The sequence below is a fragment of the Novosphingobium guangzhouense genome (assembly GCF_002896965.1).
Lineage (GTDB): Bacteria > Pseudomonadota > Alphaproteobacteria > Sphingomonadales > Sphingomonadaceae > Novosphingobium > Novosphingobium guangzhouense.
This window is the reverse complement of the sequence record NZ_LYMM01000095.1, coordinates 1-57671: the sequence shown is the minus strand read 5'-3', so window position 1 is coordinate 57671 and position 57671 is coordinate 1. Positions and strand designations below refer to the sequence as shown.

The window sequence follows — 57671 nt, the reverse complement described above, 5'->3', positions numbered from 1 at the left end:
AACACTTGCGTTGCGAACATCGTCATCTCCCGTTGCCGGCCATCGCAGGCGGCCTCTTTCATGCAAGGGTAAGCCTCATCGATTTATGTAGCAATCGCTTGGTTATATAATTGAAGGACATCCAACGCTCGGGCGATTTCCGATTGCTCCGGCGGGAAATACGCCGTGCTCATCGGTGCTGCGCTTTTGCACCGGGCAGTCCGGTGGCAAGCTGGAGGGCATAACCAGAACCGCCCCGGAGAGACCTGACCTTGCGCTATCTGTCGGAAATCGGTGCCGCATGGCGCCCGCTGCTGGCCGCGACGCTGGGCATGGGAACGGGCATGTCGATCATCGGCACCGTCACCAGCGCGATCGCACCTTCGCTCATCGCGGATGCCGGGTGGTCCAAGGCCCAGTTCGCGATGACCGGCATGCTCGGCATGCTGACCGCGCTTTCGATGCCCTTCATCGGCCGCCTTGCCGACCTGTTCGGGGTAAAACTGACCGCGCTGATCGGCATAGTGGCAATGCCGCTGACGATGCTGGGGTTCAGCCTCATAGGCGGTTCGTTCGAGGCATACCTTGGGATCTTCATTTTCCAGAGCATCATCTGCGTGACGACGACGGCCACGGTCTACACCCGGCTTGTCGTGCAGCACGTGGAGCATGCGCGGGGCCTTGCCCTTGCCATCGTCGCCTGTGGCCCGGCGCTGTTCGCGGCGATCGGGGGGCCGGTCATCAACGAATTCGTCGAAGCCCACGGCTGGGCGGCAACGTACCGAATGCTGGCGCTGTTCACGACACTTGCGGGCATCGCCGTGTTCCTGCTGATCCCGGCCGGGCGCGCGCACGCTGCCCTCGTCACCGCGCCACGCCGCCGCGCGCGGGAAGACTATCCCGAAATCTTCCGCGAAAAGGCATTCTGGCTGCTGTTCGGGGCGATGTACCTGTGCAACCTGCCGCTCACGCTGATCCTTGTGCAGCTCAAGATGCTGGTGCTGGACCAGGGGATCAGCGGCGAAGGTGCGTCGATCATGTTCACGGCGCTGGCCGTGGGGATGCTGCTGGGCCGCTTCGTCACCGGCGTGGCGCTCGACCGTTTCGCGCCGCAGGTGGTTTCCTTCGTGATGCTGGCCCTGCCGGGGCTCGGCCTGTTCGTACTGGCCAGCAGCTGGGACGCGCCGATGGTGGTGACCGCCGCGATCTTCAGCCTCGGTTTCGCGGTGGGCGCAGAGGGCGATATCCTTGCCTTCCTCGTCGCGCGGCACTTCCGGACGGGGATCTATTCCAGCGTGCTGGGGCTGCTGACCGGGGTATGCTCGCTTGCGGCGGCCTCAGGCGCGGCGCTGCTGAGCTGGACGCTGGCCCGCACCGGCAGTTTCGACAGCTTCCTGTTGACGGTGGGCACATCGGTGGTGGCAGGCGCGCTGCTATTGCTCATGCTGCGCAAGGAACCGCAGACCGAGGAAGCCCTGCCGGAACCTCAGCCAGAACCTCTGTCCAAGCCCCTGCCAGCCTAGCAGCGAACGTGAACCTTGGTTTCCGCATTCGGCCCGCGCAGGGTTTCGAACATCGCAGGTAGCTGTTCCAGCGCGACGGTAGCGGTGACGATCGCCTTGGGATCGGCGTGGATATGCCCGCGCCCCAGCAGGTCCGCGATGAAAAGAAACTCGTGCATCGAATAACCGACCGCGAAGTGCAGCGATACGCACTTGTAGCTCGCCACCGCCGGGATCACCGGATCGGGCGCGGTGCAGAAACCCAGGCTGACGATCCGGCCGAAGGGTGCTGCGTGCTGCACCGCACGGCCCAGCATCCCCGGCGCCCCTACGCCTTCCAGCACCACCTGCGGCGCCCCGCCCAGCGCTTCGACGACCTCGCCCACCTCGTTGTCACCGAAGGCGACGAAGGCGTCCGCGCCCATCTCAAGGCACAAGTCCCGCCGCCGCGACGAGCGTGACATGGCAACCACCCGCCCTGCGCCCAGCCGCCGCGCCCACCAGATGGCGTAAAGCGCTACCGTCCCCCCGCCCAGCACCAGCACTCGCTCGCCAGGGCGGACATGCGCCATCTGCGTACCGTAGAGGCTGATCGCCATAGGCTCGATCAGCGCGCCGTCGGCCATCGAAAGGGTCTTAGGCAAAGGCGTGGCAACGCTTGCAGGGATCCGGGCGTACTGCGCGAAGCCGACCGAGGCGCGCGCCGGACTTTCCCGGCACAGCACGTTGTTGCCATGGGCGCGGCAGGTCTCACACTGCCCGCAGGCGACCGAGGGGAGCACTGCCAGCGGATCGCCCACCTTCCAGCCGGTGACCTCGCGGCCGACATCGACCACGGTTCCGGCATATTCGTGCCCGAACTGGACACCTGCGCCGAAATCCCACGCGCCGCCTTTCGTCATCGCAAGGTCGGTGCCGCAGATGCCGCAGCGGTCCACACGGATCAGAAGGTCGCCGGGGCCGGGCTCGGGATCGGCGATCGTTTCGATCACGATGGGCTTGCCGCTGCCGGGATAGATCGCCGCCCTCATGCTCGCCCCTCCAGCAGATCGTAACGCTCGATATAGGCGCGGAACGGATCGCGCGCCTCGTCTGCGGTCATGCCGTAATCGGTGATCGAATAGCGATGGACGCCGTGGCTGAGTTCGGGCTTCTCCTCGATCCGGCGCAACAGGGCAGCGCGGATATCATCTGGAAGGTCCATCCCGATGAAGCGATAGATCGCCTCCACCGTCTCCATCGGCCGGGCGTGGAAATCGGCGTGGACCACATCGAGCACCTGCGCCGGATGACGCGCCCGCACCGCCTCGCACTTCTCCACCGCCTTGGCCCACTTGGCGACTTCGCGGCGCAGCAGGTTCTCGGCCCGCTGTGCTTTCCGATCGGGCTCCATAAGCCCGTTCAAGTTCATCAGCAGCGAGACGAGGCTTGGCACCGCCTTGCCCGGATCGCGGTGCGTCTGGATCACGCGTGCATCAGGGAACACCGCCAGCAGCAGATCAAGATGCTCGATATGGCCGGGATTCTTGAGCAGCCAGCGCTTGTCGGGATCGTTCGCGCCGATCAGCCGGACGCATCGGGCGAAGTGGGCATAGGCCGCAGCCTCGCTCTGGCACTGCCACCAGGCGTCATACGTCGCCGCCGACCAGCCGCACGACCACAAGTTGGAAACGAACGACTGACGCAGCAACATGCAGCATTCGTGGACTTCCTCGGCGGCGCGGAAATGCGCGGCCTTGGCATCGGGCAGCGCAGCATACTGCGCCTCCAGCGCGGCAAGGGTCTTGCGGTACTGCGGATATTCGGCCCAGCGTTCCATCGGCGGACGCGGCATCGGACTGTCGAGCAGCCACGTCTGGAGCCCCTGAAAGCGCGGATCGACCGCCAGCAGCCGGTGCAGCGCCGTGGTTCCGGTACGCGGCACTCCGGTGATGACGACCGGCGACAGCACCCGCGCCGAATCGAAGCCGGGGGTCGCCTTCATCGCCGCAATCGCCTGCACCCGCCCGCGCAGCACGCCCACCACCATGCCCCATGCGGCACGGCGCCCCTGTTCGGAAAAGCGCGGGTCATAGTCCATCGACTGCAACAGCACGGTGAGGCCGGGCAGGTAATCGGCCGGGCCGAAATCGTCGCTGCCGGTCTCCGCGATGACGGTATCGTGCAACTGGCCCAGCGCATGGCGAAAGGCTGCGGGCGGATCATAACTGAGGTCCATCGTTCAGCCTTTCACCAACGCCGCCGCCGCTGGCACGCGACAACGCGGCGGCGCACTTCCTCGCGGCGCTCGGCCGGGGTCACGACAGGCGTGTCCTGCGGCAGATGCGCGCGCAAGTCGGCCAGCTTGACGCGGGTGATCGTCGGCACCGGCTCGCTGTCGCAATCGTACCAGCGCCCGTAGATGCCACCTTCGTTGTACCCCGCCGGATCGAGCCAGTTGGGCACGCCGGGGTCGGTCAGCGCGATGACGGCGCGAAACTTCCCGTCACCGGACAGCCGGGCCATCGCACCGTTGGTACTGCTGAGACGGTACACATATTCCAGCGCATTGAAGTAGGGATCGTTGAGCTGCACGTTCCAGTACGGCGCGCGGGCGGGAATCTCCGTCTCGATGATCAGCGCTTCGTCATCCTCCAGCTGGAAGCAGGCGGGCCAGTAGGTCTGCTTCACCAGCGCACCGGGATAACGCACCGGCTCGAACACATTGAAGCCGACGCGCTCCTTCACCCCGTTCTGCATCGGATAATAAAGGTCGGTCTTGCGGCGGGGCAGCTTCGCCATCTCGGTGATGCGGCTCAGTATCTCATCGGGCGCCGGACGCGGCTTGGGCGGCACCGGATCGAGGCATTCGATCGAGAGCACCGGGTCCACCTCGCGCTCCCAGTCGTACATGCGATAGCGGGTGAACATGCCGCGCGCGGCCCGGTCTATCGGCGCCCAGTGGCCCGTATATCCGGCGGGCCGCTCGGCGCTGAAGACGATGGAGAAATCCGCGCCCAGCGCGATGCCAAGGTCGTTGGTGTCGCACTCGTTATGCCCGTTGGGGCGCGGCATCTCGTCCACCGTGCCTGACAGCGCGGCTTGCGTGGTGAACGAGAGGATGCGGCACGTCCCCCGATTGCCCGACACGCGATACGTCAGATCGCCCCGGATCGGCGACTGGGTATAGATGTCGTCCGGGTTGGGCTGCAGCGTGTAAACGGGGTTCCACAGCGGCGCCCAGTCCGGGTGCTCCGCATCCGCGTGAAAGTACATGAAATAGGCGTAGGACAGGCTCGCCATCGTCTGGCGATAAGTGTCCGCGCGATAGGCCGGGTCATCCGGCCGCCAGGTATGCGCAAGGTTCGCGACCGCGCCTTCAAGCTCGGCCAGATAAGGCAGGATGGCAGGTTCGATAGGCATGGCAGGTTCTCCCTGCCAATTTGATAGTACGCACTATCTAACTTTGCGAGGCGCCGACCATCGCCCCGGCGAATTCAGTCTGCCGGCTTCTGATCGACCGGCGCAAAGCGGCGCGCCAGCACCGCGCAGACCATCAGCTGGATCTGGTGGAAGAACATCAGCGGCAGGATGATCGCGCCCACCTGCGCCGCCGGGAACAGCACGCCCGCCAGCGGCACGCCGGTGGCAAGGCTCTTCTTCGATCCGCAGAACAACAGCACGATCCGGTCTTCACGCGAAAAGCCCATGGCTTTGCCCACGAAGCTGGAAATCACCATCACCACCGCCAGCACACCCAGCGAGATCGCGGCGATCAGCACCAGTTCGCCCACCGTGACCTTGTGCCACAAGCCTTCCAGCACCGCCGCGCCGAACGCGGTGTAGACCACCAGCAGGATCGAGCCGCGATCGACGTAGCCCAGTACCTTCTTGTTGCGCGTCACGAAGCCGCCGATCCATGGCCGCAGGAAATGCCCGGCAAGGAACGGCAGCAGCAGCTGCACCGAAATGTCGATGATCGGATCGGTCGAAAATCCCTGGCTCTCTCCGGTGATGAACAGCGCCGTCAGCAGCGGGGTAATGAAGATGCCGGCAAGGTTGGAGAACGAAGCGCTCACCACCGCCGCCGCGACATTACCCCCGGCAATCGCAGTGAACGCGATCGAGGACTGCACCGTCGAAGGCAGCAGCGTCAGGAACAGCACGCCGGTCGCCAGCGACGGTTCGATACCGGGGATCGCGCGCACGCCAAGGCCAATGATCGGGAACAGCACGAAGGTGGTCGCGCCGACCGTCAGATGCAGCTTCCACGCTTTCGCGCCATCGAAGATCGCCTCGCGCGAAAGCTTGGCGCCGTGCAGGAAGAACAGCAGCGCGATGCCCGCATCCGCCACCCCGCCCGCAACGCGCGCCCACACGCCCTGCGCCGGCAGCACCGTCGCCAAAACCACCGTGCTCACCAGCATGAGCAGGAACGGATCGATGTTGAGGCGGGCAAGCAGGCGGTTCATACGGGGGACGTTACCTTTTCAGAGCCACTTGTGCTCACGATACCATTGCGCCGTGGCCTTCAGCCCTTCGCGCGTCTCGATGCGGGGACGCCAGAGCTTGCCCGGCGGTGCGGCCTCGGGAGAGACCACCCAGTCCGGATGGCTGATGTAGGCGGCGCGGTCGAGCGTCATTTTTGCACGGGCACCGCGCAAAAAACCGTCCATCCGCGCAGCCCGGTGGAGCATGGCCGCGGACAGCCCGATCACGCGCGGTCGCCTGCCCAGCGCCCAGCCGATCGCCAGCCCAAGCTCGAAATGCTCCCAGCCCTGCGGCTTGCCGTCGTCAGGCTCGAAGATCTTGCCGGTTACCGACAGCCCGCCCGGCTCCAGCGCGACCAGCAGCCGCGCCAGATCCTCGACATGGATCATCGAGGCGCGCCCTTCCTTCGGCATAGGGATGAAGCCCCAGCGCGCCACGCGGAACAGCTCGAACATCTCCTTGTCGCGCGGGCCATAGATCGCGGGCGGACGCACGATCGTCCAGTCGAGCGGACTGGCCATGACGATCTTCTCGGCCCGCGCCTTGGACGCGCCATAAGCGGAAAGCTCCGGCTCACGCGCGGACAGCGAGGAGACATGGACGAAGCGGCGCACGCCCTCGCCCACGGTCGCCTCGATCAGATTGAGCGTGCCGGTGACGTTGCCCGCCTCGAACCCGGCCGCGTCGGGCGCGTTGACCACGCCGGCGACGTGGATCACCGCCTCGGTCCCGCGCACCAGTTCGACCAGCGATGCCGGGTCGCCCAGTTCGCCGCCGACCCAGTCGACGTGCTCGCGCTCAGGCTGGCTCCGGCGGGTCAGCGCGCGGACTGCGAAGCCCGCGTCGATGGCAGCGTCCAGCACGGCCTGCCCGACGAAGCCGGTAGCGCCGGTGAGCGCGATGACCGGACGCTCCACAAGGGCGCGACGGCGGTTCACTTGAGCACCATCTGATCGCGGTGGATCACTGAGGAGCGCGGCGAATAACCAAGTACCCGCTCCTGCTCGCTGGAATGCAGGCCGACGATCGCCGCGCATTCGGCAGCGTCGTATTCCGACAAGCCATGGGCCAGCACTTTACCCTCTCCATCGACGATGGCGACCGGATCGCCCCGCGAAAACACGCCCTCTACCGCCGTGATGCCCTTTGCGAGCAGGCTGGACCCGCGCCCGAGTGCAGCAGCCGCACCATCATCGACCACGATCTCGCCCTTGAGGCGCAGTCGGCCGCCCAGCCACGCCTTGCGCGCGGCGGCCTTGCGCCGGGGTACGAACAGGGTGCCGATGCCGTCATTGACGATGCGCGCCACCGGGCGTTCATGCTGCCCGTTGCCGATGACAAGGCAGATACCTGCCAGTTCCGCGATCTCCGCCGCCTGCAGCTTGGAAACCATGCCGCCCGAGCCCATGCCGGAGTTCGAATCCGTACTGGCCATGGCGCGGACTTCCGCCGTCACGCCCTCTACCACCGGAATCATCTTTGCGCCGGGCAGCCTGGGATGCCGGTCGTAGAGCCCGTCGATATCCGAAAGCAGCACCACCGCGCTCGCCTGAGCGGCCTGCGCAACGCGCGCGGCCAGGCGATCGTTGTCGCCAAAGCGGATTTCCTGAGTCGCCACCGAATCGTTCTCGTTGATCACGGGCACCGCGCCGGCATCGAGAAGCCGCGTCAGCGTGGCGGTGACGTTCAGGTAACGGCGGCGATCTTCCAGATCCTCCAGCGTCAGCAACATCTGCGCAGCGGTGATCCCGTGCGTGCCCAGCAGTTCCGCCCAGAGCCCGGAAAGCGCGATCTGGCCCACCGCGGCGCTGGCCTGAGCGTCTGCAAGACTGCCGCGCCCGCCCTTCTCCAGCCCCAGCGTCGCCGCGCCCAGCGCGATCGCGCCCGAGGATACGACGATCACGTCCTGCCCCCGGCTGCGAGCCTGTGCGATCTCGGCCACCAGCTGCGTGATCCACGCGCGTCGCACACCGTCCGGCCCCACAAGCAACGCCGAGCCCACCTTGATGACGAGGCGCGGGGCGAGAGCGGGATCGGCGAGGTCTGAGAGTCGGGCTATGGACATTTGCAGCCAGCCTCTAGGGGAAAGCCGAAGTTGTGAAAAGCGCAAGGTTGCTCGGCCAGGCCGATGCAGCCGGCCTCAGATCGGGGACCAGGGCTTGTCGTCGGCCTCTTCACGTTCGCCTTCGGGGCGCTCCGTAACGGTGGCCGCGGGCAGATAGTCGATCACCGCATCGAGCAGCTTCGACATGCCCTTGCCGGTCGCGCCCGAAATCGGGAACACTTCATCCGCACCGGCCTTGAGCAGTTCCCTGGCATATTCCTCCGCCAGTGCATCGTCGACAAGATCGATCTTGTTGAGCGCCACCAGACGCGGCTTGTCTTCCAGACCACCGCCATAGGCCTCAAGCTCTTCCTCCACGATCCGCATCGCCTCGACGGGATCGGTATTGGAGATATCGATGAGGTGGACCAGCACGCGGCACCGCTCGATATGGCCAAGGAAGCGGTCACCAATGCCGGCGCCATCCGCAGCGCCCGCGATCAGACCGGGAATGTCGGCCAGCACGAACTCGCGGTGCTTGTGCATCACGACGCCCAGCTGCGGACGCAGCGTGGTGAAGGCGTAGTCGCCCACCTTGGCCTTGGTGTTCGACAGCGCGTTGATGAAGGTGGACTTGCCCGCGTTCGGCATGCCGACAAGGCCGACGTCGGCCAGCAGCTTGAGCCGCAGCCAGACCCACTGCTCGATCGCGGGCATGCCGGGCTGGTGCTGACGCGGCGCGCGGTTCGTGCTGGTCTTGTAGCTGGCGTTGCCACGCCCGCCCATGCCGCCTTCGATGAAGGTTACGCGCTGACCGGCTTCGGTCAAATCGAGCAGAACCGTCTCGCGGTCCTCGTCGTCGACGATCTGGGTGCCCACGGGAACCTTGATGACAAGGTCCTTGCCCGCCGCGCCATTGCGGTTCTTGCCCATGCCATGGCCGCCGCGCGGCGCCTTGAAGTGCTGGGTGTAGCGGAAGTCGATCAGGGTGTTGAGCCCCGCCACCGCTTCGAAAATGACGTCGCCGCCCTTGCCGCCGTTACCGCCGTCGGGGCCGCCATATTCGACGTACTTTTCACGTCGGAAACTGACCGCACCGGGGCCACCGCCGCCTGCACGAACATAAATCTTGGCCTGGTCGAGAAAATGCATCGGTCCTATCGCTTCCAGCGCTGATCAAGCGCCCCTTCGCGACCGGTCCCGGTCGCCGGAGGTCTCCCCTCCGCTGAACGCCGCTGGCCGCAGATAAACAAAAAACCCGGCCGTGTCTCGGGCCGGGTGATGCCCGGCTCTTCCGGACATGCCTGAATTTTCCGATACTGGTGGAGCCGAGGGGGATCGAACCCCTGACCTCGTCATTGCGAACGACGCGCTCTCCCAGCTGAGCTACGGCCCCGTTCCAGTATCAAACCCCGAACGCGATTCCGCCCTCGGGAGCGCTCCCTTAGCGAAAGCGCTATCGGCGCGGAAGAGCAAAAATGGCAGAGCGCGAAGATTCTCACGCCCTGCCCATCCGCTTTTACGCCGTATTTACTGGGCCTGCGGAACGTTCGCCTGAGGCTGGCCCACGGGCTGCGCCATGACCTGTTCCGTCGTCGGACGAACGGTAATCAAACCGTTCGAACCATAGCGCGACTGCCATGCAGCCAGATCGGCGCGATACTGGTCATAGGCATCGAAGAACGCCTTGAACGGCGCTTCCAGCTTGGCCAGCCCGCTGTAGGACCAGGCTTCGAACTGGCTCGGCTCAACCGTCTGCAATTCGGCGCTCACCTCCATGGCGGCCTTGCAGAAGCTGGAATCGACCGGCGGCAGCGAGAAGAAGTTGTACACCTGCGTCTGATACGTTTCACGCGCGACGATCGCAGCGCGGCCGGAATGCTGCGTCCGGAAGCTGGCGTCGATTTCCTTGCTCGCCCGGTCGAGCGAGCTGTCATAGACCTTCAGGAAGCGCTTGTAGCCTTCGAGGATCGGGTTGAATTCAACTTCCACGCAGTTGAGCGCGGCCACGTTGTAGGCAGAACGGAAATTCCACACAGCCTGTGACGTCGATATCCCGTAATTCACGGTATGGCGGGCGCCATCTTCGGTCTTGGTGGGGATCGTCATTTCAAGCGGCGCGCCCATCGGCGGCGTCGGCATCGGCGGGATCACCACGACCGGCGGCGGCGGCGGCGGTGGCGGCGGCGGCTTCGCGCAGCCTGCAAGCGCCGCGAGCGTGACGGCAACCGCCGAGCCCGCCAGCAATGAAAGGCGGCGGCGCCCTTGCTCGTTGTCCCTCATCTCAAGCCCTTTGAACACCGATCGTTCTCCATTCCACGGCGCCAGAGATTTACCCGCACCGCGCCTCAAAGAAAATGCCCGGCGCGATAAAACGCGCCGGGCATCATGATTATCCGAAACTGCACTGTGGATTAATCGTTCCGAAGGCAATTCAGCCCCATTCTGGTTCCGATTATCTCAGCCCAGCCGCGCGATGCTCAGTCCCTCTGGCCAAGGAAGCTCAGCAGGAACTGGAACATGTTGATGAAGTCCAGATAAAGGCTCAGCGCGCCAAGCACCACGGCCTTGCCCACGAAATCCGTGCCGCGCAGGTGGTAGTACTGGTTCTTGAGCATCTGGGTGTCATACGCGGTAAGCCCCGCGAAGATCAGCACGCCCAGCACCGAGATCGCCAGCTGCAGAACGCTCGATCCCACGAACAGGTTGACCAGCGATGCGATCAAGATGCCGACGACGCCCATGATCAGGAAAGTGCCGAAGCCCGACAGATCCTTCTTCGTGGTGTAGCCGTACAGGCTCAGACCTGCGAATGCCGCAGCCGTTGCGAAGAACGTGGTCGCGATCGAGGTTGCGGTGTAGATCACGAAGATCGTCGACAGCGACACGCCCATCACGGCCGCGAACGACCAATAGAGCACCTTGAGCGTACCTTCGCTGAAGCGCGCTGCGCCGCCGCTGATCGCGAAGACGAAGCCCAGCGGCGCCAGCATGACGAGCCACTTGATCGGCGACTGCATCATGGCGATCGCATAAGGCGCAAAGAGCATAGCGACGATGCCCGACAGCAGTACGCCCGAAGCCATGTAGTTGTAGATCGACAGCATGTGCCGACGCAGACCCGCATCGTATGCGGCCCGGCCGGCGGTGCGACCAAAGTCGCTGCCGTCACGGCTCGGAGACGCACCGAAGCCCTGACGGGGCTGGGGGTCGTTCCAATTCGCCATTTCAAACTCCCTTTAGCGAAAGACCTGCACAATGCGGTCCCGCTCAAGGGTGAATATCGCGCCGGGCCATAAAAGTTTCAAGAAGAACCGGCGCCGGTCATTTGTGACAAAGTGTGAAACAGGCCAGATGCGCTATCAGCCGCGCCGGGCCTCAGCCGCCATTTCGGCATTGCGATCGCGCGAGGCGGTCATGGCTTCGGCCACCACGCCCGCCAGCGCAGCCCCTTCATCCAGCACATTCATCCCTGCGCGCGTCGAACCGCCGGGGCTGGCCACCTTGTCGGCCAGTTCACCGGGCGAAAATTCCGATGCGCCCGCCAGCAAGGCCGCACCCTCGACCATCGCCAGCGCGAGACGCTGCGACTGCCCCGCGTCAAGCCCAAGCGCGACGGCACCCGCCGCCAGGGAATCGATGAAGCGATAGACGAAAGCGGGGCCACAGCCCGCAAGCGCGGTAACGGCATCGAACAAGTGCTCACCGGCGAGCCACTCCGGCGTGCCGAGCGGCGCCATCAGCGCAGTAACAGCGGCCCGGCCAGTCTCATCAAGACCGCGAGCATCGAGCGCGATCGGTGACTTGCCAATAGCCGCAGCCAGATTGGGCATGATCCGCACCACACCGCCCGCTTCGGGGAAACGCGCAGAGAGACTGTCGAACTCAACACCGGCAAGGATGGAAAACAGCACCGTGCTGCGCCCGACCAGCGGCTGCAGCAGAGGCGCGACGGCGTCCAGCCCCTGCGGCTTGACGCCCAGCATGACGATATCGAAGCGCCCTTCCGAGGGCAGTTCCGACAGCAGCGTGACGCCTTCCGGAACGGCTTCCTTATGCGGATCGACGACGGTGAAGCGCGAAGCCGGAATACCGCCCGCCAGCCACCCGGTCAGCATGGCCCCTGCCATGTTGCCGCAGCCCACAAGCAGGATGTTCTGAAACCGGTCCATGCGCAATTCCCTCAATGCCAGGTCGGGGCGCGACTTAGGCGACCGGAACGACACCGACAAGAGGCAGACCGGGGTAATCCGGCCCGGTGATCAGGTAACCGTCAGGCTTCCCCGGCCGCATCCACCAACGCGGCGGCAAGCGCCTCGGTCGGGCTCTTGTCGCCCCACAGGATGAACTGGAACACCGGGTAGAAGCGATCGCATTCCTCAACGGCGGCTTCGACCACCATCTGCGCCTGCCCCGGCCCCAGCAGCCCGTCGGGGCCAAGCATCAGCCCGTGGCGATAAAGTACTACACCGCCGTTCGACCACATGTCGAAGTGACCCAGCCAGACTTGCTCGTTTATGAGGGCCAGCGCCTCGAACACGGCGGAGCGCTTGGCGTCGGCTACGCGGATATCGGGCAGGCACAGCAGCTGGAGGACCCGATCCTCCCGACGCCAGATCGCCTGCAACTGATACGTAGCCCAGGCGCCCTTGATCTCGGCCGAGATTTCATCTTCGCCGGCATATTCGAAAGGCCAGTCACGCGCCTCGAACAGCGACGCAAGCATCTCCACAGGGGCCGCCTCGTCGTCCCGGTCGATATCGTCCTGAACCGTCCTCATAATCTGCGACATCAGCCCTCCGCGAATACGGGTGCATGGATGCTGCCTGCGGGTGGGCAAGCACAATCCACCTGCCCTCATCGCCTGCGCATAACTGCACAAGCCTGTTTACAGCGTGTGGATAAATATGAATGCGCGTTAACACAAGGACCGCTGCAAGCCCCGCAAACCGCAGAATTACTTGGCTGAGAGCGGGTCCACGACTTGCCCTGCGGGACTGGTCCACGGCAACGCGTCCGAGAACCCCTGCCTCTTGGCATCGGCCAGGAACGAATTGGCCGCCTTTTGCGTCGCGAAGGGGCCGATCAGCACGCGGTTGGTGCGGCCCATTTCACTGACATAGGGGCTATATCCCTTGAGCAGCGCAGCATTTTCCCGCGTGTAGCGCCGCCAGTCGAAGGCGATCGCGCCCTTGTCGCGCCCGACGCCGATCTGAACCCAGATCCTGCTGGGATGCGAAGGCTTCTTCGCCTTTGCCTTGGCCTCTGCCTCGGCCTTCGCCTTGGCTTCGGCTGCCTTGGCAGCGGCAGCCTTGGCCCTGGCATCCTTCGCCTTGGCGGCTTTCAGCTCGGCAGCCGTGGGCTCTGCCGGCTTGCCTTCATCAACCTTCGGCAGTTGCACGGCCGGAGCGGGAGGCGGCGGCGGAGCAGCGGGCGTTATCAGGCGGATATCGACAGCGCCCGACGCAGGCATGATGTCCGCTGTCGGCTTACCGATGTCAGCGAAGATCTCCGAAAGTGAAAGCTGGCTTGGCCCCGGCACCGGCGGAGGGCTGGCAGCCGCCGCCACCTGCGGCGCAGCCGGAGGGGTCTTGGCCGCCTCGGCAGCCGCCGGGTTCGCCGCTGAAGTCGCTGCAGGCAGACGGCCCAGATCGAAGCCGGGATTGGCAGCCGGTCCCGACGGCGAAGTCGCCGCCGGCGCTGTCCGCACGGGCGATGCGCTGGCCGCAGCCACTTGCGGTGCCTTGGAAGAACGAGCCGGCTGTCGTGCAGGCGTGGGCGACGATGGCACGACGGTTGCAGCAGCCTTTGGCGCTTCCGCGCTGCGTCCGATCGGGGGCAGTTCACCCGAACCATCCCGCTCGATCGTGGGCTTCGGGTCGGGGGGAGCAACGCGATCGGGGTCGACCGACGCCAGCGCCGCAGTCCGAGCGGCCGCGCTGCCCGATTGCGCGCCCGATCGCGCGGCCCCCTGCTGCCTGCCGGCACGGTCCACGCGTGGACGCGCGGTCTTGCCCGCGTTTGCAAGCTTGGTTCCGCCAAGCGGCTCACCCTTGGGAATCAGCCCTGCCCCAGCGGCCGTGGACCGGGGCGGCGCATAAGCCGCAATACGCGCGTCATCCCGGCCGATTTCGGACGCCTTTGGAAAGCGTCCCAGATTCGCGGCCGCCGACTGCTGCGCCTTGGTCAGCCGCGGCATGTAGCGCAAATAGGGCGCGATGTTCTGGGCCAGCTGGCCGGGCAAGATCTTCCCCGCCACATCGACCGCCTGATCCGTGTCCCCCGCGATGGCCAGCGTGAAGGCCCGCGTGCGCCAACCGGGCTTGTCCTGTTTGTTCAGCAACGGCAGCAGCGTTGCGTAAGCGGCATCAAGGTCGCCCCCGATCGCCTGGCTCACCGCCAGCCGATTGCGCAATTCGTCCGCCTTGTCCCCCGAAGCCGTCGCCATCGCGGCCGCATAGTAACGCTGAGCCAGCGCGTTATCACCGACGAGATCGTAAGCGAGCCCCCGGTCGGCAGATATCGCCGAGGGCGCCGCCCCTGCCTTTTCAGCCGCATCGAAACAGGGAATGGCGCTGACCGGATCGCCATTATGGACGAACGCACTGCCCAAGCCCGCCTGAACGCCGGGGTTGCCGGGACTGACTTCATCCGCGCGTCGGTAAAAACCGATCGCCGCAGCATAATCCTGCAAGGCACGGGCAGCGTCGCCCGCATCGATCAGCGCGGGCACATCACGCGCGTCGCGGCCAAGCCGCGCCAATGCCATGCTGAGCTTCTTGTTATCCGCACCGGGAATGGCCTGGACCACGGGACGCGAAACGACAGGTGCGCTTTGGCCGAAGGCGGGGCCGCTGGCCAACGCACCGATCAGCGCTGCACCGCCGAGCAATCGCGAAACCAAGTGATCCACCCGCAAGTCCTTTGTCATACCCGATCGCGCGGGTCACATGCACAAGGCTACCCGCGATTTACAATCATGCCGCCCGCTTCAGCCGCGCGTGCGCATGGACGGGGCGACATGAACCTTGAACGAACGCCGCCGCACCGACCCTTGAAATGCGATTGGCGGGAGCACAGCCCCCGCCAATCTGACACATCGTTTCCGACTTACTGGTTGTTCTGGCGACCAAGGAAGCGCGGAATGCTGATCGAGCCGCCGTCGCTGTCCTCATCGTCAGGCGCGGCCTCGGCACCGGGACGCGGACGCGACAGGCTGGTCATGCGCTCGAACAGGGTGCTGCCACCGCCGACCGGCTTGGTACGCGGCGCTGCGGGAGCGGCCGCCGGGGCCGGAGCAGCCTGCTGACCACCATCGAGGAGCAGTTCATCCTGCGCGCGGCGCGGAGCCGGGGCAGGCTCTGCCGGAGCTTCGAAGCTGAGGTCCAGCGGTTCCTTCTGGATGCCGCGCAGACCCGCAAATCCGGGCGTGGCCGCAGGGGCCGGAGCAGCAGCCTGAGCCTCATCCTCGGCGCCAAGTTCAAGTTCCGCAGCCGGTTCGTAAGCCTGCGACGGCGCCGGGAACGGCTCGGGAGCCGGGGCCGGAGCGGGCTGAGCCACCGGCGCGGGCGCCGGAGCGACAGGCGCCTGATAAGTCGGAGCGGCAGGCGGCGTGTGCAGTGCCGGACGCGCCAGACCGCGCGAAGCACCCAGGTTCAGCGGACGCGAGGCGATCTCTGCCATTTCCGTCGTCTGTTCGATGCCGGTGGCGACAACCGAGACGCGGATCTTGCCCTGCAGGTCGGGGTTGAACGCCGACCCCCAGATGATGTTCGCATCGGGATCGACCAGTTCGCGAATGTGGTTCGCGGCCTCGTCGACTTCGAGCAGCTTCATGTCGTCGCCGCCGATGATCGAGATGATGACGCCCTTCGCGCCCTGCATCGACACGCCGTCCAGCAGCGGGTTGGCAATGGCGCGTTCGGCGGCTTCCAGAGCACGGTTCGGGCCTTCGCCTTCGCCGGTGCCCATCATTGCCTTGCCCATTTCACCCATGACCGAGCGAACGTCCGCGAAGTCGAGGTTGATGAGGCCGGGCATGATCATCAGGTCGGTGATCGACCGCACGCCCTGCTGCAGCACTTCGTCGGCCAGCGTGAACGCTTCCTTGAAGGTCGTTTCCGCCTTCGCCACCAGGAACAGGTTCTGGTTGGGAATGACGATCAGAGTATCGACGTGCTTCTGCAGTTCCTCGATGCCCGAATCGGCAGCGCGCATACGGCGCGTACCTTCGAACATGAACGGCTTGGAGACGACGCCCACCGTGAGGACGCCCTTTTCACGCGCGGCCTGCGCGATGATCGGGGCCGCACCCGTGCCGGTGCCACCGCCCATGCCGGCCGCGATGAAGACCATGTGGACGCCGTCGAGCAGGCGCTCCAGTTCCTCACGGGTTTCCTCTGCGGCGGCACGACCCACTTCGGGGCGCGCACCGGCACCAAGACCCTGCGTGATTTCAGGGCCAAGCTGGATGCGCGTTTCCGCGATCGAGTTGTTCAGCGCCTGTGCGTCGGTGTTGGCCACCACGAAGTCCACGCCCTCGATCTGGGCGCCGATCATGTTGGCGATCGCGTTTCCGCCCGCACCGCCGACGCCGATAACGAGAATGCGAGGACGAAGCTCCTCGATAGCCGGCGGTCCGATGTTAATGCTCATTTCGCTCTCCTGCAGGCACGTCGCGCGAAGAAAATTCCTTGACCACTCTGATTGCACGCTTCGATTTGTCTAGGCAAAGGATGACAGGCCTTTGTCCACAGCCAAAGCCGCGAATTCCGCCATTTTCAGCACGTTTGTCGTTCAGTTTGCACAACTGGTCTTCAAGGCACTCTGAACGTTCAAAAGTATTCGCGCAGCGCCTGATAGACACGGCCCACCATACCCAGCTTGCCAAGGCGCACCGTACTGGTGTGGCTGCGCCCCAGCGCGCGGATGTCGACCGGGTCGGCGGCGGCGTAGAGGACCAGCCCCGCCAGCGTTGAGAAGCCCGGTTTCACATGCGCTTCGGCCAGTCCGGCCAGATGCGCCACGCGGCCGATGCGAACGGGCTTGCCAATGGCCGCCTGGGCGTAATCGGCAAGGCCGACCAGTTCGGCGCCGCCGCCGGTGAAAACCACCTGCTTGCCGCGCTGGCCGGTGAAGCGCATCGTCTTGAGCGCCTTGTTCACCTCTTCCATCAGGGTGCCAAGCTGGCCGGTGATCACGCCGATCAGTTCGGCGCGCGGGATGCGGTTCTTGTCATCGGCATGGCGCGCGATCGGCCCGGTGCCTTCTTCGCCCGGCGCGTTGACGGGGATCATCTCGCGGTGATCATGCGGGCTGGCGATGGCCGAGCCGTTGACGCACTTGAGCCGTTCCGCCTGGAACCGGCGGATACCGAAGGCCGAGGCGATGGCATCGGTGATGTCCGCCGAGCCCATCGGGATCGACATCATGTCCTTGAGCATGCCCTGCTCATAGATCGCGACGTTGGTAACCTCGCCCCCGAATTCGACAAGGGCGACGCCCAGATCGCGCTCCTCCGGCGAAAGACATGCCTGCCCCGCGGCGATGGGAGAGCCGACGACTGCCTCCACCTCAAGATGCGCGGACTGCACGGCTTCGGTCAGGTTGCGGATCGGCGCACCGTCCGCCAGCATGATGTGAATGTCGACACCAAGCCGCTCTGCATGCAGGCCCTTGGGGTCGATCACGCCATGCGCGCCATCAAGGCGGTACTGCGCCGGCTGGGCGTGGAGCACCATGCGGCCGTCCGGCTGGATCACGTCCTTGGCCGAAATCAGCAGCTGGTCGATATCTTCCTGCTCGATCCGGCGGCCGCCTATCTCCGCGTCGAACTGGTCGATCCGGCTGGCAAGCCCTGCGCCCGAGCAACCGATCCACACCTTCTGGACGGCAGTGTCCGCCATCTTCTCGGCCCGATCGATGGCATCGCGCACGGCATAGGTCGCAGCGGCCATGTCGGTGACAAAGCCGCGCTTGATGCCCTGGCTGGCGCGGTGCCCCGATCCGAGCACGACCATGTCGCCCACCTCGTTGATCCCCGCCACGATGGCGGAAATGCGGAAGGAACCGATGTTGACCGCGCCGAATACGCGGGTGATGCGCTGGTTGCCCATTACTGTTCTTCCCCTGCCGCGCCCTGCGTCGCACTCGCCGCTGCCCCGGTGTGCGGCACGGAGCCTGCCTTCAATGCCAGTTCCTGCCCGTCCTGCTCCGGCACGCGCATGTACATGCGATCCTTGGCCCGCATGTCGAACGCAGTGACCTTGCCGCCCAGCAACCGGTTGGTGCCATCGAGCCGCGCGAAAGTGACCAGCGCGCTGGCGGATTCGCGATCACCCTCGGGTAGCGCAAGGACCTGGCCGGACTGGAAGGTCAGGTTCCAGCGGCGATTGCCGATCCATTCGGCTTCAGCCACGCGCGGCTTCATCGCCGGCGCTGCTTCCAGCAGGTGACCAAGGGCAAGCACCTGCTGGCCCGCGCCCAGACCGGATACGATCAGCCGGTTGCCCGCATTCTTGCGATTGATGACCTCCAGTTCATGCCCCGTCTCGTCGATCAGCACGAAGCGGTCGTCCTTGCGCAGCACTGCATGCGGTTCACGCTCGACGATGTCGATGACGAGGGTGTCGGGCAACTGGCGCGAGACCCGCGCATCCTTGACCCACGACAGCGTCAGCAGGTCCTGCCGCAGCGCCTCGATATCCACCAGCGGCATCGCCCGATCCCGTTCGGCCAGCGCCTTCTCGTAGACCTTCAGCTCGTTGATGTTCTTGACGCCGCGCACTTCGACGCGCTTCACCTCGAAACCGGTCTGTCCGGCGATCAGCGCCATCTGGTGTCCGGCCAGACCCGGCAGCCCTGCAAAGCTGGCCACCACGCACACAAGCGCCGCCGCGCCGCCAAGGATGGCGACGAGGAAGATCTTGTGCAGTTGCGTTTCCGAGAACGGCAGCCAGGCCATTACCTGATCGACCGCAGACCCCGTCCGTGCCTTGGCCACGCGCACTTTGCGCTGCGTGCCCGCCTGCGCGGCGGCCTTGCGGGCGGTCGTGCCCTTGCGCCGGATGGTCTGGCTCATTTTGGCTTTGCCCCACGCACCTTGGCGTCTGCGAGCGCCTCGGCGATGATCGCCTCGACGAGTTCGGGGTATTCCATGCCGCAGGCGCGCGCCTGCTCGGGAACGAGGCTGAGCGGCGTCATCCCCGGCTGGGTGTTCACTTCCAGCAGGAACAGCCCCTCGATCCCCTGCGTATCATCCCAGCGGAAATCCGAACGGCTGGTGCCCTTGCAGCCCAGCAACTGGTGCGCCCGCAAGGCAATATCCTTGCAGGCCTGCGTGATCTCATCGGGGATTTCGGCCGGGCAGACGTGCTCGGTCATACCGTCGGTGTACTTGGAATCGAAATCGTAGAAGCCCGACTTCGGCTTGAGTTCAGTGACCAGCAAGGCGCGGTCGCCGATCACCGCCGTCGTCAGTTCGCGGCCGCGAATATACGGTTCGGCCAGCAGTTCGTCGAACTCCTGCCACGGCCCCGTCACGCCCTTCGCGATCGGATTGCCGTAGTTGCCCTCTTCCGTGACGATGGCGACGCCCACCGACGAGCCTTCGTTGACCGGCTTGAGCACGTAAGGGCGCGGCAGCGGATCGGCGACATGAATGTCGGCGGACCTGACCACGCGGCCACCGGGCATCGGTACGCCATGCGGGACCAGCGCCTGCTTGGTCAGTTCCTTGTCGATCGCGATCACCGAAGTCGCAAGGCCCGAATGCGTGTAGGTCAGGCCCATCAGGTCCATCATGCCCTGCACCGTGCCATCTTCCCCCGGTGCGCCGTGCAGCGCATTGAAGACCACATCCGGCTTCGCTTCGGCGAGACGCAGCGCGACGTCGCGGTCCATGTCGATACGGGTGACCTTGTGCCCCTTCGATTCCAGAGCCTTGGCCACGCCCTCGCCGCTCATCAGCGAGACCGGGCGTTCGCTCGACCAACCGCCCATCAGGACTGCGACGTGGATAGCATTCAGGCTCATGAATTCAGACTCGTTCGATAAAGCGGGGTTTGCAGGTCGCGGACGGCATCGGAGCAGTCCTTGTCCCAGGGGAAGAGGCCGTCATCCACGCCCGGCCAGACGATCTGCATCGCGCGGGACATTTCTTCCCCCTCATGCTCGGCGTACCACATCGCCGAGTTGAAGTAGTGCGGGATCAGGCATTCGGGCTCGACCTCGCGGATCATGCAGCGGTGGCCCTTGAGGAGGCCGTCGACCTCTTTCCAATCCTCCAGCACCAGCCCTTCGCGGCACATGTCGAGCACACCGTTGATGACCGCTGCCGAAAGTTCGGTCGAGAAGCCGAAGACGATTACCTCAGGCTGGCTGACCGTGGTGCGAAAGCCGACCGAGTAGGCGAAGCGCTCCTCGCTCTCGTCATCCTCATCGGCATCGTCGGGCGGGGTGACGACGGTAATGTGGCAACCGAACTCCTCGATGTTGTCGAGGATCTGCTGTTCGTGGCGGGACAGGCGATCATCTCTCACGAGCGCCCTCCTTCAACTCTCTGGCCAACCCGCTGGATTTCCCATTCGAGGTCGACGCCGGACTTGTCCTTCACCCGGCGGCGCACTTCGTCGCCAAGGTTTTCGATATCCTCGCTGGTGGCATCGCCGGTGTTGAGCAGGAAGTTGGTGTGCTTCTCGCTCACTTGCGCGCCGCCCAGCGCCAGACCGCGACAGCCCGCCTCGTCCACCAGCTTCCAGGCGGCGTGGCCTTCGGGGTTCTTGAAGGTGGAGCCGCCGGTCTTGGATCGCAGCGGCTGCGACGCTTCGCGTGCGGCGGAGATGCGGTCCATCTCGGCCTGGATCGCGGCGGATTCGCCAGAGCGCCCCTTGAACCGCGCAGAGACGACCACTGCGCCCTCGGGCAGTTCGGAATGGCGGTAGGTATAGCCGAGGTCCGCATTGCCAAACGTGACCAGTTCACCCGAACGCAGGACCACGTCGCAGTCGACGAGGATATCCTTGACCTCACCGCCGTAAGCCCCGCCATTCATGCGCACGAAGCCGCCCACGGTGCCGGGGATCGAGCGCAGGAACTCCACGCCCGCAATCCCCGCGTCGCGCGCGGTGGAGGACACGAGAATGCCGCTCGCCCCGCCGCCGCAATCGAGCGTGACGTCGTCCACCTTGGTCACTTTGGCAAAGGCCTTGCCCAGCCGGATCACCACGCCCGGAACGCCGCCGTCACGCACGATCATGTTGGAACCGAGCCCTAGTGCCATCAACGGCACTGCCGGGTCCAGCGCCCGCAGGAAGTCCTGCAGGTCCGCAAGGTCTTTCGGCTCGAACAGCCATTGCGCATGACCGCCGGCCTTGAACCAGACGAGCGGGGCCAGCGGCGCATTGGCCGTCAGCTTGCCCCGAACAGTCGTCTGATCGAGCGTAAGTGTCACCCTGCCCTCCGTGCACGAACGGCGTCGGCAAGCCCGGCTGCCCACTTGGTGATGTCACCCGCGCCAAGGCACACGACCATGTCGCCCGGCTGGATCGAACCAGCCAGCGCATCGGCCAGCGCATCGGGCCCGGCGATGACCTGCGCCGAACGGTGCCCGCGCGCCTTCATGCCCGATACCATCGCGGCGCTGTCCACACCCTCGATCGGCTGCTCTCCCGCGGCGTAGACCGGCGCGGCGTAGACCACGTCGGCGTCGTTGAAGGCGCTTTCGAAGTCCTCCATGTGATCGCGCAGGCGGGTGAAGCGGTGCGGCTGCACCACGGCGATGACGCGCCCCTTCACGCCTTCACGCGCGGCGGCGAGCACGGCGCGGATCTCGACCGGGTGGTGGCCGTAATCGTCGATCACGGTGACGCTGCCGCCGTCCAGTTCCACTTCGCCGACTTTGGTGAAGCGCCGCTTGACGCCGCCGAACTTGGAGAAGCCGGTCTGGATGCAGGCATCAGAGCAGCCCATCTCCACGGCCACGCCCACGGCTGCGAGCGCGTTCTGGACGTTGTGGCGGCCCGGCATCGGCAGTTCGATACCCTCGATCCGGCGGAAGCTGCCGTCGCGCTGGCGCAGCGCCACGTCGAAACGGTTGCCGCCAGGGATCGGCGTCACGTTCTCGCCGCGAATGTCGGCCTGGGCGGAGAAGCCGTAGGTCACCACGCGGCGGTCGCGCACCTTGGGGATGATCGCCTGCACCTCGGGGTGATCGATGCACAGCATCGCCGCGCCGTAGAACGGCACGTTCTCGATGAATTCGACGAAGGATTCCTTGATCTTGTCGAACGAACCGTAATGGTCGAGGTGCTCGGGATCGATGTTCGTCACAATGGCGATCGTACCGTCAAGACGCAGGAAAGAGCCGTCGCTCTCGTCCGCTTCCACCACCATCCAGTCCGACGCACCAAGGCGCGCGTTCGATCCGTAGGAATTGATGATGCCACCGTTGATGACCGTCGGGTCGACGCCGCCCGCATCGAGCAGTGCCGCGACCATCGAGGTCGTCGTGGTCTTGCCGTGCGTCCCTGCCACCGCGACGGTGTTCTTGAGGCGCATCAGTTCGGCCAGCATCTCCGCGCGGCGGACCACCGGGATGCGATGCTCAAGAGCGTAGACGACCTCGGGATTCTCGCGCTTCACCGCTGTTGAGGTGACGACCACCGCCGCACCCTCGACGTTTTCAGCCGCGTGGCCGATCATCACCTTGATCCCGCGCGCACGCAGCCCCTCGACGACGTAACCCTCGGCAATGTCGCTGCCCTGAACCGAGTAACCGAGGTTGTGCATGACCTCGGCGATGCCAGACATGCCGATGCCGCCGATCCCGACGAAATGGATGGTCCCGATTTCGGTGCCGACGCCCTTCACTTGATATTCTCCATTGCCAGCGCTTCGCCGCCCTTGGGCAAGCTGGCCTTTTCCATTCGAATGACGTCCATGATCGGCGCTGCGCCGAAGCTTTCGACAAGGTCGGCCAGATCACGCGCCGCGTTGGGATAGCCGCAGTTCCACGAGGCGTGCGCGGCGTTCGCCAGCGTTTCGGGGTGCTGGGCGATCGCCTGAATCTGCAGGCACAAGTCCTTGGCCATCTTCTGATGGATCTCGGCCTGTTCGCTGAGCAGGGCGTTGCGCTTGTCGCCCTTGTAGGCGTCAGGGTTTTCGGTGGTGACAGCGGGCTGGCGGATCACCCGCGCACCGCCGCCCGCCACCATCTCGCGCGCGTTGGCGGTCTGGTGATCGTCCATGGCGTAAGGCAGCGGGATAAGGATGGCAGGCCGGCCCACTGCGGTCAGCTCCGCGATCGTCGACGCGCCCGACCGGCCAATGAACAGGTGCGCACCGGCAAGCCGTTCGGCCATGTTCTCGAAGTAGGTCGCCAGTTCGGCCGGGATACCATGCACGGCATACCGTTCACGCACACGCTCGATATCCTCGGCGCGCGCCTGCTGGATCACCTGCAGACGCGAACGCAGCGCGGGGGGGAGCATCGCCAGACCTTCAGGCACCACATCCGAAAGCACGCGCGCGCCCTGACTGCCGCCGGTGACGAGAATGCGAAACAGGCTGTCGTCGGTAAACTCGGGAAACGGCTGCTCGCGCAGGCGCAGCACTTCATCACGCACCGGGTTGCCCACCACGGTGACCTTGTCTGCCAGCGCGGGATCGAGCTTCTCTGTCTTTTCCGCAGAGGTGGCGATGGCATCGACCTTCTTCGCGAACCAACGGTTCACGCGGCCCAGCACCGAGTTCTGCTCGTGCAGGATGATCGGCAGCTTTGCCGCCCTTGCCGCCAGCATCGTCGGCATCGCCGGGTATCCGCCGAAACCGACTACGGCAGTCGGCTCGAAGCTGTCGAACAGGCGCAGCGCCATGCGGCGCCCGGCCAGCACGCCCTTTGCGCCCTTGAGCCAGCCGATCGGATTCTTCCCCGCGATGCGGCCCTGCGGCAGCACATGGGCAGTCAGGTAATCGGGCTTGCCGGGAATCGCCGCGCCGCGTTCGTCCGTCACCAGCGCGACGTGGTGGCCGCGCGCGTGAAGCTCTGCCGCCAGGGCGAACGCCGGGATAAGGTGCCCGCCGGTGCCGCCCGCGGCCAGCACATAATGGCGTGATACGAGACCGGGTTTCGGGCTCATGAAATATCTCCGATGGCGCGCAGGCTGAATTTCTCGCGCTGGATAAACGGGTTGCGCCGGGTCACGGCGAGCAGCAACCCCATGCTCAGGCACATCGCAACAGTCGATGAACCACCATAGCTGATGAGCGGCAGGGTCATGCCCTTTGACGGGAACAACTGCAGGTTGACGAGGATGTTGATGAACGCCTGCCCGCCAAACTGCGCAGCGAAGCCCGATGCGGCAAGCACCGTGAACAGATCTTCCTCGTCCACCAGCCGCAGGATCACGCGCGTGAGGATCGCAAGGTACAGCACTACGATCACCATGCAGGCCAGCAGGCCGAATTCCTCGCCGATAACGGAGAAGATGTAGTCGGTATGCGCTTCGGGCAGCGCCATCTTGCGCGTGCCCATCCAGAAGCCAAGGCCCGTCCACCCGCCGTTAAGCAGCGTGCGCTGGGCAAGATCCACCTGATCGAACGCCGAGCCGCCGAACAGGAAGTTATCGATGCGGTTGCGGCCATTGTCATAAGTGAAATACATGACGACGAGGCCGACGACACCTGCCGCGCCGAACATGCCGATGCGCTTCACGTCGATGCCGGACAGCAGGATCATCACCAGAAATGCGCCGGAAAACAGCATCGTCGAGCCAAAGTCCGGCTGCAGCATCAGCAGCGCACCCAGCACGCCCATGATCGCAAAGCAGATACCCACGACCGGAATCTGCGGATCTCGGGCACGCCACGATACGATCCACGCAAGCAGAATCGGCCAGCCGCACTTGAGGAATTCGGAAGGCTGCAGCGAAATGCCGAAGCGCAGCCAGCGCTTGGCGCCGTTCACTTCCGAACCGACGATCGGTACCAGAACCAGCGCGAACAGCATCGCCCCGCCCAGCAGGATGCCGAAGCGGCGCGCGCTTTCCTTCGTCAGGCTGGAGGCCCAGAACATCGCTATAAGGCCGACGATCTGCCAGCGCATGTGCAGGTAGAAGAAGTGCAGCGAACGCAGCTTCTCGACCGAAGTCGACAACCGCTTGGCACTGGCGGGCGAACCCGCAGCCACCGCCACCGCGCCGATCGCCATCAGGATCAGAACCAGCACGAGCGTGGAGCGATCAATCTCCTGCCACCAGATCGCGATCTGGCTGCGGCGATTGCGGTTGTAACGCTGCGCGTTCTGGTTGGGCGCAAGCGTGGCCATCAGCCTTGATCCCTTTGAGCGTCATCGGCCAGAAGCGCCTCGACGATCTGCCGGAAGACATCGCCCCGCGCCTCATAGTCGCGGAACTGATCGAAGCTGGCGCAGGCGGGGGACAGCATCACCACATCTCCGGGCCTGGCGGCAGCCATCGCTTCACGGATCGCCTCGGCCATCATCTCGCTGCGATGGACCTGCGTGTAAGGCGCCAGGATTTCGGCAAAGAGAGGTCCGGCGTCACCAATGGTATATGCCGCTGCGATATTGCCGAAATAGGGGGCGCATTCATCCAGATTGTCACCCTTGGGCAAGCCGCCGACGATCCAGTGGATGCGGCGCTCCGGATCAGGCGGGAAAGCCGCGATCGCCGGCGCGGTAGAGGCCGGATTGGTCGCTTTCGAATCGTTGATGTAAGTGACGCCGTTGGCCACTGCCACGCGCTCCATACGGTGCGGCAGTCCGCTGAACGTGCGCAGGCCCTTTCGCCATTGCGCCTTCTTCACCCCCAGCGCTTCGACGATGGCAATCGCCACGGCAGCATTCTGGAGGTTGTGCGGCCCCTGCAGCGAGGGCCATTCCTTCTGGATATCGGCAAGGTCCGTGCCATCGACCAGACGCACGAGGCCGGGCGCACGGCGCGCAGCTTCGATATGGGCGATGGTGCGCGTCTCCTTGTCGCCCATGCCGAACACGGCATGCCGCTCGCGCCCCTGCATTTCGAAAAGGCGGGCCTTGGACGCGGCATATGCCTCGAACCCGGCATAGCGATCGAGGTGATCCGGCGTGATGTTGAGCAGCGCCGCAACGTCGCAGTCGAGACTACGGGTGATGTCGATCTGGTAGCTCGACAATTCAAGCACGTAGACGCCGCCCTCTGGCAGCGGCTGAGGGCCGAGCACCGGCACGCCGATGTTGCCGCCCACACGCGCCGGAACCCCCGCAACTTCAAGCAGATGGTGGACCAGCGAGGTTGTGGTGGACTTGCCGTTGGTGCCGGTGATGCCGACTACGCGGTGCGCGGGCAGGCTCTGGCGGGCCATGGCGAAGAGTTCGATGTCGCCGATCACGGGCACGCCTGCGCGCGCCGCAGCCTCTGCGATGGGGTGGCGGTTGAGCGGAATGCCGGGGGAGACGACGACGCCGTCGCAGCCGGCGATGTCCGCGCTGACGGGGTCGGCAAGTTCCACCTTCCCGCAGTCCGTCCACTCGCACAGCTGCTGGCGCGCTTCGTCGCGGCTGTCCCAGGCCATTACGTGCGCCCCGCTCTCCACCAGCGTGGCAACGGCGGTGAGGCCCGAACGGGCAAGGCCGAGGACCGCGAAGCGCTTGCCGGCGAAGATAGGGGAGACGATCACGACCCCGCTCCCCTTAACGCAGCTTGAGCGTGGCGAGGCCCAGCACGGCAAGGACGATCGAGATGATCCAGAAACGGATCACAACGGTCGATTCGCGCCAGCCCTTCTGCTCGAAGTGGTGATGGATCGGCGCCATGCGGAACACGCGGCGGCCGGTACGCTTGAACCAGAAGACCTGGATGATGACCGATGCCGCCTCCAGCACGAACAAGCCGCCGACGACTGCCAGTACGATCTCGTGGTGCGCGGCAACCGCGATGCACCCCAGCGCGCCGCCAAGGGCAAGGCTGCCGGTATCGCCCATGAACACGGCCGCGGGCGGCGCGTTGAACCACAGGAAGGCAAGGCCCGCGCCCATGATCCCGGCACAGAAGATCGCCAGTTCGCCCGCGCGCGGAACGTGCGGAATGCCCAGGTAGGTGGCATAGTCGACGCGGCCCGCAAGGTAGCAGATGATCGCGAACGTACCCGCAGCGATGATGACCGGCATTGTCGCCAGACCATCCAGCCCGTCAGTCAGGTTCACGGCGTTGCCCGCGCCCACGATCACCACGGCAGCGAACACATAGTAGAACGGGCCCAACGGGATGTAGCGACCGGACAGGAACGGCACATAGAGGTTCGTGTTCAGCTGGCTGACGATGATGTAAGACGCGATGCCCGCCACCACGAACTCAAGCAACAACCTAATCTTGCTGGACAAACCGGCGTGGTGACGCTTGGTTACCTTGTCGTAGTCGTCAAGGAAGCCGATCACCCCGAAGCCGATCGTCACCGCCACGCAAGCCCAGACGAACGGGTTCGTCACATCCATGAACAGGATCATCGAGCCGATCAGCGCGGTCAGGATCATCAGGCCGCCCATCGTCGGCGTGCCGCGCTTGGCCAGGTGGCTCTGCGGCCCGTCTTCACGGATCGGCTGCCCTTTGCCCTGGCGGACGCGCAGCATGTTGATGAACTTGGGACCGATCAGCAGGCCAAGGAACAGCGCCGTCATGAAGGCAGCGCCCGAACGGAACGTCTGGTAGCGGAAAAGGTTTGCCAGTCCCTCGTAGTGGAACCATTCTGCGATGAGATACAGCATCTTGCGGGCTTTCGCCCCTACCCTTCCGTCTTGCCGAGCGCCGTCACGAGTGCTGCCAGACCCACTGAATTCGAGCCTTTGACAAGGATGGCATCATCCCGCTCAAGACCGAATGCGCGCAAGGTTTCGACAGCTTCCCGCACAGTTGCGCAATGGGCGAATGCCACCGGTTTGCCAAGGCCGGAAGCCCCGGATTTCCCCAGTTCCCCGCCAAGTGCCTGCGCCAATGCGCTCATCTCGTCGCCCACCAGAATCGCGTAGTCCACACCCGCTTCGCGGATCGGTTCGGCAAGGCCGGCATGGTAGTCCGGGCCGTGGCTGCCAAGCTCCTTCATGGAACCCAGAACGGCCACCCGACGATTGGCGGGCGTCCGCCCCAACTGCGCCAGGGTTGCGCGCATGGAAGCGGGGTTGGCGTTGTAGCTTTCGTCGATCAGCAGCGCTTTGCCGCCATCAACGTCGATCTCCATCCGCGCACCGCGACCGGCGAGGCCACCCATCTCGGCAAGCGCTACCCCCGCAGCACCCAGATCGCCCTTAACGGCACTTACCGCGGCCATGACGGCCAGCGAGTTGACCGCCTGATGCTCTCCCGGCGCGGCTACGGTGTAGCACACGCGCCGATCGCCCATGTCAATGGTGACGAGCGACCCCCCGCCGATGGCAGGCACCGCATCGAGCAGCCGCACGTCCGCGTCCGCTGCCTTGCCGAACGAGATCACCTTCGCCCCCAGAGCCCGCGCTGCATCGCGCAGGCGCAAGAAGTGCGGGCTGTCGGCGGGGATGACAGCTGTGCCGCCCTCTTCCAGACCCTCGAAGATTTCAGCCTTGGCATCGGCGATGGCCTCTTCCGAACCGAGCATCTCGATGTGTGCGGGCGCGATCGTGGTGATCAGAGCGACGTTGGGCCGCACCTGCCGGGTGAGCGCGGCGATTTCGCCCGCGTGATTCATGCCCATCTCGAAAATGCCGTAGCGCGCACGACTGGGCATACGCGCCAGGCTGAGCGGGACACCGACGTGATTGTTGTAGCTCTTGACCGAACGGTGCGCATCCCCCCGGCTGGAGCGGTCCAGCGCAGCGAAGATCATCTCCTTCACGCCGGTCTTGCCGACCGATCCGGTGACGCCGATGATCGGGCCGCGCGCGCGCAGACGAGCCGCCGCGCCGAGACGCTCCAGCGCCTCCATCGTATTTTCGACAAGAATGTGCGGGCCATCGACCGGACGGTCCACCACGACCGCGGCGGCGCCCTTTGCAAACGCAGCCTCGACGAAGCGATGACCGTCCATCGCCTCGCCTTTCAGGGCAAAGAACAAGTCGCCGGGCTGGACGTCGCGGCTGTCGATCTCGACGCCGGAGACGGTGAAATCACCACTCGCCTCCCCCTTAACCGCGCGCGCGATCGCGTCGGAGTCCCACAGGACCTGCGGATTGTCCTCCAGCGGCGCGGCGGGCCAGTCGAGGATCCGGGTGATGGCGTTCATATCCTACCTTCCCAGTGAACCGGCCATTTCCCTGGCCACGGTGACATCGTCGAATGGCAATACGCGGACGGAGTCCCCGCTGCCGATGATCTGCCCCTGTTCGTGCCCCTTGCCGGCGATGAGGACGACGTCCCCCGCACCGGCCTCTGCGACCGCAAGGCCGATAGCCTCGCGCCGGTCGCCCACTTCCTGCGCACCCGGCTCCATCCCGGCGAGGATCATCGCCCGGATCGTAGCCGGGTCTTCCCCGCGCGGATTGTCGTCAGTGACGATGGCAAGGTCCGCCCCTGCGCTCGCCACTTTGCCCATTTGAGGGCGCTTGCCCTGATCCCGGTCGCCGCCCGCGCCGAACACGGCGATAAGCCTGCCCGTCACATGCGGGCGCAGCGCGGCAATGGCGGCTTCCAGCGCATCCGGCGTATGCGCGTAATCGACGTAGATCGGCGCACCCTTCGCATTCAGGCCGGCCCGTTCGATCCGCCCGCGCACGGTAACAAGACGCTTCATTGCGTCGAAAGTCGCATCAGCATCACCGCCGCTTGCGATCACCAGACCTGCGGCGACGAGTGAATTGGCAGCCTGATAGGCGCCGATCAGCGGCAGGTCGATCTTGCGGATCTTGCCCGCATATTCGATTTCCAGCGTCTGGCCGAGACTGGTGGGCGTGCGGTTGACGAGGCGGATCGCGTCGCCCTTCTCACCCACGGCAAACAGTGCCAGGCCGCGCGCCTTCGCGTGTTCGATCGCCTTGTCGGACCACACATCGTCCGCCCAGACAACTGCCGTGCCGCCGGGGGCCACGACTTCGTCGAACAGACGCATCTTGGCGGCGAAGTAATCTTCCATCGTCGCGTGATAATCAAGGTGGTCACGACTGAGATTGGTGAACGCCCCCGCGACAACGCGCGGCCCCTCGATGCGGAACTGCGACAGGCCGTGGCTCGACGCTTCGTAGGCGACATGGGTCACGCCTTCGCGTGCCAGCCCGGACAGGTTGGCAAGGAACGTCGCGATATCGGGCGTGGTCAGGCCCGTGGAAACCGTCTCATCCCCCGTCGTCACGCCCAGCGTACCGATCGATGCCGCGCGCTCGCCCGCCATGCGCCAGAGCTGCCGGGTCAGTTCCACGGTGGATGTCTTGCCGTTGGTTCCGGTCACCGCAACCAGCGTTTCGGGAACCGGCGCAAAGAACGGTGCGGCCAGCTGCGCGAAGAGGCGGCGCGGCTCTTCATCGGCGAAGTGGATCGCGCCTTCGACCTTTGCCTCGGGATGCGCGACGATGGCCACCGCCCCGGCCTTGACGGCGGCGGCGATGAAGTCCTCGCCGTTGGCCTTGCTGCCACGGAACGCACCGAAGACCGTGCCCGGCGCGACCTTGCGGCTGTCGATCGCAAAGCCGGTGACGTTTGCGTCACTCTCTGCCGCCGGAAGCCCGGCTGCTGAAGTGAGGGCCGAAAGCTTCATTCTCCGTCGCTCCCCTGCGGCACCAACGGCCGCAGATCGGTAGTATCGATATCGCGGGTTTCATCGGGCATGACGCCCAGCAGCGGGCCGATGCGCGGCACCACGCGCTGGATCACCGGCGCGGCGTTCCAGGCGGCAGTGCGCTGATACGACGTGGCTGCCGTACCCTGCGGCTCGTCCATCATGGCGATCACGACATAGCGCGGCTTATCCATCGGGAAAGCCGAGGCAAACGTCGCGATCAGCGAGTGATGACGATAGCCGCCAGCGCCCGGCTTTTCAGCCGAGCCCGTCTTGCCGCCGACGCGGAAGCCCGGGGCGTCCGCCTTGCGACCGGTGCCGTACTGCACGATCATGCGCAGCAACTGGCGCACCCGTGCGCTGGTGGCGGCGGTGAACACGCGACGCCCGGCAGGCACATCGGACGGCGCCAGCTTCTTGAGCGTCGCAGGGCGCCAGATGCCGCCGTTGACAAGCGCCGCATAGGCCGATGCCAGATGCAGCGGCGTCACCGCGATGCCATGGCCGTAAGCCACGGTCATCGTGCGCAGGCGTGGCCACTCACCGCGCGGCCAGATCGGGAAACCGCGCGCAGGCAGTTCCACATAAGGCCGCTGGTTCATGCCCAGCGCTTCCATCGTCTTCTTGAGCCGCGCACCGCCCAGTTCGTCCGCAATGCGCGCGGTGACAGTGTTGGACGAGTGGATCAGCGTTTCCGGCACGTTCAGCGTTGCGCCGTAGTTGTGCAGGTCGTGAATGGTGAAGCGGCCGACATGCAGCGGCGTGGCCGGCCACTGCTTGCCAAGGTCGGTCACCACGCCCGCGTCGAGCGCGGCTGCGACAGTGATCGGCTTGAACGTCGATCCCAGTTCGTAGACCTGGTTGGTCACGCGGTTGAAGCCGTGCGGCACATCGCCGTTGGCGGCTTCTTCCTTGGAGATCACCATATCGGTCGGCTTGACGTGATTGGGATCGAACGAGGGCAACGAGGCCAGCGCAAGGATTTCCCCGCTATCGACATCCAGCACCACGCCCGCAGCGCCCTTGGCCGCGCTCAACTGCATGGCGCGGGCCAGTTCGTCCTCAAGTGCGCTCTGCACCCGGAAGTCGATGGACAGCGTTGCGTGGCCGGTGCGGCCTTCATGGCTGATCAACTGGTCGTTGAAGGCTTCCTCCATGCCGACCTTGCCCTTGCCGTAGCTGTCGACATAGCCAAGCACGTGCGCCGCCATCGACCCTTGCGGGTAGAAGCGGGTGGCCTCCAGCGGGAATTCCAGCGCAGGCTCGCCCAGCGCGTGAACCTTGTTTGCGTCTTCCGGCAGCAATGACTTGCGCAGATAGGCGGGCTTGCCCGCCCGCAGCTTGGCCAGGATCTCGTCCCGATCAAGGTCAGGGAAGATGCGCAGCAGACCCGCCGTCACTTCTTCGGGGCTGTGGATCAGCGCCGAACCTTCGGTCATCGCCTTGGGGTTGTACCACAGCGAATAGACCCGGAAATCGCGAGCAAGCGGCACCCCATTGCGATCGACGATATCGCCCCGCGCGGGGATCAGCATGTCGGCAAGATCACCCTGGCGCGGGCTGACCCCGGTGAAGCCGAGGTAGACGATGCGGAACATCGCCAGCACCGTCACCAGCATGAAGACGCCCAGGATCCACAGCATGCGCGCCTTCGCCACCAGCAGCGAGCGCTGGCGCACGTTCACCAGACGGCGACGACCGACCGAAACGGTGGTGGGGATCGTCCCAAGGGGAAACGCCGGGGCGTTCACTGCTGGGCAGCCTCCGCCACTTCGATGCGGGCCAGCCGCTTGCCCAGCGCGGCAGCGTCACGCGCGATCGCCTCACGCTCGGGATCGCGGGCTTCACCCCTGTTCTTGGGCGCCTCTGCCATGGCAGCCGCCGTCGCCCCCGCGACCGGCGACACCATTGCAAGCAGGGAGCCGCCTTCGCCTTTGGCCCCATCGCTCGAAGCGTCGGCGGGCATTTCGGCGTTGGCGTAGCGGATCGGTGACGGCGCACCCGGCCCGGCCGGAACGCCCAGCGCTGCCAGTTGGCGTTCGCCCTCGATATACTGGCCTGCGGTCGGCGCCTTATAGCCGAACTCAAGGTCGTTGAGGTCGCGCAGCGCCTGCTGGTTGGACCGGGTCTGGAACTCGGTCTCAAGGAAGTCGATGTCGCGCTTGACCCACACGATCCTCTTCTCGGTATCGTGGACCTGGCTCTTCACCGCGTTCACGCGCAGCGTCAGGCCGACGGTCATCGCGCCGCAGACCACCAGGACGGAGGCCCAGCCGATCGATCGGATGCGATCACTGGTGAGGTTCATGCGACTTTCCTTCGGCCGGGGGCGCCATAAGGCTCGGGTGAATTGGGATTTCTGGGGGACGCATCCGTGCGCACGGCACTGCGAAGCGTTGCGGAGCGCGAACGCGGGTTCACTTCCAGTTCGGCCTCGCCGGGACGCACGCCCTTCGACACTTTCTCGAAAGGGGCAGGCGCATTGGCGGCCTGCGGCAAGTAACGCGAGGTGGACTGACCGGCACTGCTGGCATCGCGCAGGAAGCGCTTCACCTTGCGATCCTCAAGGCTGTGGAACGTCACCACCGCCAGCCGCCCGCCTTCGCGCAGCAGCGCCTCGGAGGCCTCCAGCGCGGCGTCCAGTTCGTCCAGTTCGCCATTCACGTGGATGCGGATCGCCTGGAAGGTACGGATCGCCGGATCCTTGGGCGCATTGCTGCCCTTGTAGGCGGGATTGTAGCCCAGCGCCTTGCGTACCACGCGGGCAAGGTCGCCCGTGGTCGCCAGCGGCCGCGCAGCCACGATCGCACGCGCCAGACGGCGCGACTGACGCTCTTCTCCATAAAGATAGAGCACGTCAGCGATCTGGGCTTCGTCCGCTTCGTTGACGAAGTCGGCTGCGGAGAGCCCGTCCTGGCTCATGCGCATGTCCAGCGGACCGTCAGCGCCGAACGCGAACCCGCGCTCAGCCTGATCGAGCTGCATGGAAGACACACCGATGTCCATCACGACGCCGTCAACCTTGTCGATCCCCGCATCTCCAAGGCCTTCGACCATTTCGGAGAAGCGGCGTGCGTGCAACACGAGGCGCGGCGGATTACTGGCGAGTTCGGGCCATTTCCCCGGATTGTTTTGCACAGCTGCGATGGCATCGGGATCGCGATCGAACGCGTGCACCGTCGCGCCCGCATCAAGCAACCGGCGGGTATAACCACCGGCACCCAGCGTCGCATCGATGATGAGGTCGCCGCCCCGGGGGTTCAGGGCGGCGACCACCTCCTCAATGAGCACGGGGATATGGGGCTGGTCAGGCGTACTCACGACTTCTTGGCCTTTGCGATTTCTGCTTCCTGCAGCGAACGGCAGGTGGCGATAGCGGCCTCGAACGCGGGGTCGTCGGCGTGCTTGTACAGCTCGTCCGGGTTCCAGATCAGGATGCCGGTCCGGCCGATGCCCTGGAAGAACAGCTGCTCGCCCACCGCAGCAAGGCCGGCAAGCGCCTCGGGCATGGTGAAGCGGCCGCTGCCGTCGAAGGGCACCTGCTGAAAGTTGTAGAGCTGCATCGCGCGGCTATCGCGATTGAACGGCTTTCCGGCGGCATCTGCGCGCGCCTGCTCGGCATCAAGCTGGGTTTCGAAGTCCTCGACGCGGGAAAGGCCGAAACCGACGAGGCATTTCCAGTCGGCGTGCTTGGCAAGGCACAGCACGTCCTTGCCGCTCGAATCCCGAACGGGAGAGCGCAGCTCCTTGGGCAGCACGAAGCGGTTCTTGTCGCGCAGAAGCGAGAAGCCCGGTCCGCTGTAGATGTATGGCTGCCCCGCCATGGCTGTCCGAAATATCGCCCCAAAAGTTGCCGTCCCGGAAACACGAAGACCCCCGCGCCCGGCGCCACACATGTGCCGGGATCCGCACCCGCAATGAGCACGGCAGGACTCAGCCTTTCCGATTGGCAGTGGTTCTATATCGGGAATGTCGGGGATTAAAGGGAAATATGGGGATGCATGGGCATTTATGCGCCGAAATGCGGGATTTGCGGTGAACCGCGCCGAGCGCCCACAGCCGTGAAGCTGCGAAAATCCCTGTAATATCGTTATGAATCAGCGATATTATCGGCATCCGGAGATAATCCCGCGCCATCCCCGGCTTCCACCCGGATTTCCCCGGACCATGTGTCCTGCAGCTACTTGGGCAACTGACCGAGCAGATCCCCGAGAATCGCGCGCCGCGCGCCAATATCGGCAGTATTCTGAGGATTTTCGAGCAATGCAGCATCCGCAACGGCCAGAATCAGCCCTTTGCCCGAACGGCATCGCGCCAATAGCCCCGAAGCCTCGATTCGGCACTGCGCCACTACATCCCCGGCTTTCCCCGAAGCGTCCCCGGAATTCCCCAAAGAAGCGAAATGACCCGGCAGGTTCACCGGGATGCCGTCTTCCAGCCGCTCGCCAGCCCCTTGCGCATCATCGAATTGCAGTTCCAGCCCCCACCGCCCGAGAATGGGCGAAAGCATCACAATGTCCTGCGGCCTGCGCGGATCGCCGGGGGAAAAGAGGCTATGGCTCGTCAGCATCGGGTCCGCGAACAGCAGCACCCTGCCGCCGGCACGCACCCAGGCATCAAGCGCGACGTTTTCCTGCGCCGTCAGCGGCCGCGGCTGGGCGAGCACCAGCATGGCACGCTTCGGAAGGGGAAGCGCGCCATGCGCATCCGCCAGAGTATCGAGCGGGACGACACGCCCCCTTTGCTGCAGCGCATCCATCGCCCAGTGCGGCGCGCCCTCATCAGCCAGGAGGCCCCGAATATCGGCGGCCTCCTTCCAGGCGATCGGCAGGCTGGAATAGAGGCCGATGACCTCACCTTCCGGTGGCGCGCCTGCACTTCCCTGCCCGCACGCGGCGAGCAGCAGGCTCAGCAGTAAGGCAAGATCAGGGCGCCGTTTGCGCCGAAGGGTCACCGGTCATCTCCGTGCCCGGCACAGGCGATGCGGACGCGCTGGGCGTCGGAGTGGGACTGGGATCGGCAGCAGGCACCACGCCGATGTCGGCCAGCGGATCGCTTGCCGTTTTCGTCGGCTTGGCGTCCACGGCGACCACCTCCTGGATCGGATCGACCGAATCGTTCAGCCGGATACGGTCACGGATCACGTTGGCGAGGCCAACGATCAGCAGCATCGCGCAAAGGCCGAACAAGCCGATCTGCAAGCGGTACACCGCCTGCGAACGCAGTTCGCGCGCCGAGGGCGGCACGAAATGCTGGGCGGTCTTCAATGGTTCGAGAATGGAGTGCGACTCAATCATATAGGCGGACGATTTCCTGCCGTGTGTGACAGGTTTACATCACCTTTCAAGCCAAGGGAAGACCGGCAGGTTCTTCGCCGCCAGCCATTCCGCATTGTAGAGCGAGGACAAGTAGCGGAACCCGGTGTCGCACAGGATCGTGGCGACGCGCGGATCTTCGCGCCCTTCCTCCACCAGCTTGCGACCAAGCGCCACTGCGCCCGCCACGTTGATGCCCGATGACAGCCCCAGGCACAGCCCTTCCTCGCTCAGCAGACGGCGCACCCATTCGAGGCCGTCTTCGTCGGAAATGCGGAACTGCGTGTCGATCGGCGCGCCTTCGAGGTTCGCGGTGATGCGACCTTGCCCGATGCCTTCGGCCACCGAACTGCCCTCTGCCTTCAGTTCGCCGTTGGCGTAGTAGTTGTAGAGCGCCGCGCCGTGCGGGTCGGTCAGGGCGACGACGATGTTTTCGTCGAAAGCCTTGAGGCCCATGCCGGTGCCCGCGATCGTGCCACCGGTGCCCGCAGCGCAAGTAAAGCCGTCAACGCGCCCGCCCATCTGCTCCCAGATTTCCGGGGCGGTCGATTCGATGTGCGCCTTGCGGTTGGCGATATTGTCGAACTGGTTGGCCCAGATCGCACCTTCGGTTTCCTCCGCCAGACGGCGCGAGGTGTGGACGAAGTGGCCCGGGTTTGAGAACGGCGCGGCCGGAACCAGCACCAGTTCGGCCCCAAGCGCGCGCAAGGTGTCCATCTTTTCGCGCGATTGCGTTTCGGGCATGACGATCACGGTCTTGTAGCCCAGAGCATTGGCAACCAGCGCAAGACCGATGCCGGTATTGCCCGCCGTGCCTTCCACGATCGTGCCGCCGGGCTGCAGAAGGCCCTTTTCCTCGGCGTCGCGCACGATCCACAGCGCCGCGCGGTCCTTCACCGAGGCGCCGGGGTTGGCGAATTCGCACTTGCCCCAGATCTCGCACCCGGCAGCCTCGCTAGGCCCTTCGAGAAGCACGAGCGGAGTATTGCCGATCAGATCGAGCGTGGAGGCACGGGGCTGCGGGGCGTTGGCCAATGTCGCGGTCATGGCGCGACAGTTAGGAAGCCCAGGCCGATGGCGCAAATGATTTGCGCCATCGGCTGTGCAAATCAATCTTCAGGCGCGATCGTGACCTTGAGCCCTTCGAGGTCCGCAGTCACCGGAACCTGGCACGACAGGCGCGAGGTTTCGTTGCGGTGATCCGAACTGTCGAGCAGGTCGTTCTCGTCTTCGCTCATCGCGGGCAGCTTGTCTGCGTAGGCGGGGTCGATGAAGACATGGCAGGTGGCACACGAACAGCAACCGCCGCACAGCGCCAGCAATTCGTCGAAGCCGTCGTCGCGGATCACTTCCATCAGGGTGCGGCCTTCGGGCGCATCCACGGTCTTTTCTTCACCAGCATGATTGACGACGATGATCTGCGGCATGGCTCTCGATTCCCCTTGTGATACACCCTGTATCGTAATTGTCGTTGTATGCGCACTTGCCGCAGGCTGCTAAAGGCTGCAACCCTCTTTTGCAAGGTAACGTAAATCATGGGTTTGACGGCAGACGAACTACGCTTTGGCCTGGACGCGATCGCCCGGAAAGAGCCGGCCATCGCCCGTGCGATAGAACGCGCAGGCTATCCCGAACCGCGCATCCGCGCCACCGGCTATGCCACCTTGCTGCGCACGATCGTGGGCCAGCAGGTGAGCGTGGCGGCGGCGGCATCGGTGTGGAACCGGCTGGAGACGCTGCTGGGCGAAACCATGGCCCCCGAGGCCCTGCTGGCCGCCGAGTTCGACGCGCTGCGCGGCTGCGGGCTTTCGCGCCAGAAGCAGGGCTACGCGCGATCCCTGTGCGAGCTGGTGGTGGCGGGCAGCCTCGACCTTGACGCCCTGCCCGCCGACGACGAGGAGGCTATCGCGCAGCTGGTGCGGATCAAGGGTATCGGCCGCTGGTCGGCCGAGATCTACCTGCTGTTCGCAGAGGGCCGCCCCGATATCTGGCCGGCGGGCGACCTTGCCGTGCAGGTCGGCCTTGGCAAGCTGCTGGGCCTGGAGGAACGGCCGAGCGAAAAGCGCACCCGCGAACTGGCCGAAGACTGGCGCCCCCACCGCGGCGCGGCGGCCATCTTCACCTGGCACTGCTACAACAACCCGGCGCTCTGACCCGCCCCGCAAGGTGACAGGTTTACACCGTTTACACGGCCCAGAGGGAAAACGTGTCACCTTGCGCCCCTCGGGGCCGGAAACGGCGCAAATGCGTGTCACCTTGCGGTTTGCAGGTGTCACCTTGCAGGCGCGATGTGTCACCTTGGCGCCGGAATGTGTCACCTTGCACAACCGCCCCGGAACGGCAGGCGAGACAGCAGGGATTGCGGTGGCGAGCATTTCCGGAACGTAACGCGACGAAGCGGCTGTAGGAAAGCGGGCTTTGGATGGGTGCCCGGAAGGCGGTGTGCGGGGGATCGATTTGGGCCGGTAGGCGACTGTCGGGTTACTGATCTCGATGAGATATACATGCCAACATTTGAACCACGCCGATGTAACTGCTGACCTAGTTCCCCACCCCGCCATAGGTGAAGGTTCGATCAAATGGCATCGGACTTAATGCCGTAGTTACAGAAAGATAGGGCGTAGTAGTCTGCTTATCTCTAAGCCGGGGCAGGACGGGCAAAGGACGGCGCGACAATTACGCAGTTTCAATCTGGTAATCAGCGGAGAAATACCCATCTTTAGGTGTAGTTAGCCTAGCAGGGGAGGTCGCATTGGCATCGCGGCGTAATCAACGTGTTTCGACTATATTCAAGCTAAAGCGTTCACAGGCCACATTGGACTTCGTAGACGTAGATGTAGAGCGAGACACTCGCGTATTTGTCAGTCCGCGCGCGCTAACGTTGATGCAAACTGATTGGGGCGATGGCTGCGTTTCCCTCATTCAGAACTTTTTCCAAACTGTGTTGCAGCACATCAAGAATGGGCAAAACGCAAAGGCCGAAGCGCTATTGCAAGAATTGCGCGAGCCTAATGAAACCCATCTCGGTATGTCGCAGGGGCAATCGCGAGGCCGGGCGCTAGGCAGCGAGTCTGCACATGATGTCTGGACCGCGCTAAGTCAGAGTGCTGCGGCGAAATCCGGCCTTATCCAAGACCTTGAAGATACCGTGCTGCTGATCCACGGCGTATCGGTCGATATTGTATCGGACATTACCACGAATATCATTCGGGGGCCGCTGATTGAATACACCCAAGAGCAGGCAAGGCAGCTTGGCATTCCGCTGACGAAGGGCGTCCCGTCAGGCCCGATGTGGCATCCCGGTCGTGGCGAATGGATCACGGACTTTGTCGAACTCCCGATGGCTAAAACTGGTAAGTTATTGCTTGTGCCAAAGTCTGTAGTCAGGCGCACGTCTCTCTATGACATGCAGTATTTTTATCGGCACTACATGTTGGAGGAAATGCAGCGCGAAGAACTAAAGGCGGGTTCGGCGCTGGTTACAATGCTTAAGAAGGGTCCGAAGGTTCATAAATCGGACCTGATTGAAAAATATGGTAACGATAAAAAAGCTGTTATTGAGCAGACTCTAAAACGACCAGAGGTTTTAGATCAGTATAAGAAGGACATGGGGAAAAAGCCTTTCTTGCCTCTTAGTCATGAAGACTTAGGGAATGTTGAAGGCGATAAGCCTATTGATTGGGATTCCCTGCTCGGGGCGGTAACATCTCTGGGCACCGGTGCTGAAAATGCAGAGGCGTATGAGAAAGCCATCGAAGCTTTGCTGACGGCATTGTTCTATCCAGACCTGTCACACCCGATCTATCAGCATGAAATTCATGACGGACGAAAACGGATCGACATAAAATACACCAACATGGGCGGTGCAGGTTTCTTCGAATGGGTCGCAAAGCACTATATGGCCCCCCAAGTTTTCGTTGAATGCAAAAACTACGGCAACGAAGTGGCTAACCCTGAACTCGATCAACTTTCAGGCCGATTCGGGCGCAGTCGCGGAAACGTGGGCATTCTCGTCTGCCGTCGTTTCAGGAACAAAGCCAAATTTGAGCAGCGTTGCCGAGACACGGCATTAGATGATCGAGGCTACGTCATCGCGCTTGATGACGAAGATTTGAAGGCTTTGGTGGAGTCGCGGAAAAGCGACAAGGAATCGGTTTATCGCGAATTTGCCTTACTGCGGCAGCGCTTTGACGCGATTATCTCATGAGGAAAAAGGGGGAAGGGCGCCGTTAGGGCGTCCTTTGCCGGTCCTTTCTTGGGAGCCGGTCTTTCCCGCCTGAAGGTCGAACCACTTTTCTAACTGACTGAAATAAATCTAGAAAAGTGATGGGCGCGGCGGGGATTGAACCTGCTACGCCACCCGTGTGAAGGGTGCGATCAGAATGGCAGCTTTCAGGAATTCAAATCCAGCACGTGAGCGCCCGCAAAGGGCGCCAACCCGCCCCTCAAACCACCCCCTCGATGAACCGCGCCATGGCGGCGTCGCGTTCGCTCAGGCCTTTGGCGTCGTGGGTGGTGAGGGTCAGGCGCACGGTGTTGTAGACGTTGAACCATTCGGGGTGATGGTCGGCCTTGTCGGCATAGAGCGCCACGCGGGTCATGAAGCCGAAGGCGGCGTTGAAATCGGCGAATTTCAGTTCCGTCTCGATGGCAAGGCCGTCTGCGCGCAGGGTCCAGCGGGGCAGTTCGGCCAGCAGCGCGTCGCGCGCGGCGTCGGTAAGGCGGGCGGGTCGGTTGTTCTGGGCCGTTTGCTCGGTCATGTCGCTCTCCTTGGCAGTAGCCAGCGTTTCCCCTAAGGCTCCGCCCCATGCAAGGGGCATCAGGCACTTACAGCGTCACCGCAACCGACCTCGCGTGCCGCAGGGGCGACAGGGTGCTGTTCGCCGGGCTCTCCTTCACGCTGCACGGCACAGAAGCGCTGCAGGTGGCAGGCACCAACGGCATCGGCAAATCCAGCCTGCTGCGCATCGTCGCCGGGCTAGCCCCCGCGTTCGAAGGGGGCTGCACCGTACAAGGGACCATCGGCCTGCTGGACGAGAAACCCGCGCTGGACCCGGCATTGCCGCTGGGCCGGGCGCTGGCCTTCTGGCAGGCGCTGGACTGCCCGGCGCTGGAGGGTGGAGCCGCCGATACCGCCGCGCAGCTTGAACGGCTGGGCCTTTCCGGGCTGCTCGACGTGCCGGTGCGTTACTTGTCAACCGGCCAGAAGAAGCGCGCCGCCTTTGCGCGCCTGCTGAGCCAGAAAGCCGCGATCTGGCTGCTGGACGAGCCGCTCAACGGGCTCGACGGGCAGGCGGTGGAACTGGCCGAGACGCTGACCGCAGAACACTGCGCGGCAGGCGGCATCGCTCTGGTCGCATCGCATCAGGCGTTTCGCATGCCGAACCTGCGCACGCTCGAACTTTCACGGTACGCCGCATGAGCCGGTTGATGACCCTGCTGCGCCGCGATCTGGCCCGCCTGCTGCTGGGTGGCCGGGGCGGCGGCGCTTTGCTGCCGGTGCTGTTCTTCCTGTCGGTGGCGATGCTCTATCCCTTCGCGGTCGGCCCCGATGCGCCGCTACTGGCCAAAACCGGCGGCGGGGTGATCTGGGTGGCCGCGCTGCTGGCCGCGATCCTGCCGCTCGACCGTCTGGTGGAGCCCGATATCGAACAGGGCCTGTTCGACCAGTGGGCCTTGCGCGGCATATCCGAAGAACTGGTGATCGCGGTGCGGGTGCTGGCCCACTGGATCAGCTTCGGGCCGCCGCTGATGCTGGCCGCCCTGCCCGCCGCCGCTCTGCTGGGGCTGGACGGGCAGACCGTGCGGGTGGTGGAAATCGGCCTGCTGGCGGGCACTCCGGGCCTTGCCGCGCTGGGGGTGACGGTGGCGGCGCTGACGTCGGGCCTGCGCGGCGGCGCGGCGCTGGCGGGACTTCTGGTGATCCCGATGGCGGTGCCCGTGCTCATCTTCGGCGCCGGAAGCCTTGGCACCGGCGGGGAAAGCGGACTGGCGCTTACCGCCGCCGCCAGCCTCGTACTGATCGCCATCGCGCCCTTCGCGGGCGGCGCAGCGGTGCGCGCTTCGCGGGGATAAGTCTGCGCGCGCGGGCGCGTGCTTCCAACATCGCTGCGGCGTTTGGCGCTCTTCCCGCCGCCGCGCATAGTGCGCCCCGCAAACCGGCAACGACCGGACGGGGGAGAGCGCCATGGAACCAGCCGCAGACCTGATGGCCGTCGCACAGGCCGCGACCGGCCTTGCCGATTTCGGGGACGACGGCTTTCGCGAAGGACTGGAACGGCTGGTGCTGGCGCTGGGCACGGAGGCCCGGCTCAATGCCACGGGCGAACATGCCCTGCGCGACCGTATCGTGCTGCACTTGCGCCAGCGCCTGATGGTGGAAGACTGGTATCGCCGCCACCCGGAAATCGGGGACGAGGAAATCCGCGCCCCGCTGTTCGGGGTCAGCCTGCCGCGCACCGGCTCTTCGGCGCTGTCCTACCTGCTCTCCAGCGATCCGGACGTGCGGTATCTGCGGGTATGGGAAAGCTCCCAGCCCTGTCCGCCGCCCTCCACGGTGAAGGGGCCCGACCCGCGGCGCGGCGCCTCTGCCAGCGCGGCGGACGAGCGGCTCAAGGGTGGCAGTCGCACGCCCAGCGGGATCGACGGGGCGATGGAGTGCCAGGATCTCATGGCGCTCGATTTCCGCAGCCAGATCTTCCAGGCCTTCGCGCAAGTGCCCAGCTATTCGCAGTGGCTGCTGGAGGCGGACCTTCACGGCACCTACCAGTACCACAAGCGCGTATTGCGGCTGCTGCAATGGGGTGAGCGCGCCCGGCCGTGGCGGCTCAAGGCGCCCACGCACATGCTTTACCTCAACGCGCTGGACGCCGCCTATCCCGATGCCCGCTTCGTGATGACGCACCGCGATCCGACCGAGGTGATGCTGTCCGTCGCCACCGTCTATGCGGATATCATCGGCAAGTTCTCGGACCACGTCGACCATGCCTATATCGGCGAACTGAACGTGCAGTGCTGGTCCGAAGCGATGACGCGGGCGATCGCCTTTCGCAAGGCCGGCAACGACCACCGCTTCTTCGACATCGACTTTCGCGCGATGCAGGCCGACCCGCTGGGTCAGGTGCGCCGCCTCTACGGCTGGCTGGGAGAAGACGTGTCGCCAGCCTTCGAACAGGCGATGGCGCAGTGGTGGGAAGGCAACGCCGCCACCGAACGCATGGCCAAGCCCGACCCCGCCCGCTTCGCTCTCGAACCTGCGGCGGTGCGTGCACGCTTTGCCGAATACCTGAACCACATGGGCCGCCCCCCGATTGAGGGCGCCGCCTGAAAAGAGGAACCGGAATGCCCGAACCGATCACCGCAAGGAACGACTTCGATGCCGACGCGCGCATGGCACAGACCGTGGCGGGCGGCCCGCGCTATGCGCCGCTTGCGCTGGAGGACGTCAGCCCCGAAGGCATGGAGCAGGTCCGGGTCATCCGCGCCGCCTTCTCCATCCCCGAAAGCCGCCCCTTCCCCGATGTCAGCCTGATCACGCTGCGCCATCCGGGCATGTTCAAGGGGCAGATGGTGCTGGGCATCGAACTGGCGAAAGGCGTGATCCCCCCGCGTGAGCGCGAACTGGCGATCCTGCGGCTGGCGCTGCTGGCCCGCGCGCCGTTCGAATGGAGCGAGCATGTGGATATCGGCAAGGCCTTCGGCATCACGCCCGAAGAGATCGAGCGGGTGTTCGATGGGTCATCCGCCGCCGGCTGGACCGCGCACGAAGCCGCGATCCTGCGCGGGGTGGAAGAACTGCTGGCCGACCACTGCATGAGCGATGAAACCTGGAACACGCTGGCGCAAAGCTGGGATGAGAAGCAGATGCTGGAATTTCCGCTGCTTGTCGGCTCCTACCTGATGACCGCGCTGCAGCAGAATTCGCTCAAGATCCAGCCCAAGGGCGGCTTCGACTATCGCTGACAGGAACGGGCCGATTCGCAGCGAGCGATTCGGCCCGATTCGTCGCGCACGATCCGGCTCTCGATTCGCGGCGCGTGCCGTCGCCTGTGCTGTGGGCTGTCCTGTGGATAAGCGCGGCACAAGCTGCGCATGACAGGTGGAATGTTTCGGCCATTGACGCGCCGGACCATTCCGACCTGCGGCCCTGCATTCTGCCGCAGAGCGCCGGAAAATCCCGGATTTTCCCGCCATCTATCTGCGATACAAGGAAATATTCCAGATCCGTGACCGCGGGAAAAGACGGCCGGGGCGGGCAAGGCAAGGAGCCGCCCCGGCCAAGGTCACAGGATGGGAGAAACGCCCCATGACAAGCGTTTCTCCGGGCTTGGTGCAGGCTTGACGAGAGGAGCAAGCCGCGTAACAGTAGCTAATGATAATCATTCGCATGTGCAAGCCCTAAAAGGAGACCCGCCATGTACAAGTACGTCGACCGCCCTCTCAGCAGCCTCGACGAAGGGTGCCGGTTCCTCGTCTGGTCCATGCGTGCGTGGGTCACCGCGATTGGTCACAAGCGCTGCCCGGCACAGCTTCTGGCCCCGGCTTTCGCCCGCTGGCGGATGATCGGAGGCTTGCAGCCCTTTCACCGCGCGATGGTGCTGCTCAACCGCGATGCACTGGATACGCTGGCATTCTGCCCCATGGGCTGCAGCCACGTTTCCGAGCACGAGGCGGTCATCCTCGAACTCATCACCTCCCTGCGCGACCGTGGCCCGGCCGCGACCCGCGAGACGCTGGACCTGGTGGTGGCGGAAGAAAGCGTGGGCGACATGCTGGAAACGCTGTCGAAGATCGGCGCCGCGCTGGCCATCGCGGGCATATTTCCGGGAGAGCCCGTCACCAATCCAGGCCGCAGCCACTAACCTGCAGCTACTGGCCCTTTTCGCGCAGGAGTGGAGTCGGGTCGCGCTAGATAGGCGCTGACGCGGCCCGGCTTCTCTCCTGCGCGAAGCATCGCGCCCTTGCGGCTCAATCCTGCGGCGAAACGTCCACCGAAAAGAACATCTGCTGCGCCCCCGCGCCGCGAAAGCGCCCGTCCAGCGGGGCCACGTCGGAATAATCGCGCCCCATGCCAAGAAAGATGTGGTCGGTATCGGCCAGCTTGTCGTTGGTGGGATCGAAGCCGACCCAGCCCAGTTCCTCGCCGCACCACAAGTTGACCCAGGCGTGCATGGCATCGGCGCCGACCAGCCGTTCCTGCCCCGGCGGCGGCAGGGTGCGCAGGTAACCGCTGACATAAGCCGCCGGAATGCCGTGCGCCCGCGCGGCAATGATCATGACGTGGCTGAAATCCTGGCAAACCCCGTGCCGCCGGTTGAACGCATCGATCGGGGGGGTATCGGCCACCGTGGCCTTGGCATCGTAAGTGAATTCGGAATGGATGGCCGACATCAGCGCCCGTCCCGCCTCCATCACCGGCATCGCCTCGTTCAGCAGCGCTCCCGCCCAGCCGGCGATCTCGCGATGCTCCTGCGCGATGGGCGAGGCGAAGATGTACGATGCGGGCGCAAGGTCAGACAGGTCCGGCTTCTTCATCGCCCGTTCGCGCAAGTCGGCAAGACCCGGCCCCGCAGCATCTTCCACGAAGAACGGCAGCGGCTCTACCTCCACCGTAAAGCGGCTTTCGATCTGCACTTGCGACGTCGCCTCGCGCAGTGCGAAGCGCGCCTCGTTGACGTGGTAGCCGCCCTGCCCTTCGACCACTTGCGCAGGCGCGGGATCGAGCGTCAGCTTGTAGTCGCTGACCAGTTGCCCGTTCCACGCCGCAGGTTTCAGGCGCACGTTGAACTGCGCCATGTTCACCGGCTGCGCATATTTCAGTGTGGTTATGTGGCTGACCGAATAGCGCATCACAGCAGCGTCGTGCGCCTTTCGGCGTCCTCGTTGTCCAGTTGCAGGAAGTAGCGCAGCGAAACCGCGTCCGACAGCGCCAGCAGCTGCGCTTCCATCGCCGCCAGCCGCGCGGGCGTCATGTCGGGCGCAAGCGCGGCCTGAAGCTCTCCCAGCAGGGCGCGGGCAGCGCGCAGGGGCGGTTCGGGGATATTGTCATCGCGCGATGACGGCAGCGCGCAAAGGTGCGCCACGATCTGCGCCACCTGATAGACCAGTGCGCGCGGATTGTCCGGGTCCAGCAGCACGAGATCGCGCACGGGGTTTAGCGCGGGACCGGTAAGGTAGCGGCTGCGATAGATGATCTGGCTGTCGCACAAGTCCAGCAGCAGGCTGAGCGAGGTAACGTCCGCTCCCTCTTCGTCACCCCCGGTCAGGCTGCGCGCGGTGCGGCAGATCACCTGCGCGCGTTCCAGCCGCTGCCCGATCTCAAGAAACCGCCATGCGGCCGAACGCACCATGTTTTCCGAAATCAGGCCCGAAAGCGCGCTGAAATGTTCCGTCAGCCAGCGCGCGCTGGCCAGCATGGACTGCGGACGATCGACATTGATGGAAGGCATCGGGCGGCTGACGATCCGCCAGAAATCGCGCGCGAAGCGTTCGCGCAGGGCCATGCCCACCTGCTGGCGGCGGCGCATCAGCATGGCGACGCCGCCGGGCAGCCGCGTTTCCGTCAGCGCACGGGCGCAGATCGCGGCAACCGGCAGGCGCGCCGTTTCCGCCTCTATCGCCCCGCCTTCCACCAGCAGCCCGGCCAGGCGCGGCAGCGCGGCCCCTTCGGCATCGACGTTGCCGTCGCTGTCGGCGGGGTTGGCCAGGATCGCGCGGACCACCCGCACCATCGCCTCGGCCCGCTCGTTATAGCGGCCGAACCAGAACAGGTTGTCCGCCGCCTGGCTGGCAAGGATGCCGCCGCCGCGCGATATCGGCGGCTCTCCCGCCACCCGGCTGCCGAGGTGGGCGGCGGCGGGCTTGTCGTCCACCACCCACAAGTCGGCGGACAAGTCCCCGTCGCCCATCAGCGAGGTCGGCAGCGCGGTGCTGGACGACAGGCGTGCGAAGCCGCCGGGCATCACCGTCCACCCGCCGTCCGCAGTGCGCGCCACGAATGCGCGCACGGTGAAGGGCCGGGGCACGATCTGCCCGTCGATGATCGCGGGCGTGGTGGAAAGGTGGACGATCTCCTGCCCGCAATAGTCCATGGGCCGCCGCCACAAGGCATCGATCAGCGCCACGCGCGCCTTTCCGTCCAGCGCGGAGCCGGCCACCGGATTGCGGCTTTCCAGCCCCTCTACCGGCTGACCGAACGCGGGCAGCAGCGCCAGATCGTCCAGCCGCGCGGCGACGGTGGAACTTTCGACCGACTGGCCGCACCACCACGTCGCCACGTTGGGCAGGATCGGCGCCTCGCCCAGCAGGGTGCGGCACAGGCGCGGCAGGAAGGCGGCGAAGGCGGCGGATTCGAGCACTTCGACCCCCGGCCAGTTCATCATCTCGACCCCGCCGCCGGTCCAGGCATCGAACAGCCCGGCGACGCCCAGCTGCGACTTGGCATCGAACGACAGCGGATCGAGCGCGGTTGTATCGATCCAGCGCCACAGCGCGTCCACCCGCTTCGGTCCGGCGATGGTGCCCACGTAGAGCTTGTCGTCCAGCACGGTCAGGTCGCGGCCTTCGACCAGCGGCAGGCCAAGGTAGCGGGCAAGGTGTGCCTGTTCGGCATACGTCTGGTTGAAGCGGCCCGGCGTCATCAGCGCGATGCGCGGATTTTCGCGGCGGCAGGCGGCAGTCATGCCCTCTACCATGCGGGCGAAGAATTCCGACAGGCGGCGCGCATGGGCGTCGGCCAGCAGGTTGCCGATGGCGCGCGACATCGCCAGGCGGTTCTCCAGCGCATAGCCGATGCCGCCCGCCACCCGCACCCGGTCCTGCAGCACCCGCCACTGTCCGCGCGGGCCGCGCGCGAGGTCTGCCGCGTAGACGTGGATGAAGCGCCCCCCCGCCCCTCCGGCATCGTCCGGCGTGCGCCCGATCATGCGCCGGGCGAAGAACGGGCTTCCGGCAACCACGGCGGCGGGAAGATGGCCGTCCGCGACCAGCTTCTGTTTGCCGTAGATGTCTGCGGAAATGGCCTCCATCAGCTGCGCGCGCTGGATCAGGCCACGTTCGACCTGCGCCCATTCCTGCGCGCCGACGATCAGCGGCATGGCGTTGAGCGGCCAGGAACGTTCGTCCTCATCGCCGGTCAGGCGGAAGGCAAGGCCAAGGTCGGCGGCGTGGCGCGCGGTGGCGTCCTGCAGGGCCGAAGGGTCTCCGTCCGTAGCGGCAGAGAGGCCTGCGGCCACCTTGCGCCACACTTGCGCCACCGGGCGGCTGGCATCGCCGAACAGATCCCCGCGCGACGCGGAGGCGGCGTAACTGTCCAGCCAGCTGGCCGCCGGGGTCAGGTCCGATGCGGCACCGGCGCCGGATTCCGGCCGGGTCACCACGGCATGGCTCCGCGCCCCCGGATCAGGTCCGGGCCAACGAACGGTCCATGCGCGCTACACCCCTGGAACATGGCGCTACATTAACCGCGAGGGCCGCCTGAGGTCGAGAGTGTAGGGAAATTCACTCGGCAGTTCCTCCGGCGGCACCGGCAGCGGGCCGGGCGAATGGCCGTGATCCTGGAACCGCGCCTTGCGCCGCGCCTCCGCCTCGTAGTCGTTGACGGGGACAGTATCGTAGTTGCGCCCGCCCGGATGCGCGACCTGATAGACGCAGCCCCCCAGCGAGCGGCCGTTCCACAAGTCGTAGATGTCGAACGTCAGCGGCGCATGGGGCGGCAGCATCGGGTGCAGGCATTCGGCGGGCCACCACGCCTTGTAGCGCACCCCGCCGACGCCCTCTCCGTATCCTACCCTGGTCAGCGGCACGCGGCGACCGTTGCAGGTGATAACGTGGCGACCCTCGACCAGACCCGTCGCCCTCACCTGCAGACGTTCGGTGGAACTGTCCACGTATCGCACCGTGCCGCCGATCGCGCCGGTTTCGCCCAGCACGTTCCACGGTTCCAGCGCATGGCTGATCTCAAGGCTGACGCCCCCGCCCTCTACCTCGCCGTGGACGGGGAAGCGGAACATGCGCTGCGCCTCGAACCAGCTGGGATCGAAATCGTACCCGGCGCGGCGCAGGTCATCCAGCACGTCAAGGAAATCGGCCCAGACGAAGTGGCCCAGCATGAACTTGTCATGCAGCTGCGTGCCCCAGCGCACCAGCGGGCCTTCCACCGGCTCGCGCCAGAACCACGCCGTCAGCGCGCGCAGGAGCAGCTGCTGGGCGCAGGACATGCGCCCTTCCGGCGGCATCTCGAAGCCCCGGAACTCGACGAGGCCGAGGCGTCCCGTGGGACCGTCGGGGCTGAACAGCTTGTCGATGCAGATTTCGGTGCGGTGCGTGTTGCCCGTCACGTCCACCAGAAGGTTGCGGAACAGGCGATCGACCACCCACGGCGCGGGCTGCTGCATGTGCGGGCCGGGCACCTGCGCCAGCGCGATCTCCAGTTCGTAAAGCGCATCGTGCCGCGCCTCGTCGATGCGGGGGGCCTGACTGGTCGGGCCGATGAACAGGCCCGAGAACAGATAGCTGAGCGAAGGATGCCGCTGCCAGTACGTCACGAAGCTTTTCAGCAGGTCCGGGCGGCGGATGAACGGGCTGTCGAGCAGGGTCGGCCCGCCCAGCACGATATGATTGCCACCGCCGGTGCCGATGGAGCGGCCATCGACCATGAACTTGTCCGCGGTCAGCCCGATTTCGCGCGCGCAGTCGTACAGCGTCTCGGTGATCTCCACCGTTTCGCGCCAGCTGGCGGAGGGGTGGATGTTGACCTCTATCACACCGGGATCGGGCGTGACCTTGAGCACCGTCAGGCGCGGGTCGGGCGGCGGAGCGTAACCTTCGATCCGCACCGGCAGCTTCTGCGCCTCTGCCACCGCCTCGATCGCGGAAACGAGTTCGAGGTAGTCCTCCAGCCGCTCGGTCGGGGGAATGAACACGGCCAGATAATCACCGCGCGGCTCCACCGTGACGGCGGTGCGCACCGCGCCCTCGATGATGTCCTGTTCGACGATGGCCTCGGCGAAACTGCGCGGTTCGGGTACGGTTTCGAAACGCTGCGATGCCGCGATCTCGTGCGACTGGCTGCCGCGCTCGATCGCCTGCCTGCGGAAATCGGCAAGGGGCTGGCGTTCCTCCGCCGTGTCACGCGGGTGGATATAGGGATAGTCCGATGGCGCGACATGCGGCAGCGAGCCCAGCGGCAGACGGTAACCCAGCGCGGAATCGCCCGGAACCGCCGTCAGCACGCCCTTGCGCACGCGCCAGTATTCACTTTTCCAGCGCGGCGCGGAGGCATCCCTGCTGTTCCAGCGCTGCACCGGCAGGACCACGCCGACCGGCTGATCCACCCCGCGCCGGTAAGTGCGGCGAAAGCGGCGGGCCAGTTCCTCGTCCTCGATCGCCGGGTCCATCGGTGTGGTGTTCACCGGCAGTTCGTCTTCGCGCAGCATCCAGACGCCGCGATCTTCGAACACCGGCTGGACGTAGCCGCGATCAAGCCCCAGCCCCTGCGCTGCCGCCGCCAGCAGATTGGCGGCCGCCAGCACGTCGATGCTGGGCACCGGATCGGGATCTCCGCCCCTGGCCAGCGGCTTTTCCCCGGCGATCAGGCTGTCGTCATGCCAGATCGGCACGCCGTCCTTGCGCCAGTAGATCGAATAGCCCCAGCGCGGCAGCGTCTCTCCGGGATACCACTTGCCCTGCCCGTGATGGAGCAGCGACCCCGGCGCGAACTTGGTACGCAGCAGCCGGATCAGCTGGTCGGCATAGGCCGCCTTGGTCGGACCTACGGCGGCGCTGTTCCATTCGGGCGCTTCGAAATCGGTGGCGGCGATGAAGGTCGGCTCGCCGCCCATCGTCAGGTTGACCCCCCAGGCCTGCAGGTCCGCGTCCACCTTGTCGCCCAGCCTGAGCAGGCCGTCCCACCGCTCGTCGGTGAAGGGCTTGGTGATGCGCACCGCCTCTGCGATGCGGCTGACGTTCATCCTGAAGTCGAAATCGACTTCGGCAGGCTCGGCCATGCCTTCGATCGGAGTGGCAGACCGATAATGCGGCGCTGCGCAAAGCGGGATGTGCCCTTCGCCCGCGAACATGCCCGAAGTGGCGTCCAGCGCGATCCAGCCTGCGCCCGGCACATAGGCTTCGGCCCATGCGTGAAGGTCGGTAACGTCTTCCAGAACGCCCACCGGCCCTTCCTTGGGCATGACGTCAGCAACCAGCTGGATCGAATAGCCCGACACGAACCGCGCCGCAAAGCCCAGCCGTCGCAGCAACTGGACCAGCAGCCAGGCCGAATCGCGGCACGATCCGATCCCGGCCTCCAGCGTCTCTTCGGGCGTCATCACGCCCTGCTCCATGCGGATCACGTAGTTGATGCGCTGCTGCAGGCGGCTGTTGATGTCGACGAGGAAATCGACCGTGCGGCCTTCGTAGTCCGCATGTTCGGCCACCAGCGCATCGAACAGCGGGCCCTGCTCCTCCACCTCGAAGTAAGCCGAAAGGTCAGCCTTCATCGCCGCCGAGTACGTGAAGGGATACTCCTCCGCATCGGGTTCGACGAAGAAATCGAAGGGGTTGATCACCGCCATTTCGGCCAGCAGGTCCACCTCGATCGCGAAATGATCGACCGGATCGGGGAACACCACGCGCGCCAGCCAGTTGCCGTGCGGATCCTGCTGCCAGTTCAGGAAATGCTCGGGCGGGCTGATCTTCAGCGAATAGTTGGGCACCTCGGTCCGACTGTGCGGGGCCGGACGAAGCCGGATAACCTGAGGGCCGAGACGGATGCGCCGCGAATAGCGGTAGCGGGTGAGATGGTGCAGGGCTGCCTTGATCATCAAGGCGGAGTGTGCGCGATTCAATGCTGCGCTGCAACGATTGTTCAACGGCGGCTTTAATTCGCTCCCACCACCGTCGCACTTGTGTCATCGTGCCATGCGAAAGGGCCTTCCTGTGAATACCATGGACATGCTGAGCACCACCGACACCGCGGAAAGCGGCACGCAGGCGACCGGGGAAACCGAAGACCTCGCCACCCTCCCCTCGCGCTATTTCAACCGCGAACTGAGCTGGCTCGCCTTCAACGAACGCGTCCTCGCCGAAGCCTGCAACCCGAACTACCCGCTGCTGGAACGGCTGCGCTTCCTGTCCATCTCGGGCAACAACATCGACGAATTCCTGATGGTGCGCGTCGCCGGCTTCCACGCGCAGGTGCGCCGCCAGATCGAGGAAATCTCGATGGACGGCCTCACCCCGTCGCAGGCGATCGCGCTGACCCACGAAAAGGTGATGGAGCTGGAGCAGATCCAGCAGGATACCTGGACCGCGCTCAAGACCCAGCTGGCCGATGCCGGCATCACGGTGGTCGGCGAAGACGACAAGCTCGACCGCGAGCGCGAAAAGTGGCTGCGCGAATACTTCATCGAACAGGTCATGCCGGTGATCACCCCCCAGGCGATCGACCCGGCGCACCCGTTCCCCTTCGTCGCCAACCAGGGCATCGGCGTGCTGTTCTCGCTCACACGGGAAGCAGACGAGGCGCCGGTGATGGAGATGGTGCTGATCCCCGCGCCGCTGCCACGCTTCGTGCGCATTCCGGGCGATGAGGCGGCGTGGATCTCGATCGAGGATCTGATCTGCCGCAACACGGCGGAACTGTTCCCCGGTTTCCGCTTCAACGGCCATGGCGTGTTCCGCATCCTGCGCGACAGCGACATCGAGATCGAGGAAGACGCCGAAGACCTTGTCCGCTACTTCCGCACCGCGATCCAGCGCCGCCGCCGCGGCCTTGTCATCGTGCTGCAGCTGCAGGGCAGGTTCGACCCGGCGGCAGAGGAAATCCTGCGCACCCAGCTGGGGCTGGACAAGGCGCTGATCATGAAGACCGACGGCATCATCGGTTTTTCCGGCCTGTCCGCGATCTGTGACGAGGACCGGCCCGAACTGAAGTTCGAGCCCTATACCCCGCGCTACCCCGAACGCATCCTTGAGCATGACGGCGATATCTTCGCGGCGATCCGCGAAAAGGACATCGTCGTCCAGCATCCTTACGAAAGCTTCGAAGTCGTCATCGACTTCCTGCGGCAAGCCGCGATCGACCCCGATGTGGTGGCGATCAAGCAGACGCTCTACCGCGCGGGCAAGCAGTCGGCGATCATCTCGGCGCTGATACAGGCAGCCGAACAGGGCAAGTCGGTGACCGCCGTGGTCGAACTGAAAGCCCGCTTCGACGAGGAACAGAACCTGCTCTGGGCCAGCCAGCTGGAACGCGCGGGCGTCCAGGTGATCTACGGCTTCGTCGACTGGAAAACCCACGCCAAGGTATCGGCCGTGGTCCGCCGCGAAAACGGTTCGTACCGCACCTACTGCCACTTCGGCACGGGCAACTACCACCCGATCACCGCGCGCATCTATACCGACCTGTCGTACTTCACTGCCGAACCGGCGGCGGGACGCGACGTGGTGCGCCTGTTCAACTTCATCACCGGCTATGTCGAGCCCAAGAGCCTGGACATGCTCTCGATATCGCCGATCTCGCTGCGCTCCACCCTTAACGAGTGCATCGACGCCGAAATCGCCAACGCCGAGGCCGGAAAGCCCGCCGCGATCTGGGCCAAGCTCAATTCGCTGACCGACCCGGACCTGATCGACCGCCTCTATGCCGCCAGCCGCGCGGGCGTGGACATCGATCTTGTCGTGCGCGGCATCTGCTGCCTGCGTCCGGGCGTGCCGGGACTGTCCGAGAACATCGCCGTCAAATCGGTGATCGGCCGCTTCCTTGAGCACGCACGCATCTGGGCCTTCGCCAACGGCGCCTACCTGCCCAATCGCCGCGCCCGCCTGTTCATCACTTCGGCCGACGGGATGAGCCGCAACCTCGACCGCCGCGTCGAAGTGCTGCTGCCGATCCGCAACAAGACGGTGCACGATCAGGTGCTCGACCAGGTCATGCTGGCGAACCTGCTGGATTCCGAACAGTCGTGGGATCTGGCGCCTGACGGCACTTACGACCGCGTCGGAGATGTGGACAACCCCTTCAATCTTCACCGCTATTTCATGACCAACCCGTCGCTCTCCGGGCGGGGCGCGGCGCTGGACAGCGGACGCAAGGTGCCCAAGCTCTCGCTGCGGCGCGGGAACATCTGACCTTATCGTTTTACCCATTTTCCGAGCCGTCAGGTGTTTCCACCTGACTGGAAAATGCTCTAGGGCGTAGGAACATGACGCCTTGTGGTAAGTATTGATCGTAATGATCGGCATCAGCCAATCCAGCGCCCGGCGCGCCATCATCGACATCGGGTCGAACACGGTGCGCCTCGTCGTCTACAACGGGCCGCCGCGCGCGCCGGTCGTCGTGCTCAACGAAAAGGTCAATGCCCGGCTGGGCAAGGATCTCGGTCGTACCGGCGCAATCGGCGAGAAATCGATGCGATCGGCCCTTGGGGCGTTGTCCCGCTTCGCCACGCTGCTGCGGCTGCTGGGGGTCGATGACATCGAATGCGTCGCCACTGCCGCCGCGCGCGATGCCTCCAACGGGCCTGAATTCCTTGACGCCGTGCGCGGCTTCGGCCTTTCCCCGCGCCTGCTTTCGGGCGAAGAGGAAGCGCGCGCCAGCGCCACCGGCGTGATCGCCGCCTTCCCCGGCGCCCGCGGCATCGCGGCAGACCTTGGCGGCGGCAGCCTTGAACTGGTTGAGATCGACGCGGCCGCCCCCGGAGGCATCGCGCCCGGCGGTATCACCTTGCCCTTCGGCACCCTGCGCCTGCCGGACTTGCGCGCAGGCGGCCAGCAGAAGTTCGCCGCCGCCGTGCGCGATGGCCTTGCCGCACGCGGCTGGGGCATCGGCAGCCATCACGGCGGACGGGGCATGCCGCTTTACATCGTGGGCGGTTCCTGGCGCGCGCTGGCACTTCAGGCCATGCGGGTGCTGAACTGGCCCGTGGACGATCCCCACGGCTTCGAACTTGCCCCGTCAGAGGCGATGCACCTGGCCCGCATCTTCGCGAAGGGTAAGCTGGACGACCCCGACCCGCGCATTTCCGCATCGCGTCTTGCCACCCTGCCCGATGCTGCGGCGCTGATGGCGCAGATAGTGGGGCAGTTGCACCCCTCGCGCCTGATCTTCTCTTCATGGGGTCTGCGCGAAGGGCTGCTCCACATGCAGCTTCCCGAAAGCATCCGGAACGAAAGCCCGATGCTGGCCAGCGTCGCCGATTTCGCGCAGACCGCCCGCGTCAACGCGGACGACGCCGTGCGCATTGCCAACTGGACCGCGCCTGCCTGTTCGCAGGCCAGCGCCGATGCAGACTTGCGCAAGGCGGCCAGCCTGCTGGCCCTTGCCGCGATGCGCACCGAACCGAACATGCGCACCGAAGAAGCGCTGACGTGGGCGCTGCGCAAGCGCTGGATCGGCCTCGACATGCGCGGACGCGGGATGATGGCGATGACCGTCTTCGCCAACTCAGGCGAAACCCAAGTGCCCCCGCAGTTCACCAAGCTGGCCAGCGCCGAAGACTTGCGCCGCGCCATCGGCTGGGGCCTTGCCGTGCGCCTGTGCCGCCGCCTGACAGGCGGGGTGGCGGGCGGCCTTGCAGCCACTTCGCTGGCAGTCGAAGGCGATATGCTGGTGTTGACCGTGCAGGACGCCGTGCGCCCGCTTTACGGCGCCGGCAACGGCAAGGATCTCAGGGCGCTGGCCGACTGGCTGGGGCTGGGATGCCGCGTACAGGATGCAACAGGCGCCGCGATCGAGGCGTAAGGCGGCGGGGGCAGCCCACACCCCACGCCATTGTCACACCAGCGTGCGGCTCTCTGCGATGGCGGAAATGCCGCGCTTGCCGCCGCTGCGGTCAAGCTGCACCACGATGTCGATCACGGATGCGGCATATTCCAGCGTCTCTGCACGGGTCAGGCCGATGCCGGTCTGCATGGACATCAGCGCAATCTGCTCCAGCGCGCCGCGCGGGGTGTTGGCGTGCACGGTCGAGAACGAGCCCGGATGGCCGGTGTTGATGGCCCGCAGGAAGCTGACCGTCTCGGTGCCGCGCAGCTCGCCCAGCACGATGCGATCGGGGCGCAGGCGCAGCGCGGCCTGCAGCAGATCGTTGGCCGAAACTTTCGCCTCGCCCAGTTCACCCTTTACCGCGATCAGGCCAACGCCGTTGGCGCCGGGCAGGCGCAGTTCGGCGGTATCCTCCACCAGCACCACGCGTTCATGCGGCGGGATTTCCGAAAGCATCGCGTTCAGGAACGTGGTCTTGCCGGTGGACGTGCCGCCTGAAATCAGGATCGTGCGCCGCCGCCGGATGGCATCGCGCAGGAAAGCGATAGGCTCCAGCATGGCATCGGGCGCAGGTTCCTCGACATGCGGCGGGATCGGGCCGCGATCGTAGGCGTCAAGCGGCAGTTCCAGCAGCCGGTGACGACGGATCGCCAGCGCCCAGTTGGCGCGCGTCGCGGGCGGGCCCACCAGCTGGATACGGGCACCGGAATGCCCGCCGTATGCAGGCAGCGTTGCGGAGAGCAGCGGATGTTCGCGGTTGATGCCCTGATGGCTGATCCGCGCGACCTGCTCGGCCAGCCGCTGCAGCAGGCGGTTGTCCATCTGCGGCAGTTCGATACGCTGCATGCCGGAAAGCGCCGCGTCTTCCACCCAGATCTCTCCGGGACGGTTGACGAGAATTTCGGTCACCGTCTCCTTGTCCAGCCACGGGCGCAGCGGGGCAAGGTAGGCATCCAGATAGACGCTGCGCGGTTCCGCATGAACGGGCGCATCAGACATGGGGGCTTGCCCCAGGGCGGGCTGCAGGGAGAACACTTCGGCCATGGTGCGTCACTGGACCGCGCTGAAGTCCAGATCCTTGGCGGTGAACACGCGGATCGGTTCACCCTGGCGCACACGGATCGTCGGGCCAATGCTGGCGCCGCTCTGCACCGCGGCCGATGCCGCCGAACTGCCGCCGCCGATGACCACGTTGGACCCGCTGGACGCCAGCGTGGTCAGCCCGCCGACCACCGAAAGCAGCATGGCGGAACCGAAACGCTCGAAGAAGTGCGTGTTGACCTTGCCGGGAAGGCCCGTCTCACCGCCGAAGGCGATCGCGGGCGACCCCAGGTTCACCGAAACGCCGTCCGGGCGGATCAGGCGGCTCCAGATCACGTAGGCGCGCTTCTGGCCTGCCGTCAGCCCGCTCTTGTACTGGCCGATCAGGCGGGACGAACGCGGGACAAGCACGCGCTTGCCATCGAAGCTGCGCACATCGGTGGAAACGATGGCGCGCACGTAACCGGGCACGTCGGTGTCGATGGCGGTTTCCAGCACCGCCGGGATCAGCGTGCCCTGCGTGACGGTGGTGGCCGGGTCGAACGAACGGGCAGCCGACGCGGTGGAGCCGGGGCCGCCGATGCGCGCGGCGAAATCGTCATTGGCGTTGCCGCCGCCGGCCTTCGCCGCTTCTGCCGCCACGCCCGCGACGGGCACGGCCGCGCCGGTGCCGACATCGAACACGACCGTCGGGCTGGCAAGGCGGTTCTGCGGCGCGGTTGCCGCTCCGGGAGCAGCAGCAAGCACGGGGGCCGGCGCGGGGGCGGGAAGTGGCGCAGGTGCCGGAGCAGGCGCGGCCGGAGCCACTGCTGCAGGCGCGGCGA

Annotated in this window: 50 protein-coding genes and 1 tRNA gene (1 of these 51 running past the window's edge); 10 read left to right on the top strand and 41 right to left on the bottom strand. The window is 65.3% G+C overall.

Going from position 1 to position 57671, the window contains the following annotated elements:
- Positions 1–26 carry the 5' portion of a CaiB/BaiF CoA transferase family protein gene (locus tag A8V01_RS26130; RefSeq protein WP_211295210.1) on the bottom strand. Its footprint begins 1210 nt before the window's first position, so 26 of the gene's 1236 nt are visible here — the first part of the coding sequence; it begins with the start codon at positions 24–26; its stop codon lies off the left edge, out of view.
- A gap of 225 nt (positions 27–251) precedes the next feature.
- Here A8V01_RS26130 and A8V01_RS26125 point away from each other — a divergent pair, with 225 nt between their 5' ends.
- Complete coding sequence (locus tag A8V01_RS26125) at positions 252–1502, top strand: MFS transporter (protein ID WP_103099164.1); 1251 nt, start codon at positions 252–254, stop codon at positions 1500–1502.
- Here the strand turns inward: A8V01_RS26125 and A8V01_RS26120 are convergent.
- The 34 genes from A8V01_RS26120 to A8V01_RS25955 all read right to left on the bottom strand — a co-directional run bounded on the left by A8V01_RS26120 (position 1499) and on the right by A8V01_RS25955 (position 37468).
- Positions 1499–2512: an alcohol dehydrogenase catalytic domain-containing protein gene (locus A8V01_RS26120; protein ID WP_103099163.1), complete on the bottom strand. Its 1014-nt coding sequence runs from the start codon at positions 2510–2512 to the stop codon at positions 1499–1501. The genes A8V01_RS26125 and A8V01_RS26120 overlap by 4 nt on opposite strands.
- Positions 2509–3699 carry a sulfotransferase family protein gene (locus A8V01_RS26115; RefSeq protein WP_103099162.1) on the bottom strand — a complete coding sequence of 397 codons (1191 nt, stop codon included), beginning with the start codon at positions 3697–3699 and terminating at the stop codon, positions 2509–2511. The genes A8V01_RS26120 and A8V01_RS26115 overlap by 4 nt, the downstream gene beginning before the upstream one ends.
- Positions 3700–3710: 11 nt before the next feature.
- Positions 3711–4883: a hypothetical protein gene (locus A8V01_RS26110; RefSeq protein WP_103099161.1), complete on the bottom strand. Its 1173-nt coding sequence runs from the start codon at positions 4881–4883 to the stop codon at positions 3711–3713.
- A 74-nt stretch (positions 4884–4957) separates the two neighbouring features.
- The gene (locus tag A8V01_RS26105) at positions 4958–5932 is read right to left on the bottom strand and encodes a bile acid:sodium symporter family protein (protein ID WP_103099160.1); all 975 of its coding nucleotides are present in this window, start codon (positions 5930–5932) and stop codon (positions 4958–4960) included.
- 18 nt (positions 5933–5950) lie between these two features.
- Complete coding sequence (locus A8V01_RS26100) at positions 5951–6889, bottom strand: NAD-dependent epimerase/dehydratase family protein (RefSeq protein WP_103099159.1); 939 nt, start codon at positions 6887–6889, stop codon at positions 5951–5953.
- On the bottom strand, positions 6886–8016 hold the full coding sequence (gene proB / locus A8V01_RS26095; RefSeq protein WP_103099158.1) for a glutamate 5-kinase: 1131 nt from the start codon (positions 8014–8016) through the stop codon (positions 6886–6888). Before proB ends, A8V01_RS26100 begins: the two co-directional genes overlap by 4 nt.
- A 75-nt stretch (positions 8017–8091) precedes the next feature.
- Entirely contained in the window at positions 8092–9147 is a 1056-nt protein-coding gene (obgE, locus tag A8V01_RS26090; protein ID WP_103099157.1) for a GTPase ObgE, read from the bottom strand.
- Positions 9148–9315: 168 nt separating this feature from the next.
- Positions 9316–9391: transfer RNA gene (locus A8V01_RS26085), tRNA-Ala, on the bottom strand.
- Positions 9392–9525: 134 nt separating this feature from the next.
- Entirely contained in the window at positions 9526–10278 is a 753-nt protein-coding gene (locus tag A8V01_RS26080; protein WP_103099156.1) for a hypothetical protein, read from the bottom strand.
- A 197-nt stretch (positions 10279–10475) separates the two neighbouring features.
- Positions 10476–11222: a Bax inhibitor-1/YccA family protein gene (locus A8V01_RS26075; protein ID WP_103099155.1), complete on the bottom strand. Its 747-nt coding sequence runs from the start codon at positions 11220–11222 to the stop codon at positions 10476–10478.
- A gap of 135 nt (positions 11223–11357) precedes the next feature.
- Complete coding sequence (gene proC, locus A8V01_RS26070) at positions 11358–12167, bottom strand: pyrroline-5-carboxylate reductase (protein WP_103099154.1); 810 nt, start codon at positions 12165–12167, stop codon at positions 11358–11360.
- A gap of 101 nt (positions 12168–12268) precedes the next feature.
- A complete protein-coding gene (locus A8V01_RS26065; protein WP_103099153.1) occupies positions 12269–12787 on the bottom strand; it encodes a type III secretion system chaperone family protein in 519 nt (172 codons plus the stop codon).
- Between the two features lie 165 nt (positions 12788–12952).
- Positions 12953–14908, bottom strand: a complete 1956-nt coding sequence (locus A8V01_RS26060) for an SPOR domain-containing protein (protein WP_245892840.1) — start codon at positions 14906–14908, stop codon at positions 12953–12955.
- Between the two features lie 197 nt (positions 14909–15105).
- Positions 15106–16650, bottom strand: a complete 1545-nt coding sequence (ftsZ, locus tag A8V01_RS26055) for a cell division protein FtsZ (protein WP_103099151.1) — start codon at positions 16648–16650, stop codon at positions 15106–15108.
- A gap of 179 nt (positions 16651–16829) precedes the next feature.
- Complete coding sequence (ftsA, locus tag A8V01_RS26050; protein ID WP_103099150.1) at positions 16830–18110, bottom strand: cell division protein FtsA; 1281 nt, start codon at positions 18108–18110, stop codon at positions 16830–16832.
- Positions 18110–19075, bottom strand: coding sequence for a cell division protein FtsQ/DivIB (locus tag A8V01_RS26045; protein WP_103099149.1), 966 nt, complete (start codon positions 19073–19075; stop codon positions 18110–18112). The genes ftsA and A8V01_RS26045 overlap by 1 nt, the downstream gene beginning before the upstream one ends.
- A complete protein-coding gene (locus tag A8V01_RS26040; protein ID WP_103099148.1) occupies positions 19072–20028 on the bottom strand; it encodes a D-alanine--D-alanine ligase in 957 nt (318 codons plus the stop codon). Before A8V01_RS26040 ends, A8V01_RS26045 begins: the two co-directional genes overlap by 4 nt.
- On the bottom strand, positions 20025–20534 hold the full coding sequence (locus A8V01_RS26035) for a DUF4262 domain-containing protein (RefSeq protein WP_103099147.1): 510 nt from the start codon (positions 20532–20534) through the stop codon (positions 20025–20027). Before A8V01_RS26035 ends, A8V01_RS26040 begins: the two co-directional genes overlap by 4 nt.
- Positions 20531–21445 (bottom strand): UDP-N-acetylmuramate dehydrogenase, encoded by a 915-nt coding sequence (gene murB, locus A8V01_RS26030; protein WP_103099146.1) that lies wholly within the window; start codon positions 21443–21445, stop codon positions 20531–20533. The genes A8V01_RS26035 and murB overlap by 4 nt, the downstream gene beginning before the upstream one ends.
- Positions 21442–22863 carry a UDP-N-acetylmuramate--L-alanine ligase gene (gene murC, locus A8V01_RS26025; RefSeq protein ID WP_103099145.1) on the bottom strand — a complete coding sequence of 474 codons (1422 nt, stop codon included), beginning with the start codon at positions 22861–22863 and terminating at the stop codon, positions 21442–21444. The genes murB and murC overlap by 4 nt, the downstream gene beginning before the upstream one ends.
- The gene (murG, locus tag A8V01_RS26020) at positions 22860–24131 is read right to left on the bottom strand and encodes an undecaprenyldiphospho-muramoylpentapeptide beta-N-acetylglucosaminyltransferase (RefSeq protein ID WP_103099144.1); all 1272 of its coding nucleotides are present in this window, start codon (positions 24129–24131) and stop codon (positions 22860–22862) included. The genes murC and murG overlap by 4 nt, the downstream gene beginning before the upstream one ends.
- Positions 24128–25318 (bottom strand): FtsW/RodA/SpoVE family cell cycle protein, encoded by a 1191-nt coding sequence (locus A8V01_RS26015; RefSeq protein ID WP_103099143.1) that lies wholly within the window; start codon positions 25316–25318, stop codon positions 24128–24130. Before A8V01_RS26015 ends, murG begins: the two co-directional genes overlap by 4 nt.
- Positions 25318–26670: a UDP-N-acetylmuramoyl-L-alanine--D-glutamate ligase gene (gene murD, locus A8V01_RS26010; protein ID WP_103099142.1), complete on the bottom strand. Its 1353-nt coding sequence runs from the start codon at positions 26668–26670 to the stop codon at positions 25318–25320. Before murD ends, A8V01_RS26015 begins: the two co-directional genes overlap by 1 nt.
- A 13-nt stretch (positions 26671–26683) precedes the next feature.
- Entirely contained in the window at positions 26684–27754 is a 1071-nt protein-coding gene (gene mraY / locus A8V01_RS26005) for a phospho-N-acetylmuramoyl-pentapeptide-transferase (protein WP_103099141.1), read from the bottom strand.
- 17 nt (positions 27755–27771) lie between these two features.
- Positions 27772–29241 carry a UDP-N-acetylmuramoyl-tripeptide--D-alanyl-D-alanine ligase gene (locus A8V01_RS26000; protein ID WP_103099140.1) on the bottom strand — a complete coding sequence of 490 codons (1470 nt, stop codon included), beginning with the start codon at positions 29239–29241 and terminating at the stop codon, positions 27772–27774.
- A 3-nt stretch (positions 29242–29244) separates the two neighbouring features.
- The gene (locus A8V01_RS25995; protein WP_103099139.1) at positions 29245–30705 is read right to left on the bottom strand and encodes a UDP-N-acetylmuramoyl-L-alanyl-D-glutamate--2,6-diaminopimelate ligase; all 1461 of its coding nucleotides are present in this window, start codon (positions 30703–30705) and stop codon (positions 29245–29247) included.
- Positions 30702–32477: a peptidoglycan D,D-transpeptidase FtsI family protein gene (locus tag A8V01_RS25990; protein ID WP_103099138.1), complete on the bottom strand. Its 1776-nt coding sequence runs from the start codon at positions 32475–32477 to the stop codon at positions 30702–30704. The genes A8V01_RS25995 and A8V01_RS25990 overlap by 4 nt, the downstream gene beginning before the upstream one ends.
- On the bottom strand, positions 32474–33034 hold the full coding sequence (locus A8V01_RS25985) for a hypothetical protein (RefSeq protein ID WP_103099137.1): 561 nt from the start codon (positions 33032–33034) through the stop codon (positions 32474–32476). The genes A8V01_RS25990 and A8V01_RS25985 overlap by 4 nt, the downstream gene beginning before the upstream one ends.
- Positions 33031–34047, bottom strand: coding sequence for a 16S rRNA (cytosine(1402)-N(4))-methyltransferase RsmH (gene rsmH, locus A8V01_RS25980; protein ID WP_103099136.1), 1017 nt, complete (start codon positions 34045–34047; stop codon positions 33031–33033). The genes A8V01_RS25985 and rsmH overlap by 4 nt, the downstream gene beginning before the upstream one ends.
- Positions 34044–34550 carry a division/cell wall cluster transcriptional repressor MraZ gene (locus tag A8V01_RS25975; RefSeq protein ID WP_103099135.1) on the bottom strand — a complete coding sequence of 169 codons (507 nt, stop codon included), beginning with the start codon at positions 34548–34550 and terminating at the stop codon, positions 34044–34046. Before A8V01_RS25975 ends, rsmH begins: the two co-directional genes overlap by 4 nt.
- A 356-nt stretch (positions 34551–34906) precedes the next feature.
- Positions 34907–35680, bottom strand: a complete 774-nt coding sequence (locus A8V01_RS25970; RefSeq protein WP_103099134.1) for a DUF4350 domain-containing protein — start codon at positions 35678–35680, stop codon at positions 34907–34909.
- Positions 35652–36023: a hypothetical protein gene (locus A8V01_RS25965; protein WP_103099133.1), complete on the bottom strand. Its 372-nt coding sequence runs from the start codon at positions 36021–36023 to the stop codon at positions 35652–35654. Before A8V01_RS25965 ends, A8V01_RS25970 begins: the two co-directional genes overlap by 29 nt.
- A gap of 39 nt (positions 36024–36062) precedes the next feature.
- Positions 36063–37088 carry a cysteine synthase A gene (locus tag A8V01_RS25960; protein WP_103099132.1) on the bottom strand — a complete coding sequence of 342 codons (1026 nt, stop codon included), beginning with the start codon at positions 37086–37088 and terminating at the stop codon, positions 36063–36065.
- Positions 37089–37150: 62 nt separating this feature from the next.
- Positions 37151–37468, bottom strand: coding sequence for a 2Fe-2S iron-sulfur cluster-binding protein (locus A8V01_RS25955; protein WP_103099131.1), 318 nt, complete (start codon positions 37466–37468; stop codon positions 37151–37153).
- 108 nt (positions 37469–37576) lie between these two features.
- Here A8V01_RS25955 and A8V01_RS25950 point away from each other — a divergent pair, with 108 nt between their 5' ends.
- Together A8V01_RS25950 and A8V01_RS25945 are read left to right on the top strand one after the other, a co-directional pair.
- Positions 37577–38194: a DNA-3-methyladenine glycosylase family protein gene (locus tag A8V01_RS25950; protein WP_103099130.1), complete on the top strand. Its 618-nt coding sequence runs from the start codon at positions 37577–37579 to the stop codon at positions 38192–38194.
- A gap of 728 nt (positions 38195–38922) precedes the next feature.
- Positions 38923–40248: a hypothetical protein gene (locus A8V01_RS25945; protein ID WP_211295208.1), complete on the top strand. Its 1326-nt coding sequence runs from the start codon at positions 38923–38925 to the stop codon at positions 40246–40248.
- 238 nt (positions 40249–40486) lie between these two features.
- Here the strand turns inward: A8V01_RS25945 and A8V01_RS25940 are convergent, their stop codons facing one another.
- Entirely contained in the window at positions 40487–40801 is a 315-nt protein-coding gene (locus tag A8V01_RS25940; protein WP_103099128.1) for a 4a-hydroxytetrahydrobiopterin dehydratase, read from the bottom strand.
- 47 nt (positions 40802–40848) lie between these two features.
- Between A8V01_RS25940 and ccmA the strand changes: the two genes are divergently transcribed.
- From ccmA to A8V01_RS25915, 5 genes are all read left to right on the top strand, one after another.
- A complete protein-coding gene (ccmA, locus tag A8V01_RS25935) occupies positions 40849–41463 on the top strand; it encodes a heme ABC exporter ATP-binding protein CcmA (protein ID WP_103099127.1) in 615 nt (204 codons plus the stop codon).
- Between the two features lie 8 nt (positions 41464–41471).
- Positions 41472–42116, top strand: a complete 645-nt coding sequence (locus tag A8V01_RS25930) for a heme exporter protein CcmB (protein ID WP_245892839.1) — start codon at positions 41472–41474, stop codon at positions 42114–42116.
- Between the two features lie 112 nt (positions 42117–42228).
- Positions 42229–43368 carry a sulfotransferase family protein gene (locus A8V01_RS25925; protein WP_103099125.1) on the top strand — a complete coding sequence of 380 codons (1140 nt, stop codon included), beginning with the start codon at positions 42229–42231 and terminating at the stop codon, positions 43366–43368.
- Between the two features lie 14 nt (positions 43369–43382).
- Positions 43383–44003, top strand: a complete 621-nt coding sequence (locus A8V01_RS25920; protein ID WP_103099124.1) for a carboxymuconolactone decarboxylase family protein — start codon at positions 43383–43385, stop codon at positions 44001–44003.
- 452 nt (positions 44004–44455) lie between these two features.
- Complete coding sequence (locus A8V01_RS25915; protein ID WP_103099123.1) at positions 44456–44902, top strand: hypothetical protein; 447 nt, start codon at positions 44456–44458, stop codon at positions 44900–44902.
- Between the two features lie 106 nt (positions 44903–45008).
- On the opposite strand, the gene A8V01_RS25910 is transcribed toward A8V01_RS25915, so the two are convergent.
- From A8V01_RS25910 to A8V01_RS25900, 3 genes are all read right to left on the bottom strand, one after another.
- Positions 45009–45890 (bottom strand): transglutaminase family protein, encoded by an 882-nt coding sequence (locus A8V01_RS25910; protein WP_103099122.1) that lies wholly within the window; start codon positions 45888–45890, stop codon positions 45009–45011.
- Positions 45890–48418: a circularly permuted type 2 ATP-grasp protein gene (locus A8V01_RS25905; RefSeq protein WP_103099121.1), complete on the bottom strand. Its 2529-nt coding sequence runs from the start codon at positions 48416–48418 to the stop codon at positions 45890–45892. Before A8V01_RS25905 ends, A8V01_RS25910 begins: the two co-directional genes overlap by 1 nt.
- 75 nt (positions 48419–48493) lie before the next feature.
- Positions 48494–51862: a transglutaminase family protein gene (locus tag A8V01_RS25900; RefSeq protein WP_103099120.1), complete on the bottom strand. Its 3369-nt coding sequence runs from the start codon at positions 51860–51862 to the stop codon at positions 48494–48496.
- Between the two features lie 124 nt (positions 51863–51986).
- Between A8V01_RS25900 and A8V01_RS25895 the strand changes: the two genes are divergently transcribed.
- The gene (locus A8V01_RS25895) at positions 51987–54170 is read left to right on the top strand and encodes an RNA degradosome polyphosphate kinase (RefSeq protein ID WP_425437365.1); all 2184 of its coding nucleotides are present in this window, start codon (positions 51987–51989) and stop codon (positions 54168–54170) included.
- A 103-nt stretch (positions 54171–54273) separates the two neighbouring features.
- Entirely contained in the window at positions 54274–55782 is a 1509-nt protein-coding gene (locus tag A8V01_RS25890; RefSeq protein ID WP_103099119.1) for a Ppx/GppA family phosphatase, read from the top strand.
- Between the two features lie 33 nt (positions 55783–55815).
- Here A8V01_RS25890 and virB11 read toward each other — a convergent pair whose 3' ends face one another.
- Together virB11 and A8V01_RS25880 are read right to left on the bottom strand one after the other, a co-directional pair.
- On the bottom strand, positions 55816–56850 hold the full coding sequence (gene virB11, locus A8V01_RS25885; RefSeq protein WP_103099118.1) for a P-type DNA transfer ATPase VirB11: 1035 nt from the start codon (positions 56848–56850) through the stop codon (positions 55816–55818).
- 6 nt (positions 56851–56856) lie between these two features.
- On the bottom strand, positions 56857–57671 hold an 815-nt coding region (locus A8V01_RS25880; RefSeq protein ID WP_245892838.1), incomplete at its 5' end, for a TrbI/VirB10 family protein.

Bases quoted from the DNA above. Each gene is read 5' to 3' on its own strand.
- A8V01_RS26120 (WP_103099163.1), bottom strand. From the start codon at position 2,512: ATGAGGGCGGCGATCTATCCCGGCAGCGGCAAGCCCATCGTGATCGAA.
- A8V01_RS26115 (WP_103099162.1), bottom strand. From the start codon at position 3,699: ATGGACCTCAGTTATGATCCGCCCGCAGCCTTTCGCCATGCGCTGGGC.
- A8V01_RS26110 (WP_103099161.1), bottom strand. From the start codon at position 4,883: ATGCCTATCGAACCTGCCATCCTGCCTTATCTGGCCGAGCTTGAAGGC.
- A8V01_RS26105 (WP_103099160.1), bottom strand. From the start codon at position 5,932: ATGAACCGCCTGCTTGCCCGCCTCAACATCGATCCGTTCCTGCTCATG.
- proB (WP_103099158.1), bottom strand. From the start codon at position 8,016: ATGTCCATAGCCCGACTCTCAGACCTCGCCGATCCCGCTCTCGCCCCG.
- obgE (WP_103099157.1), bottom strand. From the start codon at position 9,147: ATGCATTTTCTCGACCAGGCCAAGATTTATGTTCGTGCAGGCGGCGGT.
- A8V01_RS26080 (WP_103099156.1), bottom strand. From the start codon at position 10,278: ATGAGGGACAACGAGCAAGGGCGCCGCCGCCTTTCATTGCTGGCGGGC.
- A8V01_RS26075 (WP_103099155.1), bottom strand. From the start codon at position 11,222: ATGGCGAATTGGAACGACCCCCAGCCCCGTCAGGGCTTCGGTGCGTCT.
- proC (WP_103099154.1), bottom strand. From the start codon at position 12,167: ATGGACCGGTTTCAGAACATCCTGCTTGTGGGCTGCGGCAACATGGCA.
- A8V01_RS26065 (WP_103099153.1), bottom strand. From the start codon at position 12,787: ATGTCGCAGATTATGAGGACGGTTCAGGACGATATCGACCGGGACGAC.
- ftsZ (WP_103099151.1), bottom strand. From the start codon at position 16,650: ATGAGCATTAACATCGGACCGCCGGCTATCGAGGAGCTTCGTCCTCGC.
- ftsA (WP_103099150.1), bottom strand. From the start codon at position 18,110: ATGGGCAACCAGCGCATCACCCGCGTATTCGGCGCGGTCAACATCGGT.
- A8V01_RS26045 (WP_103099149.1), bottom strand. From the start codon at position 19,075: ATGAGCCAGACCATCCGGCGCAAGGGCACGACCGCCCGCAAGGCCGCC.
- A8V01_RS26040 (WP_103099148.1), bottom strand. From the start codon at position 20,028: ATGAGCCTGAATGCTATCCACGTCGCAGTCCTGATGGGCGGTTGGTCG.
- murG (WP_103099144.1), bottom strand. From the start codon at position 24,131: ATGAGCCCGAAACCCGGTCTCGTATCACGCCATTATGTGCTGGCCGCG.
- A8V01_RS26015 (WP_103099143.1), bottom strand. From the start codon at position 25,318: ATGGCCACGCTTGCGCCCAACCAGAACGCGCAGCGTTACAACCGCAAT.
- mraY (WP_103099141.1), bottom strand. From the start codon at position 27,754: ATGCTGTATCTCATCGCAGAATGGTTCCACTACGAGGGACTGGCAAAC.
- A8V01_RS26000 (WP_103099140.1), bottom strand. From the start codon at position 29,241: ATGAACGCCATCACCCGGATCCTCGACTGGCCCGCCGCGCCGCTGGAG.
- A8V01_RS25995 (WP_103099139.1), bottom strand. From the start codon at position 30,705: ATGAAGCTTTCGGCCCTCACTTCAGCAGCCGGGCTTCCGGCGGCAGAG.
- A8V01_RS25985 (WP_103099137.1), bottom strand. From the start codon at position 33,034: ATGAACCTCACCAGTGATCGCATCCGATCGATCGGCTGGGCCTCCGTC.
- A8V01_RS25975 (WP_103099135.1), bottom strand. From the start codon at position 34,550: ATGGCGGGGCAGCCATACATCTACAGCGGACCGGGCTTCTCGCTTCTG.
- A8V01_RS25965 (WP_103099133.1), bottom strand. From the start codon at position 36,023: ATGATTGAGTCGCACTCCATTCTCGAACCATTGAAGACCGCCCAGCAT.
- A8V01_RS25960 (WP_103099132.1), bottom strand. From the start codon at position 37,088: ATGACCGCGACATTGGCCAACGCCCCGCAGCCCCGTGCCTCCACGCTC.
- A8V01_RS25955 (WP_103099131.1), bottom strand. From the start codon at position 37,468: ATGCCGCAGATCATCGTCGTCAATCATGCTGGTGAAGAAAAGACCGTG.
- A8V01_RS25950 (WP_103099130.1), top strand. From the start codon at position 37,577: ATGGGTTTGACGGCAGACGAACTACGCTTTGGCCTGGACGCGATCGCC.
- A8V01_RS25940 (WP_103099128.1), bottom strand. From the start codon at position 40,801: ATGACCGAGCAAACGGCCCAGAACAACCGACCCGCCCGCCTTACCGAC.
- ccmA (WP_103099127.1), top strand. From the start codon at position 40,849: ATGCAAGGGGCATCAGGCACTTACAGCGTCACCGCAACCGACCTCGCG.
- A8V01_RS25930 (WP_245892839.1), top strand. From the start codon at position 41,472: ATGACCCTGCTGCGCCGCGATCTGGCCCGCCTGCTGCTGGGTGGCCGG.
- A8V01_RS25925 (WP_103099125.1), top strand. From the start codon at position 42,229: ATGGAACCAGCCGCAGACCTGATGGCCGTCGCACAGGCCGCGACCGGC.
- A8V01_RS25920 (WP_103099124.1), top strand. From the start codon at position 43,383: ATGCCCGAACCGATCACCGCAAGGAACGACTTCGATGCCGACGCGCGC.
- A8V01_RS25915 (WP_103099123.1), top strand. From the start codon at position 44,456: ATGTACAAGTACGTCGACCGCCCTCTCAGCAGCCTCGACGAAGGGTGC.
- A8V01_RS25910 (WP_103099122.1), bottom strand. From the start codon at position 45,890: ATGCGCTATTCGGTCAGCCACATAACCACACTGAAATATGCGCAGCCG.
- A8V01_RS25900 (WP_103099120.1), bottom strand. From the start codon at position 51,862: ATGATCAAGGCAGCCCTGCACCATCTCACCCGCTACCGCTATTCGCGG.
- A8V01_RS25895 (WP_425437365.1), top strand. From the start codon at position 51,987: ATGGACATGCTGAGCACCACCGACACCGCGGAAAGCGGCACGCAGGCG.
- A8V01_RS25890 (WP_103099119.1), top strand. From the start codon at position 54,274: ATGATCGGCATCAGCCAATCCAGCGCCCGGCGCGCCATCATCGACATC.
- virB11 (WP_103099118.1), bottom strand. From the start codon at position 56,850: ATGGCCGAAGTGTTCTCCCTGCAGCCCGCCCTGGGGCAAGCCCCCATG.